We start from the raw sequence: 57671 nt of genomic DNA, 5'->3' as shown, positions 1-57671 counted from the left end.
CTATTAGCACCAGTATTAAAAAAACCACGAGCAAGACTCATAACACCTTCTCCTTTTTGTAATTTCCCTAAAGAAGTGTTACAGGCACTTAAGGTTACGAGTTCCGCATTGTTTTTAGTGCTATAAATGTCATTAAGAGTAATATTGTTTGTGCTTGTTGCTATCCAAGGAGTAATCGAATCATTGGCATTTGCATGTGCGGAAAGATGAATTATTTTATAGTTTGGTAATGAGTTTACCAGATTTTTTTTGGAAGCTTTTTGATGTAATAAAATATCACTTTCGAACCTCTGTGTAATTGTATTTACTTCTTTATCGCTATTAGGAAGCGTAGGTAAAGAGGTATATTCGATAGGAGCAAAACCTAAAAGTTCCTTTTGATAAGTCCGTTTTAAGTCCTTGTTTTGCTGTAGAAAAGAAATAGAGTAGGCGTAACTTATATTGTAATCTTCAATTAGATATTCCCCATCCTTTTTAATTAAAGCTTCAAAAGGAAGGCTTTGTAAGTTTTGATCAGGAACAATGATTATGTTATTGTTTATCAAATCATCAGGAAGTAGTTTGTTAGATAATTCTTTACTGATGCTATTAAAATCTCTTTGATCTTTTTTATCATAAAAAGGTTTAGAAATAAACTCCTTAAATGTATTTGTTTGATCTCGAATAACAGAAACACTATCCAACGGATATAGTAGTTGTTTGTTTTCTGCAATAACTAGTACATATCCTACATCATCATTAAGGATATAATGAATAAAAGTAGCATTTCTTCTTTTTGCTTCTTTAATTGTCTGTTTAAAAGAAACGATATTGGTGTTGTTTTTGGATTGATAATATTTGGGATATGTATATCTAAGTGAATCGATAAATTGCTCATATTCTTCTTTTTTATCAAAAAGGATAATTGATTCGCCCTGGTCTTTCTCAGAAAGATCTAAGTCGTTTTGAGCTTTTGCAATTTTTCGCTTTAATAATCGCTCTCTTTGTACGATGTGTTCTGGAATGTTAAAAAAATCTTTAGAACGTTCCTCTGTCAAGTCTTCTAGCAATAACAAAGCCTTATTTTTTTCTAAATAAAAGTAAGCTGATTTAGGATCGTTCAATAATTGATAAATTTTGACCAAATTGATATAAAGATCAGATGCTTGTTCTCTCCAAAATAATTTGGATGCTCTATGGGTATTTTCTAGTTTAATTAAATCAATTAGCTCATCTGCTTCTTTTAAATATGTAAGTGCCTCTTCAATGTATTTTTTTGATGCTTCAGCATTTTCATATTTTTTTATTAAGCTAATTGATAATTGTTTAAGAATTGATATGTGTAAGGACTTATCTGTTGAGTAAGTTGTTTGTTGTTTTGATCTTAATGTATACAATGATTTACTGAAGGATTCATAAGCTCGGTTGTATTTTTTTTTATCAACATTAGTAAGCCCTATCATATAATGAATTCGAGCAGTTTGTACAATGTTGTTATAAGTAGGTTTTAGAGCTTCGTTAAAATAAAATAGAGCAGAATCGTTATTAACTTTATAGTAAATATTACCAATGTTCCTGTAAACAGAAGAAATGAGTCGATTGTTTTTTAATTTTTTAGCAACTGAAAGTGCTTTTTTATAGTAAGGAAGACAAATATATGTATCAAATAGATTTTCATAATTGTGCAGATTTCCAAGTGTTTCATTTATTAAAAATTCGTCATAGAGATCAAAATTTACTTTAGACTTTAAGGAATCTAGTGTTTTCAGCTGTGCTATTCCTTTTTTAATACTTTTATCATCTAAAATTTTTTGATAATTTATGGATGAATTTATGATCGTATTAAACAACTTTCTGTCTTTTTTTTCTTTATTAAATTCTTCAATGGCTTTTTCGTAATAAGAAGAGGCAGTATGGAAATTACCCTCTGCTTGATAGTTTTCTGCAATGTTTTGATATGCTACACCAAACCCGCCATTTGTGTTTTTTAATTTAATAATTTCAAAGTATGCGCGATTAGAGTTAGTATAATCTTTAGTGTTTGAATATGACCTTCCTAATATTCTAAGATTACCTATATGAAGTTTCTTGTTATAGGGCGCATAAGTTTTATAAAAGTCAACTGCTTTCTCCGATTTCGAAATGCTTTCGTAGAAATATCCATGATTATAAAGCCAATATGAAAAAGCAGTTAAATCAATTCCGTATTGCAAAGAATCTTTGTTTTTCATGTGTTTTTTTAACAAAATTTCAATTTCAGATTTTTTGTCAGTATCCGTATAATTTTTAGCACCTACAATTTCATAAAATGCTGCTGAACGTTTTTGTGCTCGGACACCAAGTATCATAAATAGTAATGAGAATAAAATGATAAATCTGTTATTATACTTGACTTTCAAATTTTTATACAATCTTATTTGTTAAACAATAAATAATAATACAAGTAGTTTCATCCCTTATTTGGGTTGTAAAAAGGGATTTTTATTTAGGACTATGAAACTTTTCATCATCTGTATGCAAGAATCATTGAAGTTTCAATAGGATTTATATTATAAATATAGCACTTAGCAAAATACATTGTTTTTATTAGTGTTACTTCTTTTCCAGTTTTTCGACTACCATTATAATGAAGTAATACTAAATAGTAATATTGATAAAAACCTTAATGTCTTGAACTACCTTAATTTGATTAAAAGTATAAATTTGATTTCAAAGTTTTGTATTAAATTTGGAATAGTATGGTTATTATAAATTTATTTCATAGAGGTCAGTAGATACTTACTTTATATAAAATTTGTGACAGTAATGTCAGGCTGAGCGGAGTCGAAGCCTGTTTTTAGAAATGAACTGTTCTGGACTCCGCTCGAACTGACAGAGAAACCAATTTTATTTCATTGATTTTTAGATTAAATAGAATATACGTGACTAGCTACTGACCTCAATTATTTTATATTTAAACTTATTCTATTAATCAATTTATAATCCATTGTATATTTAGATGTTTTGAATTTGAAATTAATTTATGAGAATGCCTCGATTTAAAGACGAAATGTAAACTCCAGTAAAGGTTGAGAATAGAATTCTGGATCAAAACTGTTCTAAATAGTTCTAATGAATATATCGAAGTCCAGTTTTCTCCGTTTCATTATGAGAAATCACTCGAATGGATGTTTTCATAGTATTAGTTTCTAAATACACAATGGGTGCATTATACAAATTTATATAGTGGGAATCTCGAAAAGTAGGGAAAGTCTTTTTTAAATAAAAATCAACCCTTACTAAGATATAATAAATGAAAGCTAATGTCGACTGTCTTCTAGAGGATCTTCCACTGGATCCTTAGGCTTTGAACCACCAGATCCACAACCATCTCGCACGCAGCTATAACAACCATCCGTATCACAATTGGGATTGTCTTCATAATAATCATCAAAATCCTGACAATTAACAAACCATATTTCTTTATAATAACTAATCACAGTATAATCATAAATGGCAAAGTAATTGTTATGATACCATTTCCTAATAATCTCTTTTTCTGAAGGAGTTATGGTAGGATCATTAAAGATATATACAATCTGACAAATCCTAAAAGCAGAACTATCAGTGGTGGTAGCTTCTTCTGTTTTACTAGTAAATTCTTCTGTTATTTTTTGATTTTCTTCAAGAACTTCTTGTTCATCGACAGAACAGCTTTGAATGAGTAATAAAAAACATCCGATTAATATAAGATACGTGGTTTTTTTCATGATGATGACTTATTAAAAATTTAATAATTGTTTAAGAACTTGATGTCATATAGTAGTTCTGAATAATGGATTTTGTTACCCAAATTAGCACGTAATATTGGATAAATTCTGGGATTTATTTAGGGAGATATTGTAAGTGATTTTAAATGTTCAAGAAAACAAATTAGTTTTTTAAAAAGAATATAGATATAAAAAGAACTGCCTGCTTTGTTGAATTGACGATTTTTAATGTCACATCTTTATAGATATAATGTATAAACTTTATTTGTTAGAACTACTTATCTTATTAGTAATATTTTGCTGAGCCTATAATATGGAGATAAGGGGATTATTTATTTAGATAAGAGTATTTCACTTGATTAGTGGCCATTCTTAACTATGCATTCATTTGAAGGCTTAGCTTTTTTGAGAATTTCTCAATTTTAAGTGTTTTGTTTCTATCACCATCTTCGTCGTGTGAAGAAGATGGTTATGATTATTTTTTAAGATCCATAGGGTTTTATTATTCGTCATCATCAAAAGGGTCTTCTATTGGATCTTTTGGTCTAGTACCGCCAGATCCACAACCATCTCTAGGACAGCTTTGTATAGTATAACATCCATCAAAATCACAACCTGGATTCAAATTGTTATAATCATAATAATTAATACAATCCACATACCATATTTCTGTATCGTAATCTACAACTATATAGGATATAACAAAACCATAGGAGTTTCGAATTACTGCTTTTTCAGCAGGGGTTAGATATGGATTGTTAAACGTATATTCAATTTCACATCCTTCGAACATAGGCCCTTCATCACCACTCCTTGATTTTCCATTAAATTCTTCTGTTAATTCCGTGTTTTCTTCAAAAATTTCCAGCTCATCATCTGAACAATTTTGCAATAGGAACAAAAACATTCCTGCTAAAAGAATGTGTGCAATTTTTCTCATAACTTAAATTTGTTTAAAAATATTAATATTTGATTGTTTTGAAAACCTTATGATAAATAGTTTTCATACTGTAGTTCAAAATAATTAGCTTTGTTACCCAGATCAAAGATTTTAGCATATAATTAATGAAGAATAATGAGTATTTTATTGATGGAATATTACAATCTGATGAAAAAGTCATTACAGATATTTATACTAATTTCTTTCCTAAATGCTTAAAATTTGTACTCCATAATAAGGGGCAACAGATGGATGCAGAGGATATTTTTCAGAAAGTATTGATGCAGATTTCTGCTAGAATTAGATGCAGAGCTTTAAAAACTATCAATTCTACTTTTGAAGCTTATATGTTTACCGCGTGCAAAAATTTATGGCGTAGAGAATTAAATAAAAGAAAACGGGTAACAAATACGGAAGTAAAGGAACTGGTAAGTGAAGAATCGGATATGGCCTATGCTTTACTCGAACAAGAACGATGGGAATTGTTTAAAGAAAAATTGGAAAAATTATCAGATAATTGTAAGGAGGTATTAATGCTGTTTCTGAAAAAAGTGTCTTATGCAGATATCGTAGTTCAATTGTCATATTCTTCGGAAACTGTTGCTAGGCAGCGTGTTTTTAAGTGTAAAGCAAAGCTTATAAAAAATGTAAAATCCGATGAACGATTTAAAAATCTGATATAATAATGGATACTAACCACGACTCAACATATCATGATCAAATCGATGCGTACCTCAGAGACGAACTTTCTGCCGAGGATAGAACGCTGTTTGAGCAATTATTACAAAATGATCCTGAGTTATTAAAAGAATTCAAGATACACGAAGAGTTGTTTGCTCAGATGGATGAGTCTGCTTGGATCAACGATTCCTTTACTCCTGATATAGAGGAAGTAAAAGAAGTAGAAAATTATTTTAGGAGTGCGGAAGCTAAAGAATTAGAAGATACAATTGCTAAAGTTCAAACCAATTATCAGAAAAATAATACTTCTTTTTTGAAGAATAGGTTGTTTTTTTCGATACTAGCTGCCGCTTCAGTAGCAATATTTGTGGTGTTATATACCGTGAGTTCTAGTAATTCTTCTCAGGATTTATATGCAGAATATAATCAATGGAAGGATTTGCCTTCTCTTACGAGTAGAAGTGATGAAAGTCAATTGGCAAAAGGGCAACAATTATTTGAACAAAAGAAATATGATGAGAGTTATATTTTGTTTAAAGAATATATTAAAGGTAAAAATAAACTTTTACCGTCTGTGTTAATATATTCAGGACTTTCTGCGTTGGAACTTGATAAATATACAGAAGCGATTTCCTATTTTGATCAAATAATAAATTCCAATACAATTGATCAATCTAAAGGATATTGGTATAAAGCGTTAGTATATTTAAAACAAGATCAGAAAGATGCTGCAGTAAAAGTTTTAGAAATTATTCTTAAGGACAAGCAAAACTATAATTTTAATAAAGCACATAATTTATTAAAAAAATTGCAGTAGCTGTAAAGTTAACCACTGCAATCCGGTGTTTTCTTAATTATGAATTGAAAAATCTAACATTCAACACATAAAAAATCTGGTCCAGGAAAAATGATTTGTCCGCACATTCCATGGGGGCAACCAGAAGATCCTCCGCCATGTGTAGGGCATCCTCCAACAACTTCTTTTTGTGCTGTTTTACTAATTTTTTTTACACCGTTTAATTTTTTTAATTCTTTCATTAGAATGTGAGTTTATGATGATATTGTATACCCGAACATTTAGAGACACTCAGGATTTATGTCTGTAAATTATACTTTGTTTTAGTATAAACTTGGTTGATATGAATATAATAATTATAAGGTAATTTTCCCCATATTTTCGGGGAGGTTTTTAAAATATTATATAATCTCGGTTCTAATATGTACTTTTGAATCAAAACTCAAAAATGCAATTCGAAAATAGTAGAGAGTTTGCTAAGAAATTAGATCAACAAGACCCGTTAAAGTCATATAGAGATCAGTTTCTTTTTCCAAAAGTTAATGATAAGCAAGTAATATATTTTACAGGAAATTCTTTAGGACTTCAGCCTAAAAATACCAAGAAGTATGTAGATGATGTAATGAAGGATTGGGCTGAACTTGCAGTAGAAGGGCACTTTTATGCGGATAAGTCTTGGTGGGATTATCATGAGCGTATGGCAAAGCCGTTAAGTAAGATAGTAGGGGCTAAACCTTCCGAGATTACTGTGATGAATACGCTAACAGTAAATCTTCATTTATTGATGGTTTCATTTTACAGACCAACCAAGAAACGATATAAAATCATCTGTGAGGAAAAAGCGTTCCCTAGTGATCAATATATGTTGCAAAGTCAGGTTCGGTTTCACGGATACGATCCGAATGATGCTATTGTAGAAATTAAAAAACGAAAAGGAGAACATAATTTTAGAATAGAAGATATTTTGTCTACAGTCCAAAGTGTAGGTGAGGAGTGTGCATTAATTCTAATAGGTGGAGTTAATTATTATACTGGTCAGGTTTTCGATATGAAAACTATAACCCAAGCAGGTCATAAGATAGGAGCATTTGTAGGCTGGGATCTTGCACACGGAGCTGGTAATATTGAGCTAAAACTTCATGATTGGGATGTGGATTTTGCATCTTGGTGTAGTTATAAATATATGAACAGCGGTCCTGGAAATGCTTCGGGATGCTTTATAAATGAGCGGTTTCATGACAGAAAAGACATTCCTCGTTTCGAAGGTTGGTGGGGAACTAAAAAGGAATCTAGGTTTTTGATGAAACCTGAGTTCGAACCTATGCCTAATGCAGATGCTTGGCAATTGAGTAATGCCCCTATCTTATCTTTAGCTCCCTATTTGGCCTCATTAGAATTATTTGATGCGGTTGGTATGGATTTGTTAATAGAAAAGCGAAACCTGATCGTAGCGTATTTAGAGTTTGTTCTAAAGTCAATTGATGAAGAGGTGGATAGTTCTTTTGAAATTATTACTCCCTCAAATCAAGAAGAACGAGGAACACAGCTCTCTGTTTTTCTTCATGGAGAAGGTAGGAAATTATTTGATTATTTGATGGAGAACGGGGTAATTACAGATTGGAGAGAACCTAATGTAATTAGATTAGCACCAGCTCCTTTTTATTGTTCGTATGAAGATATGTATGAATTTGGTCAAGTCCTTAAACAAGGAATTAAACTAAAGAAAGAAGAGTGATTCTTTAGTTTAATTCCTTGATGTATCTAGAAGGAGAAACACCGGTATATTTTCTAAATTGTTTGCAAAAATAAGAGGGGTCATTAAATCCACATTGATATAGAACTTCAGAGATAGAAATATTCTTGTTTTCGAAATGTTCCTGCGCTTTTTTGATTCTAAATTCATTTAGGAAGCTAATAAAACTTTTATTTGTAGCCGATTTAAACATTCGGCAAAATGAATTCGTAGTCAATCCTAATTGTTGAGCAATAGTTTTAGATTGAATTTTTTTGGCGTAATTCTTATTTACAAAATCAAAAACCTTCGATATTCTTGGTAAAGCCGTTTTATCAATTTCAAGATAATTAGACTTTACAATGGGTGTTCTATAATTAGAAATAGAGAGATTATATAGAATATGCATAAGGTTTAATAATTTCTCTACGTTATTTTGGTTTGAAATTTTTAAAAAGGAGTCCGAGAGTTTTTCTTTAGTCACTTTAGAAAAAAGACAACCTTTGGGTGATTTTCGAATAAATTCCAGAATGACGTAGAATTCCGGGAAATGATTTAATTTTTCTTTGATAAAACTTTCATTAAATTGAATAACAACTTCTACGTTATCTTCTAAATCCTTATTTCCAAAAGGCATATGAGGCATGTTTGGTCCTAGAAAGATCAATAACCCATCTTGATATTTTTCAATATTTGATTCAACTTGAATTATTCCGTTACCGTTTCTAATAAATACTATTTCATATTCTGCATGTAAATGCCAATTCACTTCATTGCAAAGCGAATCTTTGGTGTAGCTTTCTATTTTCAAAGATGTTGATTGTTCCAGATAAATTTGTTCGTATGATAACTTCATAAAACAAAATTACCATATTTATATAATTAATTTTATAAACATGAATAGTTTACCTTAGTATTAGAATATTTTGTGTTAATATGGAGGTGTTTTTTGTAACTAATTTTGATATATAATAAATATGTTAAATAACACACTTTGAATTCTTTATATCTAATTATTACAAGATTACGATACTTTGGGCCGGCTTGGGTTTTTGCATCATTAAATATTATGACCGGTACTTGGGTATTATATATTCCTGCAGTGAGAACAAAATTATTAATTGATGATGCACAATTGGGTGTTGCACTTTTTTGTTTTGCACTAGGTACATTAGTAATGATTCCTTTATCTTCTTTGATCATAGAAAAACTTGGAGTAGGTAAGGTAACAATTATTGGTATTATACTATTTTCTTTATTATTTCTTATGCCTATAATAGCTCCAAGTTATTTACTATTGTGTATCGTCTTATTTGTAGTTGGTTTATTCGCTTGCTTGACGGATATAGCAATGAATGCTCTGGTATCGGATATTGAACAAGAAGATGATATTCATATTATGTCAGCATCTCATGGCTTTTTTAGTTTAGGCGGAGTTATTGGTGCTGGTATTGGGAGTTTTTTAATTATATATTTTCATATTCCACTATTACATATGCTGTGTGCTACAATATTTGTAATTGTAACAAATATTTTAGTTTGTAAAGAGTATATATCTATAAAAGGAAAAAAGGAAAAAGGATCAAAAAAGTCTTTCGATTTAAAACTCATAAAACCATTGTTTGGACTTACGATTATTGCTTTTTTAGTGATGGGTAGCGAAGGCGCCATAGAACATTGGAGTAAACTCTATATGCAAGATGTTGTAAACGTTTCTTCAGAGAAAATTTCCGGATTTGGTTTTGTCGCTTTTTCTGTGATGATGACCTTAGGCCGTTTTTTTGGAGATGCAGTAAGCAAGCATTTTGGATCGTTTATGATTATTATTAGTGGTTGTTTAATAAGTGCATTTGGTTTTTTTGCAGTATTAAGTACTACATTACTACTAACTGTAACTGGGTTTGGATTAGTAGGTCTAGGGTTTTCAGTAATTATACCAGAGTTGTTTAGATTGGCCGGAAAAACCAAAGGAGTTTCTTCTGCAGAAGGAATATCTTTTGTGGCTGGTTTCGGTTATTTAGGTTTTTTAATTAGCCCTCCATTTTTGGGACTACTGTCCAAAATCGATAGTTTAAAACTTAGTTTTACCGCTTTGTTAATAGCAACAATAATTGCATTAATAGTTACATTCCTAATTTCTAAAAGAGTTTCTAAATGATGTAAAATAAAATCTAGAATTAGTCGATAACAACTTCAATATTGGTGAAATGAAGTTTCCAGTTACCTTCATTACGGTTACGCGTTTTTGCAATTTTGATCCCGTTGAAATTTTCATAACCTTCCCAAGAAGTAATTAATGAAGGCTCTTGTTTATTTTTTTCTCTAAAGACCCATTCTTTTATTTTAAAATCACCTTGAAAATAAAAATCATAGGCATCTCCAGGAGTATAACCTCCTTCATTTTTATAAACAATAGTAAATTTTTGCATTTCTTTTGCGCTTATAGGGGCAACCGCTTTTGCCTCATGTTCTGATGTGAAACTGTCTTTATCCCAAACTAAATTAAAGGGAGCTAATAACCAGTATTTATCATTAATGAAGCCTTGATCGATTTTTAATGAAGTGCTATCTATTTGTGATCTATTATAGGAGATGGTGTCTTTTGCAGTGGTTAAAGTAATCTCATTTTTTTGCGGCTTCCAACTCCAAGAACGTTCGTAATGAGCACTATCTCGATCTACATTAAAAGTGAATTTTATTTCTTTCACCTTTTTCCAATGTTCAAAGCCATTAGCATTTGCAATGGATTCGGCAGTAGTGGGGATTTTACTTTTAACACTCTCAGTGATTTCTATTTCCGTATCACCTTCATCTTTATACTCCTTTTTTGTCACTTGTTTACAAGCAAAGATCAATAAAGAAAATATGGATAGTAGTATGATATTTTTCATCTTGAGTTGGTTTTTGGCTAAAATATAGAAAACAAAAACCTTGCTAAATTGAATTAACAAGGTTTTAGGGTTTCGATAAAATTGTATTTTATCGAGTATAATATAAAAGCTTCCTAATTATGGAAGCTTTTATAAATTGTTTTGGGGTAATTACTCTACAATCAATTTATATTGTGGAGTTTTATTTAAAGGACAGAAGTAATTATATTCTCCTTTTTGTAATGTTACTGTCTTAGAGCTTTCTGTTTTTCCTTCTGCAACTACTTTGGTTACATATGCTGTCTGAATATGGTTTTTAGGATCTGAAGCGTCTTTTCCTGCTGGTACTAATACAAAACCTACATCGGTTCCAGAGTTGTTGTTAGAGATATTAAAAACATAACTTCCTTCTGATAAGGTAACTTGTTTCTGAGTAAACTCTCCTTTAGTTTGCTCTAAAGAAACTGTTTTTACTTCTTGTGCTGATATACTTAATGTAATTGCAAAAATAAATGTGAATAATGTGATTAACTTTTTCATGATTTTAAAATTTATATGTTAATGGTTTTTGTTTAAATTAATTTTTGATATTATTTATGCAGTTGCCGTTTCTAGTGGTTGAGCAACTGGAAAATCTACAGAAACTTGTGTAGTGCTGTGGATATAGTTAGAAATTGTTTTATCTCCTACTAGTACAATTGTATCTATTAAACTTCCTTTATCATACCCAGCAGCAAAGAAATTATCTACAATATCTTGATCTGTACGACCTCTGTTCTCGGTAATGTTCTTAGCTAATTTTGCTAAAGCGTCTAGTTTTCCATCAAAAGAAGCATTTCCTGCTCTTAGTTCTAATATTTGTTCATCAGTAAAACCGTTCATTTTTCCAATAGCTGTATGTGCTGATAAACAGTAGATACAATTGTTTACTTGACTTACCGCTAGGTTTACAACTTCTTTTTCTTTAGCTTTTAATGAAGTCTTTGCGTTTGATAAATTTAGATAGTTTTCTAAAGCAGTTTCACTATGTGCATAGGTTGCAAATAAATTTGGTACAAAACCCAATGCGTTATTAAGGTTGTCAAAAATTCCTTGATTTGTAGTATTTACTTCTTCTCTTGTGGGTACATTAAATGTTGCCATAATTATTGTTTTTAGCATCCTGAATTTATTTTCAGGATTAGTTTATATTTTTTGTTTTAATTGTCTTTTAACTTGACAAGGCAAAGATGCGATGGGAATATTGATTCTAAAATGTTCGTTCTTCCCTACAACTTGTCAATTTTTCCCTTCTATTATTTTTGAGTTTGTATATAGGATGTTTCCGCATCACAATAAAAATCGTGATGACTGCTCTGATCACAATGTGCTTTTGCATTTAGGGTGTTTACGATTCGTCTTTTTCCTTGACGGAAAATTTCAATTAAATTGAATATTGATTTATTATTAGTTATCATTTTTATATTGTTTTAAATTAACAGTACAAAGATGAATGAATGAAGAGGTTTTTGGAATGTTGGTTTTTCCCTAAGACTTGTCGATTTTTCCTTACACAAAAAAACCTCCAAAGTAAGGAGGTTTTAAAAATCTTATATTTTATGTTTTTTTATTTAGAAAAACTTAATTTCTTTTCTTTTAATCCACAATATTATAGCACTAAGAATAAAAGTTAACATCGCAGTTATGAATAAAACTCCTCCATCATCATTAATTTCGATTCCTAATTTTGTAATATGCATAAAGATGGCACCACCAATAACACCTAATGTTAATGTAGCTCCAATCCAAACAGTTTTGGGGATTAGTATTAAAACACCAGCTATTAATTCTGCAATTCCGATGACTATTCTACCGTAGGGCTCCAACCCAACTTTAGAAAAGATATAGACACTATCTGGATGTGCAGTAAATTTAAATCTAAGGGTTTGGATGAGAATAATAGCAACAATTATCCTCAATACCAGGGGTAAGGCATTCTTCATTTTAGTATGTTAGAGTTTGTGTTTTTTATTATAGAACGCTGGGTAACGCGTCTATCTTCCCATTAAAGGTATCTTTTCTAGATATAAAATACAATTCTTTAAGATTATTATCAATAACGAATTGATGGGATAACTGTGGTAAATTGTTTATTAGAAAAGTCTGAAATGCTTCTGTATCTCTACTTCTATTTGCTGCTTTGCGTATGGTTTTCAGATATGAAGCTGTGATTAACTCTATATTATTTTTATTTGAAACAAAAAGTAAAGAGTTATTTTTTCCCTTCAAAATTTTTATTTCTTTTTTAAAATTAATTTCATTGGAAGCGATTAAACTTTCATTATAGTTGCTAAAAGTGTTTTTATAAACTACTTCTTTGGTGTTTTTGAGGTATACAGTTTCCAATTGAGTTTTGTATACTTTATCCTGTGAATGCCCGGAAAAAATTGTGATAAAAAAAGCCAATGTTAATAATCCCGTGATGTTGTTATATAAAGTTTTCATATCTGTGTTTTTTACCCGAAATTAGTTTCGTGTTTAGTAAATCAATTTATTACACTACAAAGTTGGGGCAAAAATATGTAAATTAAAAGGTCTCTTTTTCCTTCTTACTTGTCAATACTTCCCTAGATTATTGGAAGTGAATTGAAAAAACAATAATTCAAAGTACTTTTCTTACTATAAACTATACGCCGTTATTTATTTTAAAAAATTACAGATATAGATGTGTTTTAAAAAGTAATAAATTACAAAGTGAATTAATTCTGTAAGTTTAGATCACTTTGTGATCTTTATAATTTTCTACTAATTTAAGGATTAACAATTACAAAATATGTTATAAAAAGTCTAATTATTTCATCTAAAGATCAAATTTACAGGTAATTAGTTGGATTATGAGCTTTAATATTTCTTAAAAGTCTTATGTTCATAACACCACGCCCATTTTTCATTGGGTTCAGCAGAGGTTACTACAGGGTGTTCGTGTTCAGCATAATGATTGCTAGCATGTTTATTAGGTGAAGAATCGCAACATAGAGTAACTCCGCATTCCTGACAGGTTCTAAGGTGAACCCAACTCTCTCCTGTTTTTATACATTCTGCACATTTATAACTTTCGTCTTTTTTGATGTCCTTAGTATCTAAATTTTCGAGATGACTACAAGTCTTAGTTCCAAATCCCATACTATATTTCTGCTAAATATTCGTGTACAAATTTTATGGCCATTGCACCTTCGCCAACAGCAGATGCTACCCGATTCATTGCACCAGCTCGTACATCTCCAGAGGCAAAGATACCCGGACTGCAGGTTTCCAGTAGGAAAGGTTCACGATCTTTTTTCCAAATCTTTTTAAAATCGGCATGTCTATTAAGATCCCTTCCGGTTTCTATAAAACCTCTTTCATTTTTAATGATATCCAATGCGATCCAATCTGTATAAGGTTTTGCACCTATAAAAATGAATAAGGCGTCTGCATCTAATATTCTAGTTTCAGAAGTAATGCTATCAGTTAGTTCTAAAGAAGTAAGTCTTTCGTTTTCTCCGATAGCTTTGGTAACATTAGTGTTGCCTAATAACGTAATATTGTCAATAGCATCAATTTGATCAATAAGATAGCTAGACATACTGCTTGTAAGATCCTTTTTGCGAACTGAGATGAAAACGTTTTTAGCAAACTTAGAAAGATAAACGGCAGACTGGCCTGCAGAATTTCCACCGCCTACAATATATACTTTTTTATTAGTGCAAGCTTGTGCTTCAGTCATAGATGAACCATAATAAATACCTGCTCCAGTATAATTTTCTACACCTTCAGCTTCAAGTTTTCTGTAGTTTACACCAGTAGTGATAACCACACTTTTAGCGCTAATACATTCACCATTTCCGAGCAATATACTTTTATACCCATCTTTTTCCGTAATAGAAGTAACTTCTTGAGGAGACAGAAATTCTATCCCAAATCGTTTAGCTTGTGTAATTGCACGATGCGTCAATTCCTGCCCAGTTAATCCATTAGGAAATCCAAGATAATTCTCTATTCTGGAGCTGGTACCAGCTTGTCCTCCGGGTGCGTGTTTCTCAATGAGTAACGTTTTTAGCCCCTCAGATCCACCATAAACTGCCGCTGCTAATCCCGATGGTCCTGCTCCAATAATTACTACATCATATAGATTATCTTGTGGATGGGCATTTAAACCCAATGCAGTAGCTAGCTCTATTATATCAGGATTTTTATAACATTTACCATCTTGTAATGAAATTACAGGGAGATCGGTTGGTGTAAGTTTATGTAGTTCAATAATTTCTTTGGCCTTATCACTGATTTCAGCATCCAACCATTGAAAGGGAAATAAATTTCCGGATAAAAAGTCTTTAATGTCATGAGATTTTGGAGAATATTGATAACCGATCACTTTTATACCATCAAACTCTGGTTGAAAATTTATTTGCCAAGTATCTAATAAATCATTTAGTGTAGGATATAGTCTTTCTTCTGGTGGATTCCATGGTTTGGTAAGATAATAATCTAGCTGTACATCATTAATAGCTCTAATAGCTGCATCGGTATCAGAATATGCTGTTAAAAGTACTTTTTTAGCGTTAGGGAAAAAATGTTTAGCTTTTTTTAGAAATTCCACTCCTAGCATTTCGGGCATCCTTTGATCTACAAGAAATAAAGCAACAGCCTCATTTTTCTTTTTTAAATCCTCTAAAGCTTCTAAGGCGTCATTGGCAGATTCTGTACTCATAACCCTATATTCTTTTCGATACTCGGATTTTAAATCTCGAGTTACAGCACGCAATACTTGTGGGTCATCATCAAGGGCGAATATAATAGGCTTTTTCATTGTTTTTTTAATTTAAAACAGATTAAAAATCAAAGTTATCAGGATCTGGTCCAGTTCTTTGATTCTTATCTAGAGAATCAATATAAGAAACATCTTTCGGAGATAATTCAAAATCAAAAAGATCAGCATTAGATATAATTCTTTCTTTTTTAGCAGATTTAGGTATGGTTACAACTCCTTTTTGTAAATTCCATCGCAAGACAATTTGGGCGATAGTCTTATTATATTTTTTTGCTAAATCATCTAATATTGAAAGCTTAAAAATCTTTCCTTGCATCATAGGGGACCAAGCTTCGTACTGAATTTTATGTTTATTGCAGAAATCAATCAAATCCTGTTGGACCAGATATGGATGAAATTCCATTTGATTGACCATTGGCGTTATTTCTGAATTTTCCATAAGGTTTTCTAGATGGTGTTGCATAAAATTGCTAACACCTATAGCTTTTATTTTTCCATCCTTATAGAGTTTTTCTAATGCTTTCCAGGTTTCAATATACTTCCCTTCAACCGGCCAATGAATCAAATATAGGTCTAGGTAATCTAGCTGTAATCTTTCAAGACTTTTATCAAAAGCTTTAAGAGTTGATTCATATCCTTGATCTGAATTCCAGACTTTGCTTACTACAAAAATCTCTTCTCTAGATACATTACTTTGATGTATGGCTCTCCCAACGCCTTCTTCGTTTTTATAAATACTTGCCGTGTCAATATGGCGATATCCGGCATCCAAAGCCCATTGAACAGCATCAACTACTTCTTGATCATTATCAGATAAATACACTCCGAGTCCAAAATACGGCATACCTATTCCGTTGTGTAATCGGAATGTTCCTTTTATATTAGTTATTGTTTTCATTGTTTTAATTAAGTAATTGGTAAACAAACGGTAAATGTTGTTTCTCCTTTTTTAGATTTCACCGAAATATTACCTTCATGTTGATTAATGATTCTTTGTACTACTTCTAGTCCCATTCCCGTACCTTTTCCAATAGCTTTGGTAGTGAAAAAAGGATCAAAAATATTGTTCAGATGTTCTTCTGGGATTCCCTCTCCATTGTCAATAATATCTACTTTTAAGAATTTTTGATCTTTAGACGTTTTTATCTTCAAAACTCCTGAGTGTTCCATAGCGTCAATTGCATTGTCAATTAGATTGGTCCAGACCTGATTAATTTCACTAACAAAAATCTTTGCCTCAGGAAGATTCTCTTGAAAATCTTTTTCTAAAGATATGTTTTTCTTTTTCAGTTTATGGTTAAGCATGATAAGTGTACTCTTTAGACCAATATGAATATCTGTAGTGATTTTTTCGGGAGCACGATCCATGTGTGTGTAACTTTTGATAGAACCTACCAGATTAGATATCCTACCAGAAGCTTCATCTATTTCATCAACCATTTTTTCTGTGGTTAACACATTTTCAATCCATTCTATAGCGTGAGGAAAATTTTCCGAACCAGTCGCTTCAAGAATCTCTTCCATTGCTAGAATATCCATACAAAAATCTAAAAGCGTTTCTGTCAGTTCATAGCCATTATCTACCCCATGATCTTCAAGCCATTCTTCTAGTTCATCTTCTTTTTCATTTCGCTCAGTAAGTTTCATATTATTTTCTGGGCGATTATTTAATTTTTCAAAAAGGATAGTATTGATAATATCAATTTCTTGATCTGTAGCTCTAATAGAAACTATTCTTTTGAACTTTTCAGGAACATTACCTAGATGTTGTTTTAGCGCTTTGGCACTTCGTACCATGGCAGAAGCAGGATTATTAAGCTCATGTGCTAATCCAGCGGATAATTTTCCTAGTGACATCATTTTTTCTGCCTGGACATTATCTTTGGTAAATTCTCTGACTCGAGACGTCATTTTATGTACCAATGCTTCGGTAAGCTCATAATGATTGGAGATCATTTCTTTGAAACAGGATTTTTCAAGGACTAAAACCTCACTATTTTCCAGTACTTCTCCAAAGCCTAAGGCTGAACTAGCTCTTGAAAAAGGCAGTAATCCACCGATTTGATTGGTATCCATTAACGCTACGTGCTTATAGTTCCCATTTTGTTCTACTTTAATTTCAATCTTTCCTTCCAGAACAATAAATAGCTTATCAATAGAATCACCTTTCCGAAAAAGATACTCACCTTGTTTTAAAACTTCTATATAGGATTTGTCAATTAACCAGCGTAATTGATCATCTGGGACCTGAATAAACTCTGGGACTTGTTGGAGGTTTTGTGTGGTAAGTTTCATTAATTTAAAATTAGGTAATTAAAAAGCTCCTTGCAACACTTACAATGATTAGAAATCTTAAGGTTTTTATAAAGTTTGACTTATATAAAATTAAATGCTAATATTTTATGATTTTTTTATCAAAAAGTGAATAATGAGGTAAGATTAATAATGATTAGTTATATTTAGAAACCTTTAAATAAGAGAGTGATGTCTAAGGAATTTCAAAAGCATTTTAAAACCAACGCGGCAACCTGGAATGAGAAAGTAGCAATTCATGCATCTAGCGATTTTTATGATTTAGAATTATTTAAAAAAGGTGAGACTTCATTAAAGAAATTTGAATTAGAAGCATTAGGAGATGTTTCCGGGAAATCATTATTACATTTACAATGTCATTTTGGTCAAGATACATTAAGTTGGAGTAGGATGGGAGCAAAATGCACCGGTGTAGATCTTTCCGAAAAAGGTGTCGAATTGGCAAAACAATTAACTACAGAATTACAGCTAGATGCTGATTTTGTCTGTTGTAATGTTTTGGATACTTCTCATCATGTAAAAGATCAGTTTGATATCGTATTTACAAGTTATGGTGTTATTGGATGGTTACCAGATTTAAAACCTTGGGGTAGAATGATTGCCGAGAGATTGAAAACGGGAGGTTCTTTTTATATGGTGGAGTTCCATCCCATTGTATGGATGTTTGACTACCTTGAAGAAATACCTATGATTAAATACGGGTATCACCAGAAAGAAACTATTTATGAGGAGTATGAAGGTACATATGCCGATACGAGTTCTAAGATGATCAGTAAAGAATATGGTTGGAATCATGGTTTGGGAGAAGTTATTTCAGCATTGTCCGAGGCAGGGTTAACCATTGAATATCTTAGAGAATATGACGAATCTCCTTATAATATTTTTCCTAATTTGAAAGCGAATAAAAGTGGAATGTTTGAGAGTTCTGATAAATTATTTCCATTACTGTTCGCGATTAAAGTATTTAAGTAACAATTCTTTGATAATTTTTTTACATTTGTTGAAGGTTTTAATGTTTGCATAAGCTCTAGATTATAGGGAGCTAGTTTGTCAAGGACATTAAGACTCGGATCTTATGATTTAGTTCCTTTTCATACTTTGACAAACTGGAATCATTAAGAAAGTATGCAAACAAAAAACATAGCTATAGTAGGAAGTGGTTTAGCTGGTTCACTATTAGCAATTTATCTAAGAAAACGTAACCACCAAGTCACAGTGTTTGATAGAAGGCCAGATATTAGACAAATCCAATTTAGCGGTCGTTCTATTAATCTTGCCATGTCTGTTCGAGGTTGGAAAGCATTAGATAGAGTTGGTATAGGACAAGAAATCAGAAAACTTGCGATTCCAATGGATAAAAGAACCATGCACGTTAATGGTCAATCTGAATATCATCAGTATTATGGTAAAGAAGGAGAGGCTATCTATTCTATTTCGAGAGGAGTATTAAACCGTAAAATGATTACACTAGCGGAGGAATCAGGTGTTATATTCAGATTTAATGAAAAAGTATGGGATGTAAGCTTACCCGAAGCTAAAATATACACAGGAGAAACGGAAAAAGGCGAATGGAAAGAGTATCAATATGATATGATTTTTGGTTGTGATGGTGCATTCTCAAGAGTGAGGCATAAAATGCAGAGAAGAAGTGGATTTGATTATTCTCAAGATTTTCTGGATGCAGGGTATAAAGAACTTGGTATCCCTGCTAATGCTGATGGAACACATAAATTAGATAAAAACTCATTGCATATATGGCCAAGAGGGAAGTTTATGTTAATTGCATTACCAAACTTAGATGGTAGTTTTACGTGTACCTTATTTATGCCTCATAAAGGCGAAAATTCTTTTGAGCTTTTAACCAATGATGCCGAAATAATAGAATTCTGGAAGCGCTATTTTCCTGATACCATAGACTTCATGCCTACTTTGCTTAAAGATTTTAAAAATAATCCTACTAGTGCTTTGGTTACCATGAAATGTTATCCTTGGACGTATTGGGATAAAGTAGCTTTGGTTGGAGATTCTGCTCACGCGATTGTTCCATTTTATGGACAAGGGATCAATGCTGGTTTTGAGGATATTTCTGTTCTAGACGATATTATAGAAGCATATAAGGGTGGTAGTTGGCAAGAAGTTTTTGAAAAATATCAAGAAGCGAGAAAACCAAATGCTGATGCTATTGCCGAACTTTCTTATCGTAACTTTATGGAAATGAGCAGTAAAACTGCTAATTCTGAGTTTATTCTAAGAAAGAAAATAGAAAAGCGATTTTCTGAAAAACACCCTGATAAATGGATTCCACTTTATACTAGAGTAACATTTACTAATAGACCTTATGCTGAGGCACTGGATATTGGTGAGCAACAGGCCAAGGTTATGGATGAGGTTATGCAGTTAGAAAATATTGAGAGTATTTGGGATACTGATGAGGTAGCGCAAGAAATTATAAACCGCTTAGATATTTATAAGATCAATACTAAAAGTATTACCCAATAAGCCTCTTCAACCATTTTAACTTAGAACTTGTATAAGGCGAGTATTTAAGATTTAATTCTATTAAAAAGGATTTTTGCAAAATACTTTTATAATGGGAGAATGTTTCGAATCCTGCTTTACCATGGTAATTACCCATACCGCTATCTCCAACACCTCCAAATGGGAGGTTTTGTTCCATAAAGTGCATAACCGCATCGTTTACTGCGCCGCCTCCAAATGATATTTTTTATACTCATTTTAAAATTATTTGATTTTTAGAGGTAACATATTTAAATGTTAAGACACGTATATATGTTATCCCATTGGATAATTTTAAATCATTTTATTAATTTTTAAACTTTTTAAACATGAAAAAAGTATTTTTAGGGCTATTTGTAGCTGGAACAATGATGAGTTTTACAACAGTTAAATCTGATGCAGCAGAAAATGATATTGATGAAAGTCGTTGTTGCACATATCGAACTGTTACAATGTGTGATTCAGGTAATAACTGTGGAAACGCTAGGGCAGTTTATGAAGCTTTTAAACGTTAATTCTTAAGCTATATAGATGTGGGTTATTTAATCCACATCTATTTTTAATTCCTTTTTAATGTTTTAGATGAATTTTTTGAATTAAATATTAGAATCATTATAGATAATATAAAATGAAAGTTAAATATATAGTAGTACAATTGGTTATTTTAAGTATGTTTTTTTGTAAAGAGATGGTAGCTCAACAAAATTATATGGTTACTTATGAGTTTATAGATAAAGATAATGTTTCATTAGAAAGTAGGTTGATAATAAATGAAAATGAGAGTGTTTTCAAAATTCTGGATGATAGAGAGTCAGGGTTTGTTTATTTGGAAAATGGAGATCCTTCACATAGTGTTGTGAATGATGAATTAGCTACTTTTTTATACACTAATCACGAGTATTCTTATATAAGGATACCATATCCAGAATCACGAAAAGGAACAGCGTATAAATTAAACAAGGATACCCTTGATTGGAAATTGACTGGCGCTTCAAAAAGAATCAATCAATATAATTGCCAAGAAGCTTTGGTTGAGGTAAATGGTAGAAATTATACTGTTTGGTTTACATTAGATATTCCAGTCATTTATGGACCATTAAAGTTGGATGGTTTACCAGGATTGGTAGTTGAAGCAAAAGAAAGTAAAGGATATTGTACTGTTAAATTATTGAAGATAGAACACTTGAGTACTGACACACTATTTAAAACAGCTAAAGGGTTTTTTAAAGAAAATAATGTAATGAATTATGAAGAATATCAAAAATTCATGAATAAATGTGTAGTAGAATCAAAAATAAAAAAATCACAAAAAATCGCAGAAATTATGGCTGCTAGCGGCGGAACTGTTAATATTGATTTGGAAAATGGCGAATATTTTTTTACCAGAATGCTTATCGATATTCCTGAAGGTACAATAGAAGAATTAGAGAAAATTAGTCTTTATTAATAAAATTGTTACCTAATAATAGGTTTGTGAAATTGAATAAAATATTAATTTTCTTCGTACTTATTTCTTACGGATTACATGCCCAGAAAATAAAAGGTAATATAAAAGAATATTCTGGGGATATAGTTTCCAATGCCAGTATTCTTATAAAAACGGATAAAAAAACTTCGGAAATATCTGAGTTCTTTTTAACTAATGTAAGTGGAGTACTGAATTATACTTTTAAAAAAAAGTATAATTCAGTAGTGTACCTGGAGATCAACGCGCTTAATTATGAAAAGGTTGTGGACAGTATTGTTGATCCAGCTATAAACAAGACATATACGTTTAATTTTATTTTATACCCAAAAACAACGCAGTTAGAAGAAGTTATTATTTCGGATCGTAAGAAATTTAATGTTAAAAAAGATACTGTTGTTTTTAATGTAGAGAAGTATAAAGATGGTACGGAACGTAAAGTAGAAGATGTTCTTAATAAATTACCAGGTGTAGAAGTAGCTCCTAATGGTAAAATCAGCTACAAAGGAAAAGAAGTATCTGCTGTAAATCTGGATGGAGACGATTTGTTTGGAAATAAATATAGGATTGGTACTAAGAATATTTCTATAGATATGGTAGACCAAATTGAAGCCATAGAGAATTATTCTAAAAATCCTTTACTTAAAGAGATTGAGAATTCTAATGCAGTAGCACTAAATTTAAAGCTTAAGAAAAATAAAACAGATTATTCAGGAACTTCAGATGTTGGTTATGGATATGGCGATAAATCCTATGCAGATATAACAACGACCTTGATAGGAGTGTCAGCTAAACTTAAATCTTTTGGAGTGTTCTCTTTTAGTAATACAGGAAATTACACTTTGTTTGATGATGTATCAGACGCTGTTTTTAGTGTCAATGAAGATGATCAAAGTGATGTTTTTAGTAAAAAGGTTATCAATGAGAGCCCTATTCAAAATATTTTAGGAATTAAACGATCTAAAATTGACGAAGCTTATCAAGGAAGTTACAACGTTTTATATAAGTTTTCTAAAAAGGCACGGATAAAAGCGAATGTAAACTATCTAAAAGATGAGGTTTTTAAAGAAGAGCAATTTCAGAATACTTTTTTCACGTCAGAAGATACGTTTAATTATACAGATGTAAATCAAATTACTCAAAAGCCAGAAGCAAAAGGGTTAGATTTGGAATTTGTAATGAATACTACAAGAAAATCATTATTGGAATTAAAGACTTCAATAAGTAAAAGCGATCGACGTACCCAAAATAATTTTATACGAAATCAAGCCAATCCAGCGGCTACTGGACTGATATCTGAGGATTTTTTATTACAAAGTAATTTACGATTTACTTATAAGCTTAATAAAACAAATGCCTTGCAATATGTTTCTATGTATTCTAGAAATAATACACCGCAAAACTTTAATACAGTTGGTAATTTTTTTTCTGACCAAAATATAACTAATCAATACAATCAATTTAGTGAATATAGAAAAGAAACATTTCAGAATCGCATGGTTTTGTTAGGAAGAAAAAGAGCACTAAAGTACGCGTGGACCATAGGGGTAGATCACAATGAAAACCCATATCAATCATTTTTAAAAGAGAATAATGTAATAGTTGAAAATTTTGAAAACAATTTCGAATATCACAAAACTAATTATTTTTCTTTAGTATCAGGAGCTTACGAAAATAATATTTGGAAAATTGAACCTTCTGTGTTTTTTAGATATATAGATCAAAAAATTGATAATGTTATTTCTGAGCAATTAAATAAGAGAAATCAATCTTTTATCTTAGAACCTTCCTTAAAAGTGCTGTATACTATCAATAAAGTCTCTAAATTAAATTTTTCCGGAAACTATGAACAAATAACACCAGAAGAAAATTATTTGTTTTCTAATGGAGTGTTAACCAATAATAGGACGATTCAAAATAATAGTTTGTCATTAGAACTTCAAAAAAATCAAAGTTATAATCTAGCATATAGGTTAAATGATTTATTTAATAATATAGAAGCGACAGCAATTGTAGGGTATTCAAGAAATGAGAATTCATATTTATCTAATCTAGAGATTAACCCTAATTATACAAGTATTACTTTTTTTCAATCTCCGATAAATTTAGATAGCTGGTTTATAAATGGATCCATAGAAAGATACCTTAGATTTATGCAAACAACATTTAAATTATCTTCATCCTATGCGATTTCTGAATTTAAGAATTTAGTAAATCAATCAGAATTAAGAGATGGTGAGTTTACTAATTACACCGGGAAAATATTTGCTAAGACGGCTTTTAGAATACCAATTAATTTCCAGAATTTTTTCACATATACATCTACCGAATTTTCTATAATGGATCAGTCATCTAATAGTAATAATTCGATTAAAAATTCTTTTAAAACCATAATAAGACCGGCCAAAGGTTGGTTATTTACCTTTACCTATGATTATTTTAAACCTAATATAAGGAGAAATCAAGATTTTTCTTTTTTGGATTTTAGTCTAAAATATAAGCCAAAAAATATTAAATGGATATCTGGTCGTTTTATTGGTAAGAATTTATTGGATAACAGAGTTTTTGAACAAATAGAGAATTCTGATTTTTCAACTACAGTCTATCAAAGTAACTTGATTCCTCGCTATTTTATTTTATCAGTTGATTTTAGCTTTTAAAATAGTATTACCCAATAAGCCTCTTCAACCATTTTAACTTAGAACTTGTATAAGGCGAGTATTTAAGATTTAATTCTATTAAAAAGGATTTTTGCAAAATACTTTTGTAGTGAGAGAATGTTTCGAATCCTGCTTTACCATGGTAATTACCCATACCGCTATCTCCAACACCTCCAAATGGGAGGTTTTGTTCCATAAAATGCATAACGGCATCGTTTACTGCTCCACCACCAAATGATATTTCATTTAAGATTTTGTTTTTTACTACTTTGTTTTTAGTGAAAATATAACAGGATAAAGGTTTTGATAATGTTTTAATATCGGCAATGGCTTTATCTATGTTGTCAAAGGATAAAACAGGGAGAATAGGGCCAAAAATTTCTTCTTGCATTACTTTGTCCGAGAATGTAACTCCACTCATAACTGTAGGGGATATGATTCTATTATCAGCATCGCAGTGGCCTCCATAGTATATTTTATCTTTTTCAATAAAATTTTGCAAGCGTTCAAAGTTTTTTTGATTTACAATTTGAGTATAATTTTGATTCTCTATTTTATAATCAGCACTTTCTATGTGTTTTTTAATAGCTAGTAACAGTTCATCTTGTACCGAAGACTCGACCATGATATAGTCTGGAGCAATGCAGGTCTGACCAGTGTTTAAAAATTTAGCCCAAACTAAACGTTTGGCAGTCATATCAATATTAACATCTTTAGTAACGATAGCAGGACTTTTACCACCTAATTCCAACGTAACTGGAGTAAGATGTTTGGCAGCGGCCTGATAGATGATTTTACCTACTTGAATACTTCCGGTAAAGAATATTTTATCAAATTTGACCTTTAATAATTCTGTAGTCTCTTTTACACCTCCTTCAATTACTTTAAAAAACTTAGGGTCAAAATTTTCACTTATAATCTTAGCCATTACAGAAGAAGAATTTGATGGGATCTCACTAGGTTTAAGAATAACTGTACAACCCGCAGCTATTGCAGCTATCGCTGGAACTATTGATAGTTGATAAGGATAATTCCAAGCGCCCATTACTAAAACAGTCCCAAAGGGTTCTGGCATAATATAACTTCTTGCTGGAAGGTTGGCTAATCCAGTAGAAACGCTTTTCTTCTTAGACCATTTCTTGATATTTACCAATGCAAGATCAATCTCATGATAAATGATAGCTAATTCTGTAGTGTAGGTTTCGTATTTCGATTTTTTAAAATCACGATAAATAGCCTGATATAGTAGTCCCTCGTTTTTCTGTAAAATACTTTTTAAACGCTTTAATTCTTTAACTCTAAACGGTATGTCTTTAGTAGCGTTTGTGTTATAAAAAGCATTTTGAGTATTAATGATTTCTTGATAATTCATAACCAGAATATAGAGTTGCTATAGAAATGAATTACGATTCCACGCTCATACGTTTCTCCAATTCGAGTTCTTTCTGCATTTGTTTTACAGTGAGTGTGCTACCGTCATGACTCCATCCCGGAGGGCCAAAAATATACATAAACTTATGATACCAGTTTTTAGATTTTTTGGTATCACTCCAAATATCTTTATACTCATGTGTAAGAATGACCCATGGGTTATAAGATTTTGGAGCGTGTGTCACTCCATATTGTACTTCAATATCGTCGTCTAGTTCTTTCCAAGTTCCGAATATCTTATCAAAAATATTTAGAAATCCTCCGTGATTTTTATCCATATATTCTACATTCTTGGCATGGTGTACCTGATGCATTGTATGTGTGTTGAAAATCTTTTCTATAAATCCCATTTTAGGAATAAATACAGAATGTAATTGAAACTGCCATAATGCTTCTATACCAAGACAAACAATAACCATTTCTGGAGGAAACCCTATGATGGGCATCCACATATAAAATAAAGGTTTGTATAAAAGAGTGAACCAACCATTACGGACAGCTGTTCCAAGATTAAAGTTGTCGGATGAATGATGCACAATATGAGCAGCCCAGAGCGCTCTTACCATGTGATTTTGTCTATGAAACCAATAATATGTAAAATCATCTGCTAATTGACATAATAACCAAACATACCAAGCATAGCCAAAAGACTTCCAACCCATAATATTAGTGCGAACACCATCAATTTCTGGATTAAAAAGGTTATACATAAACGTGAATAGAACTACCGAAAAAACAGTTTTAAGTAAAGGGCCTAAAAATGCTGACCCAAGACCCATCGTGAAACTTGCGGATAAATCTTTCCAATTATATAAATTTTTATGCTCGTGGTGGTTTTTACTGTAAGCTAATTCTACTACAATAAGTATCAGAAACAGAGGTACACCATACTTTAGGGGCTGTATAAAATCCATTTTATTTTTGTTGTATTCTAATTGGGGCAGAATATAATAAGAATTTGTAGTAAACCTTTAACATTTTACTCTTTTAAATGAAAAAAAGTATGTTTTTAACTATTGTTTATTAAAATTAAGGTGTCGTATTCTGAATTTATCATAATACTATTTCAAAAAAATCTGAGATGAATCTTTAAACGATTTAAATTCGAGCGCATTTCCACAAGGATCATAAAAAAACATAGTTGCTTGTTCTCCAATTTCTCCTTTAAATCTTATATAGGGCTCAATTACGAATTTCACATTTTTTTCCGAAAGCATATTAGCAAAATTTTGCCATATTTCCCATTCTAAAATGATACCGAAATGGGGCACAGGTACTTCTTTTCCATCAACACTATTATGATGTTTAGTATCTGCATCTAATTTTTGCTTGTAATGTATTACTAGTTGATGACCAAAAAAGTTAAAGTCTACCCAGTGATCACTACTTCGACCTTCATTTAGTTCTAGTATATTATTATAAAAATCTCTGGCAAGATCTAAATTGTCGACGGGGATCGCTAGGTGAAAAGGAGAGAGTTTTTCCATGTGTTATTATTTAGCGGTTTCTATCACTTCGTTTTCTCTTTTGTGATCCTGTAGTATTTCTAGAAGAAGGATTTCGTTTAATGTTGCTTTTTGTATTAAAACGTTTCGGAGCTTGTTTCGTTTTTTTCTGTTTTTCTTCAATTTGTGAAGCTTCTTCAGTTTTGCTAGAATCTCCAACATCAGCATTGATAAGCTGTAATTCTTTTTCAGTTAAGTATCGCCAATCACCCATCGGAGTATCTAAACTGATATTCATAATACGAATTCTTTTCAGTCGTATTACTTCATATCCTAGATACTCACACATTCTTCGAATCTGTCTATTTAAGCCTTGAGTAAGTATGATTCTAAAATCATATTTATTGATCTGTTCAACTTCACATTTACGAGTTACCGTATCTAAAATGGGAATACCATTTCCCATTCTTTTAATAAATTGAGGACTGATTAATTTGTTTACAGTAACAATATATTCCTTTTCGTGATTATTTCTGGCTCTTAGTATCTTATTTACGATATCTCCATCACTTGTTAGTAAAATCAGGCCTTCACTGGGTTTATCTAATCGACCAATAGGGAAAATACGTTTCGGATAATTGATGTAATCAACAATATTATCCTTTTCGTTTTGAGCGGTGGTACAGACGATCCCAATTGGTTTATGAAAAGCGAGATATACGTGTTTTTCTTTGGGCTTATTAATGACTTCACCATCAACCCGAACTTCATCTTCCGGAGCAACTTTTGTACCCATTTCGGGTACTTCGCCGTTAATAGTTACCCGACCTTGGTCTATCAATTTATCCGCTTCTCTTCGAGAGCAGTATCCAACTTCGCTAAGGAATTTATTAAGTCTTGTAAGATTAGAATTTTCCACAATGCAAAGGTGGTTATAAATTTTATGGTTTCAAAATTGAAGATCACATTGTAAGGCCTCTTTTATGGTTACTATTTTACGGTGTTTTCTAGTTCAATTCTAATTTTTTAATATCTATGTTTCCGTTTGGAGATACTATAAAGTATTTAGGTTTTGTAATTTCTTTTTCTATTGGTTTTTCTTCCTTTGGTTTTGGTGTATATTGTAATTTTATGTCCATACCTATTTGTACAACGGGTTCTAATATTTCTGGATTTATAACCATATCATAGTTTTTATAGGAAATAGGATCATAATAATAAGTGGTTTGTTTTTTTGTTTTTTGAACTCCTTGTGTTTGATTAAGTGATTCAAAAGAAATACTATGAAATGCTTGATAGCTTGCGTAGAATTCTTTAGGAAAGTGACAATACTTAGTGTCTGCAATAGTAGGTTGATATAGAGATAGGTCAAAGCCTACATCTTTGTAAAATTGTTGTTTTTCTTTTAAGGTTTTTAATATCTCTGAACGTAATCCACTATATACGGTTTCTATGTTATTTATAAAATAATCAACTTTTACAAGATTGTATATCTCATTTTTTGCACAGGTAGAAAGTATTTTTTGAAATTGATTTATCTTATTGAATTTAATATGAATATTTTGTTGTAATTCAAAACCTTTAGGAACTTCGTTGTATTTTGTGCTGAACAACTTTTTTTCTACCACAGTTTCATATGTAGGTACGAATGATATCAAATCTATAGTAATGTTTTCTTCTAAAATACCATTAGCTGTTAGTTCCCCCTTTATTTTATCCACTCTATCTTCCATAAGATTGTTTGTTTCTTCAGATGTTTTTCCGATTTGAGTGATATTAAAAATCGCAGTGTAAGAATCAGCAACGATATTGTTTAATATTCGGACATCAATTGTTATTGTTGGGTTAGGTACTAAGTTTTTTTGATCAAACTTTTGCGTTTCGTCTAAGTAAATAGAAGGATTTACTAATTCTTCTGTAGTAATGGTATTTCGTTTGGAAATAGTAGCTGCATTTCCTCTTATTTGGGCATTGATAGATGAAGATATCAATAGTAACAGAATGTAGATTTTATTTTTCATGATTTTTATGTTTTTGAAGTTCAGCGAATCTATGAGGTATATGGTTTTTGTAAAACCATAAATGAGTAAACTACACCTATCAATGAGTGAAATGTCGTTTTCTGTAAGAAGAACTATAAATAGGTTGTAGAATAAATCTAAAACTGAAAAATTTAAAATGTAAAAGGAGTTTACTATCCGTTATACTTTTGTTAGGCGCAATGCCAAAAATACAATCAGGTATTTGGATGAACGAGCAAAAATCAAAAAAGTAAATTGAAAATACCGATATATTCAATTCTTTAAAAAAATTAGTTGGGATTAATACAAATTATCATACTCTTGAAATATTTCAAAATTAATCCAGTCATTTAGGAAAATTAATAAATGAAAAAAATCAAAATCAGTATTTTATTTCTCCTTATTAATCTTTCTCTTTTTGCGCAGAATTCGGTAGTGGGAATCTTGAAGGACTCAGAAACAGGGCAACCAATTTCTTATGTGAATATTGGAATTGTGGAAAAGGATAAGGGAACGCTCTCAACCGAGGAAGGTAAATTTGAACTCGAAATACCGTTGGACTTAATGAATGACACAATAAAATTATCATCTATCGGCTATCAATCAAAGTCTATGATAGCAAAGGAATTTGTAGCAATATTGAAAGCAAATTCAATTATTGGACTTCTACCTAAAGTCACGGAATTGAATGAAGTTGTGGTTATAAACAAAAAACTGAAGAAAAAAATACTTGGGAATAAGACCAAATCTAAAAAGATGAGAGGGGCATTTAATAACGCTGTAGCTGGAAACGAAGTCGGAATAAAAATAAAAATTAAAGATAGCCCAACCTATGTTAAAAAATTTCACACTAACGTTGTATCAAATACGAGCGAAAAAGTGAAATTTAGATTGAATTTCTATAGTTTAAAAGACGGTTTACCTTACGAGAAAATAATCAAAGAGGATATAATATTCTCAGTTAATGTAAAAGAAGGACAATTTACCTTAGACCTTAAAGAATACAATATAGTTGTGGAAGAAGATTTCTACTCTACAATTGAATTATTGGAAAATCAAAAACCTGAGGAGAAGTTGTTCTTTTCAGCTGGACTATTGGGAAATACTATGGTGTATAGATATACAAGCCAAGGGGAATGGACAAAATCAAATACGGTCGGAATTGGATTTAACTACACGGTAAAATATTGACGAAAAATCTATGTGACTAACGATTTGTTTTATAATGTATATGTTGCCTGATGTATGTAGGGTTACTATACAATAGGTTTTATCATTTTATATTAAGAAATTATACTTACTACAATAAATAAAAATGACAAAAAGTTTCTATACTCTTATACCATAGTAATTTTAGCAAGGTTGATTATTTCTTTACAAAATCAATAATCATATCATCGACTTCATCAAAGAATAAAGAGTGCCCAAAATTTTCTGTTGTAATGAATTTCACATTACTCCAGTTTTTGTGGATCTTCTCTGCGCCAGAATATGGAGCTATTTCATCGTATTTGTCATGTATCAGTAATCCGGGATGCTTTATGCTTTTTGCAAACGCTGCAATAGAAAATTCTTCAAAATGAAAGCCAAATTGATTTTTGAAATACTGACTTAATGCTTCCATGAATTTATCAGAAAGCTTTAATGTTTTTTGATAGCCTTCCATTATAACAGACAATTCTGTTGGAGGCGCTAGTACTACTAACTTTTCTATTTCTGGATTTGGAAACTTAAATTGATGAAATATAGTGGTCATTCCGCCAACAGAATGACCAATAATGTAATTAGGTCGATACAGCTCTACTATTTTTTGGAGACATTGTGCATATAAAGGAACGCTAAGTGTTTTACCAGAAGAATTACCGTGTGCAGGCGCATCAAAAGCTATGATGTTATAGTTTTGTTGATGTAGTTTTTCTATAAGTGTTTTCCATCGATGACTATTACTATCCCATCCATGTACCATTAGTATAGTTTCTCCCATATTAGGCCAACGATAGGTTTGTAGATAATTTCCATCTACAGAAATAACTTCATCTTCTGCTTCTTCCAGAAAGTATTCCTGATCTGGTAATATTTTTCCTTTTAGTGGTGTGGAGAATAAAATATATGCTTTCTGTAACGCCTTTTTCTTATTAAAAAAAAACAGAAGTAAAAGTTGTTTTCCAATGAAAATCGGGATGTACTTTTTTAACTTTTCCTTCATAATTCTTCTCTATGTACAGACTCTATAGAAAATGCAGGAAGGCAAATCGCAATATACTCGCATGATGATTCGAAAGGGTTCGCATATTGAATTCTTGTGTTTTTTTCGATTTTAATCGATTGCCCAGATTCTAGAACTACCTTTTCACCATCTATTATAAACTGTTTTTTTCCACGAATTACATAAGTGTATTCATCAAATTCAGGTGTTTGGAATGGTTCGCTCCAGCCGGGTGGTACGATCATATGAGCAATGCTAACTTGAGAATTACCGTCAGTTGCTTTTCCAAAATGTTCTTCAATTATTTTTCCATCTGTGGTAGGCACTACAAATGGTGATTTCTGAATTTGATATTTCTTACTCATAGGACTAATGGTCAGAATTTAATTCGCATCCCAGTTGATTATAAAATACTTAATTGTTGCAGAGTCAGGTATTTGGGAAGCATCAATTTTTTTATCAGTATTAAACTTAAGTTCGCTCGGCAATTCTTTTTTGTCAATGGTTATGGATGCTTGTATGCTATCAACAAAGATGACTGCAGCACTCAGTGTATTACTAATTTTGGTAATACTGTAATTGTCTTTAATATCTTTAAAAACTCCATCCACCGATAATCCTGATACAGTTTTATATCTCGGATCGATAATCTGAACACTTTCGATAACAGATGTTGGATTGTTCTCTTCTCTGGGTTCTATTGCTAATAGTTTTACTCCACCTTTTTCATAAATTTCAATCGTGTTAGAAACACTTAAGTATTGACTGTTTTTAGACATTTTCACAATAGAATCACTTGCGTAAATCGAATCTAATTGATTTATTTTTATTGTATTGGTTAATTTTCCTATTCGATTATAAGAAATTTCGAAAGGGTCTTGCTTTTTGTCATTCTTACAACTTAATAACGTTATACAAATAAGTAAAAGGCAACTGATTTTTTTAGACATAATAAGTTAATTATCCTAAGGTTAAACAAAGATTTGTGTTGTATTTAGCGTAATAATTTATTTAGAACTCCCAAAGCTCCTCTAATAAAGGTAGCACTTGTCAATACTTTGATGACAGCTTTTTCGGTAGTACTGGATCTTCTACTTCCTGAACGCGAATTTGATGATTTTCGATTTAGTTTTTCTCGTTCTTTTTTCGCAGCGGCTTTGGCTTCTTCAGCTTCAGCTTTTTCTATTTTTTTATTAAGAATTTCATAGGCACTTTCTCTATCAATATCTTCATTATATTTCTTAGAAAGTGTAGATTTTTTTAATAATTTTTTTAATTCAGTTTCCGAAAGGATATCCATCCTACTCATTGGTGCTCTTAGCATAGTTGCTGCAAGTGGTGTTGGACGACCTTTTTCATCAAGAGCCGATACCAAAGCTTCTCCAATACCTAACGATGTTAGTATTTCTTTAGTATCATAATATTCAGAAATTGGATAGTTTTCTGCCGTAAGTTTAATAGCCTTACGATCCTTTGCTGTAAAAGCTCTTAGCGCATGCTGTACCTTTAGTCCTAATTGACCTAAAATACCATCTGGCACATCTGTGGGATTCTGGGTAACAAAATAAAGACCAACCCCTTTAGATCGTATTAACTTTACAATACTTTCTATCTGATCCATAAGAGCATTAGAAGCTTGCTTAAATATCAAATGTGCCTCATCCAGGAAAATTATCAATTCAGGTCTTCCGCTATCTCCTTGTTCCGGAAACGTACTATATACCTCCGCCAGAAGACTAAGCATAAATGTAGAAAATAGTTTTGGTCTATCTTGGATATCCGTTAATCTTAAGATGTTTATAAAGCCTCTACCATCATCATCAACTCTGCATAAGTCTTGTACATCAAAAGATCGTTCTCCAAAAAATGCATCTGCTCCTTGTTGTTCTAACGCTACTATTTTACGAAGTATAGAACCTGTAGATGCTGTAGAAATTCTTCCATAATCTTTTTCTAATGCTGATTTCCCCTCACGAGTCGCGAACTGAAGTACCTTTTTTAGATCTTTTAAATCTAATAATGGTAATTTGTTATCATCACAATATTTAAAAATAATAGAAATAATACCAGCTTGTGTTTCAGTGACATCTAGTATTCTGGAAAACAAAACTGGGCCGAATTCACTTACAGTTGCTCTAAGTCGAACTCCATCTTGTTCTGATAATGAAAGAATTTCTACGGGAAAATCTTTTGCTGTGAATGGAATTCCTATTTTTTCATGTCGGTCATTAATTTTTGGATGACCTGGACTAGCGGCTGCTATTCCACTAAGATCTCCTTTGATATCCATAAGAAGAACGGGGATGCCTTTTTCACTTAGATTCTCTGCAAGAACTTGTAATGTTTTAGTTTTACCGGTTCCAGTAGCGCCCGCAATAAGTCCATGTCTATTTAATGTTTTCAGTGGAATCTTGACGTGAGCATTTGTTACGGTCTCTCCATTATGCATTGCTGCACCTAAGGCGATAAAATCACCTTTGGTAGTATATCCTTTATTTATATGATCAAAAAAATCCTGATTACTACTCATAGTTGATATAAATTTTGATAAAAATAGGAATCTTACGTATTCTATCGAAATGAATGTGATTTTGTTTTGGGTAAATTTATAATTTTTAAATCAATAAGTAGAGCTGTGGAAAATTATAGTTTATTTTTATGTGTTATAAATCATTAACCTCCTTATATAATGAAAAAGATATATTTATTAATAATTTTTGTTGCCTTTTTGTTTAGCTGTAATAATAGTTCTGATTCTAAAACTCCCATCATTTTTCATAATACTCATGAACCTAAGAAGGTTAATGCTCCATTTTCTGATGCTGTACAAGTGGGAGATTTATATTTTCTTTCTGGTCAGATAGGAATGGATCATTCAACACGTAAATTAGTAGTTGGAGGTATCGCAGAGGAAACAAAACAAACTCTTGAAAATATTAAAGCCGTTCTAAAGCAGCATGATATGGAGATGAATAATGTGGTTAAGTGTACAGTTATACTTGCGGACATAAAAGATTTTGCTGCGTTTAATGAGATTTATAAGACCTACTTTCCTCAAAAACCGGCGAGAACTACCTTTGCGGCTAAAGGTTTAGCAGTAGGAGCAAAGATCGAAATAGAATGTGTAGCAGTCAGGTCTGAATAAAATTTACATACAATTTGGATTTTGTATTTTATTTAAAATCAAATTCTATGTAAATTTTAGGACTAAGTAATCTTATTTTAAGATTCGTAATTCGTCATTCATCTTTCGTAATTTATTATCTACCTTTGCAGCCTTATGCAAGAAAGTACAGAGAAATTGGTGAATGAGGGTAAGATGCTTCCGCTTATGGAAGAATTTTATACCATACAAGGAGAAGGGTATCATAAAGGTACTGCTGCTTATTTTGTAAGAATTGGTGGCTGTGATGTTGGATGTCATTGGTGTGATGTAAAAGAGAGCTGGAACGCAGAGTTGCATCCACCTACTACAACGGATATTATTGTGGAGAATGCAGTAAAATATAGTAATGTAGTGGTTGTTACAGGCGGAGAACCATTGACTTGGGATATGACAGAGCTAACCAAAGGGTTAAAAAAGAAAGGTGCTAAAACCCATATCGAAACATCAGGCGCGTATCCACTAACTGGTCATTGGGATTGGATATGTCTGTCACCAAAAAAAGTAAAACTTCCTAAACAGGAAATATATAGTGAAGCTCATGAGCTAAAGTGCATTATCTACAATAAAAGTGATTTTGATTTTGCAGAAGAACAAGCAGCACAAGTTTCTGACAATTGTGTGTTGTATCTACAACCTGAATGGAGTGTTAGAGATAAGATAATTCCATTAATAGTAAATTATGTAATGGAAAATCCTAAATGGAAGGTGTCATTACAGACTCATAAGTACCTGAATATTCCTTAATTAACATATTTTGATTACGGTTTTTTAGTTTTTTAAGACAATTAAAAAATTGATTTTCAGTAATTTACGGTTTAGCCATAGAAATAAGGGGAATATTCCTTTGTTCCATGTTATTAAAAGTAAGAATAAGACTACTAGATTTGATTGGTCTTTTTTCGTTAGTAGTTTTTAATCGATGTTACGCGTTTTTTTGTCAAAAATAAATATTTTTTAACATATATATTTGATAATCATTAAAGTAGTTGTTAATTTTATGTAAATAATCTAAAACAAGATACTATGAGAAATTTTTACACTATTTTAAGTTCGCAATTTAAGTCTGTTATAAGCTTTATTAAGGAATTGCCTTCTGCTTCAAGCCATGTAATAAGACATTAATTATTTATAATACATAAAACCCAAATTCTATGTATTTCATAAAATTGTAAAAGGGATTATCATTCAGATAATCCCTTTTTATATGTACTTTACTATTCTACATTTTTTTAATTACTCTGTTATTTAGGAATAATTGATAAATTCTCAAAATTCAAAATCTTCTAATGTTTATGACGTGTATTTGGCGTTCACAAATGGTATGTTTTAATCTAATATCTTTCTTTAGGAATAATGTTGACTCTTAATAGCTTAAAAAACAGGGGTATAAATCCCCTTGTTTCGTATTCTTGCCTGTAGGATAATTCTTCATAATTTAACATAAAGATATCTGATTATGTCTTTATGTCTGATATAGATGATTTTATGTCTAAAATTTGAATTTCTATATGTTAATTTTTTTTAATCATATCAAATAGCGATTTATATTTGCATAACAAATTAAAAATCAAACAATTATGAAATTATTTTACGGTATGATGACAATAGATGCTAAAGCATTAATGAATTTTTTGAAGGAATTGCCTTCTGCTAGTAGTAATGCTATCCATAGGTAATCAAATTGGTAGATGTTAATTTAAAGTGACTAACTTAGAAAGGGAAAGAATAGTAATGTTGTCGTTTAGTCAAAAATAAATTTATATCGTTTGCTAGAAAACACGATGAAAATGTAGGAATTGATTTTACTAGTATAAATGAAATTCACGTCTTTAATCGATCAAACATTACTCTACGTCTAAAAGTACTTACGTATTTTGTTAAAAATGTTGATTTTGAATCTTTTAGGTGTTATATTGTAAACAATTAAATTGGAAATATTATGGGGCTATTTTACACTAAATTCAGATTAACTTTTAGGATTGTCATGGACTTTCTTAAAGAATTACCAGGAGCGTCTAGTAACGCTATTCACAGATAGTTATTATTTCAGTGAAATAATTATACCTTTTTAGTCAAAAGGTAAATTAAAAAAATAGAAACGAGGTTAATTGATTTTAACCTCGTTTTACTTTTAGTTTAGTATGTTATCGATTTAGTTGTAGAAAGGAACTTCTAATCTAGTCGTTTCCCATCCTAGTACCATGTGATATCCTTTATCTACTTTTTTGAAAGCAATAGAAAACGCTTCTAATTCGTCACCTTTTCCTACTGGAACTTTAATTCTGGCTACATCTTTACTTTCATCATAAGTATAGGCGCCCCATACGTCCAGATCAGAGTTTAAAATGATGGTCCATTCTTTTTCTCCAGGTATTGTAAACAAAGAATAAGTTCCGGCTTTTACTACTCCATCGCCTAATTTCGTGTCCTTAAAAAGTTTTATTTCAGTAGCTTCATCAGCCCCTGTTCTCCAAACTTTCCCGTAAGGAACCTTATCACCTAACATAGTTCTTCCTTTTTTCTGTGGTCTGCTATAAATTACCTTGATATCAGGTTTAGCATTCCTATCAGCTTTTGCATAAGAAATATCTGTTGGGCTTTTCTGCATTCCTGCAAATTTCTGAGCATTCATGCTAGTTACAGTTCCTAAAAACATTATAACTGCCAGTAAGAGTGATTTTTTCATAATTCGTGATTTTATTTTCTTAATTGTCGTAAAGATATATAGGAACATACATGGGAAATGTTAATCCTCTCATTAAATTCTGTTAAAAGAGTTAAATAACAAGTTGATAGTTTTAGTATGTATTTTTAATGTTTGTAGTTATTTTTTGAAACTAATAGTATTTTTTTTATTTAAATTTGTAACTAATAATGGCTTTTATGTTTAAATAATGTAACTATAATGCCATATTTGACTTCTCAATTAATAGAAAAGAAAAATATGTGTGGAATAGTTTGCGCTTTTGAATTAAAAGAAAAAGCAGAGGTGTTAAGACCTCAGTTATTAGAGATGTCAAAGAGGATACGTCATAGAGGTCCAGATTGGAGTGGTATTTATTCTGATGAAAAAGCAATCTTGGCTCATGAAAGATTGGCAATAGTTGATCCTGTATCGGGTAAACAACCTTTGTTTAGCGAGGACAAGAAGTTAGTGTTAGCAGCTAATGGTGAGATATATAATCACGGGGAAATCCGTAAGGAGTTTGAAGGTAAATATAGTTTTCAAACGGAGTCTGATTGCGAAGTTATTTTAGCTTTATATAAGGAGAAGGGGACTGATTTTTTAGATGATCTAAACGGTATTTTTGCGTTTGCACTTTATGATGCAGAGAAAGATTCATATTTAATTGCGAGGGATCATATGGGTGTTATCCCCTTATATATGGGTTGGGATCAAAATGGGACTTTTTATGTGGCATCAGAGTTAAAAGCTTTAGAAGGAGTTTGTGCTAAGATAGAATTGTTTCCACCAGGACATTACTTAGATAGTAAGAGTGGAGAATTAACAAAATGGTATATCAGAGATTGGTCGGATTTTGATGCGGTAAAAGATAACGAAACAAGTATTGATGAATTAAGAGATGCTCTAGAAGCTGCTGTACATAGGCAACTAATGTCTGATGTGCCATATGGAGTATTGTTATCTGGAGGTTTAGATTCTTCAGTGACATCAGCGATAGCTAAGAAATACTCTGAGAAAAGAGTGGAATCGGGTGATACCAAAGAAGCCTGGTGGCCACAATTACATTCTTTTTCTGTAGGGTTAGAAGGGTCGCCAGATCTTGCTGCTGCACAAAAAGTGGCTGATCATATAGGAACAATACATCATGAGATCAAATTTACTATTCAGGAAGGGTTAGATGCTATTAAGGATGTAATTTATAACTTAGAAACATATGATATTACTACGATTAGAGCATCAACGCCGATGTATTTGATGGCTAGGGTGATAAAATCTATGGGAGTGAAAATGGTTCTTTCTGGTGAAGGTGCGGATGAAATTTTTGGTGGTTACCTGTATTTCCATAAAGCACCGAATGCACAAGAGTTTCACGAGGAAACAGTTCGTAAATTGGATAAACTTCATATGTATGACTGTTTACGAGCTAATAAATCTTTGGCAGCTTGGGGAATAGAAGGAAGAGTCCCTTTTTTGGATAAAGAATTCATGGATGTCGCAATGCGTATTAATCCACAGGATAAAATGATTAATGGAGAACGAATGGAGAAGTGGGTAATTCGTAAAGCTTTTGAATCTTATTTACCAGAAAGTGTAGCTTGGAGACAAAAAGAACAATTCTCTGATGGAGTAGGGTATAGTTGGATTGATACATTAAAAGAGGTGGTAGAGACGGAAGTGACAGATGAACAAATGTCAAATGCGCATTTCAGGTTCCCGATTCAAACACCACAAAATAAAGAAGAATTTTATTACAGAACTATATTCGAAGGTCATTTTCCTAGTGATGCTGCAGCATTAAGTGTTCCACAAGAGCCATCTGTGGCATGCAGTACAAAAATTGCTTTAGAATGGGATGAGGCTTTTAAGAATATGAATGACCCAAGTGGGAGAGCAGTGGCAAATGTTCATGATGATGCTTACCTATTAGGAGAAGTTGTTCAATAAAATAGTATATCGAAGAAATTTAAAGATTTCAGCTTGAGTCGCTGAAAGTTGAGTTAATTGAGATGTGAAAACCCTGAGAAAATTTCTCAGGGTTTTTTTTGTATAATTTTATTGGAACAATATAGTTTAATTACTTCCGCAACGACCTTGGTTAGACCATCTTCTATTGTCTTGTAGTGTGTATAAAGAACCGTTGTACGTTACCTGATTACCAGGAGAATAATTCCTGTTACTGCTGTAAGCGTCAATACCTTCACAAATATCTGCTGTTTGGGTATCACCACACTTCCCAATCTGATTCCAGCTATTAAAATCTCTTTCATATAGAAATCCTTGGTAAGTAACTTTATCGCCTACATTGTATCGAATGTTACGAGACCATTCTTCAATTCCTTCGCATATATCGTTTCCATCACCACCGCCATCTCCACCAGGGTATAGTAAATTAGTGCCAGCAATATCTCCAGCAGATAGTCTACCGTTAAAAGGAATACGAGTTCCATCTAATTCAAGCATTACTGGTTGTCCGTTCTTACTAAATGTAAAACTACTGTAAATCATTATAGATTGTACATCAAAAGCCCCAGGGTTTACAGAGTTACTACTAATTCTAAATTGACTGATAGCACCATTTTGTATGTTTTCAGGGAAAATTCGTACAAATTGATCTCTATCGCTTCTATTTTGTTCGTGTAAGTATCCAAGTGTATGTCCTATCTCGTGGGTCATAACTCCAGTTCCAGTTCTAACTCCCATATTAATAGTTCCTCTAGTTCCTTGAACTCCTAAACTAGCATTTGCACAATTACAATTGTCTCCATTATTTCTAATGGTAACATAATAGCTTTCATTCGTTCGTTCTTTAAACTTGATATTAGTTTTAGAAGACCATTGCTCTATAGATTCTAGAGTAACCTGTCTTTGGTTAGAAGTTAAATTACTACTTAAAACATAGATAATTGTGTTATTAGGCCATTTTGTTACTCCAGGAGCTAGTCCTAGTTTTTCAACTTCTCCAGGAACAGAATTAAAATCAAAATCACCATTGTCGAACATGCTTTCATTATAGATCACATCACCAGCAATATATTCCCCATTACCAATGGACTCTACATATATAGCTTCCCCAAGAAAAGATTTTTTTTCTAGTTGGATATTGTCAATTTGTTCTGACTCTTCAAAATCTTCGTTCGTACAAGAGCTTGCTAAAAGCCCTAAGCAGATGAAAGCAGCTTTACCGAAATTCATTAAATTTTTAGTTTTCATTTTAAAAAAATTAGTTGAGTTTGTGTTTTAATTCTCATTTATTCTAGCAGCACTGTTGCTGTGTTCTTTTAACGATAGGTTTTTGTAATATTGTAAATAGGCTTGCTAAAATATTCGGCTTTTAGTATTCGTAAGCGTTGATTGAGAAACCGTAGTTGTCAAAACTTCTATTGACTTATTTTATTTTGAATAAATATGGTTAAGTGATGACTTTTTTAAAGTTACGAGAAGAAATAATTGTTGTTTTTCTATAGAATATTTTTTTTATTAATGTGTTTATTTACAAAGTGTTGTGTTTGCTTTTTGTAAAGAAACTGAATTATTAATTTAATCTTAAATCGATTTTAAGACTATTTTTATCGCTTTTAAGAGCATTTTTTATTTTTCTGGTAGTTGTTCTTAACTAATTGTTGATAACTCTTTAAATCATATCCTACAAAACGCTTTGTACATTTCTCTCTTTTTTTATCTTTGTTTGTTGACCAAAAATTGTAATTAATTAAAGCTGATTTATGAGCGAAGAAGCAAATAAAAATAATTATTCTGCCGATAGTATTCAGGCGTTAGAGGGAATGGAACATGTTCGTATGCGTCCATCGATGTATATTGGAGATGTTGGAGTTAGAGGTTTACATCATTTGGTATATGAAGTTGTTGATAACTCCATTGATGAAGCTATGGGAGGTTATTGTGATACTATTGATGTTACAATAAATGAAGATAACTCTATCACTACCAGAGATAATGGTCGAGGAATTCCAATCGGGATTCATAAAAAAGAAGGTGTCTCTGCGTTAGAAGTTGTAATGACTAAGATTGGAGCAGGAGGTAAGTTTGATAAAGACTCTTATAAAGTATCCGGAGGATTACACGGAGTTGGTGTTTCTTGTGTGAATGCCCTTTCTGATCATCTACACGCAATAGTGCATAAGGATGGTAAAGTATGGGAACAAGAATATGAAAAGGGAAAACCGTTGTATCCAGTAAAATCAACTGGAGATACTGATTTTAACGGTACTATAGTTACTTTTAGACCAGATCCTACAATTTTTCAGCAGACCTTAGAGTATAATTATGATACTTTGGCAAGTCGTATGAGGGAATTATCATATCTTAATAAAGGGATAACTATCACTTTGACGGATAAGCGCCATACCGACGATGAAGGGAATCATGTTGTAGAAACGTTTCATTCTAAAGAAGGATTAAAGGAATTTGTTCGGTTTTTAGATACAAGTCGTAGTGCTATTATAGGACATGTGATTTCTATGGAGGGAGAGAAGAATGATATTCCTGTAGAGGTGGCAATGATTTATAATGATTCATATGCCGAGAATCTTCATTCTTATGTAAATAATATAAATACCCACGAAGGAGGAACACATCTTTCAGGATTTAGAAGAGGTCTTACTTCTACCCTTAAAAAGTATGCAGATGCTTCTGGAATGCTTGATAAACTCAAATTTGAAATTGCAGGGGATGATTTTAGAGAAGGTCTTACGGCAATTGTTTCTGTAAAAGTGCAGGAGCCACAATTTGAAGGGCAAACAAAAACTAAATTAGGAAACAGAGAAGTTACTTCTGCGGTTTCTCAGGCAGTTTCTGAGATGTTAGAAAACTATCTTGAAGAAAATCCTAATGATGCTAAAACGATTGTTCAGAAAGTAATTCTTGCGGCTCAAGCGCGTCACGCGGCTAAAAAAGCTCGTGAAATGGTTCAGCGTAAGACTGTGATGAGTATAGGAGGTCTTCCTGGTAAACTATCTGACTGTTCGGAACAAGATCCAGCTTTGTGTGAGGTATTCCTTGTCGAGGGAGATTCTGCAGGTGGAACGGCAAAACAAGGTCGTGATCGTATGTTTCAGGCAATTCTTCCATTACGTGGTAAGATTCTTAATGTAGAAAAGGCGATGCACCACAAAGTGTTTGAGAATGAAGAAATCAAAAATATCTTTACTGCTTTAGGTGTAACTATTGGTACAGAAGAAGACAGTAAAGCTCTTAATCTATCTAAATTACGCTATCATAAAGTGGTAATAATGTGTGATGCGGATGTGGATGGTAGTCATATTTCTACGTTGATTCTAACATTCTTTTTCCGTTATATGAAAGAATTAATAGAAGCTGGTCATATTTATATTGCTGCACCACCATTATATTTGGTAAAAAAAGGAACTAAGAAGCAATATGCATGGAACGATGATCAACGTGATATAATTGTAAAAGAATTTGGGGAAAGTTCTAAGATACAGCGTTATAAGGGTCTTGGGGAGATGAATGCGGAACAACTTTGGGATACCACTATGAATCCTGAATTTAGAACTATGCGTCAGGTAACTATAGATAATTTAACGGAAGCAGATAGGATTTTCTCAATGTTGATGGGTGATGAGGTGCCTCCTCGTAGGGAGTTTATTGAGAAAAATGCAGTTTATGCTAATATTGATGCTTAATAATAAGTGTTACTAAATAATTTAGAATGAAATCCGTTGTACACTGTATAGCGGATTTTTTTATATATTGTTGCGCCTATAAAAACCCAAATCTTATGAAATGAGCATGCTAAAGCATTTCGATGTTGTTCGAATATTTAGCTATGTGAATTCCATCTGATTATTGAATAACAATACATACAAACAGATGAAAAAAGCGATACTACTTTTTATGATGCTTTTAATTAAGATGTCATATGCCCAAACCAATGTAGATCAATTACTAGAATTAGGTATAGAAAACGCACAACGTTTCAGTACAGATTACTTCGCTCCTGCTGGAGAAGCATTAGTGAATGGCATGTCTAATGGTTGGTATAAAACGGCTAAGGTTAAGAAATTGTGGCGTTTTGAAGTTGGTTTTATTGGTAATCTGTCTTTTGTAAGAGAGGATAAGCAATCATTCATTCTTAATACAGCAGAATATGATGGTGTAGATTTTAGAGAAGGACCAGATAGTCAAGTGGTTGCAAATGCTTTTGGGGGTGATCGAGGAGATATTGTTGTTGTGTTGGATCAAGGTCAATTAGGACAAGTAGAAGTGACACTTCCTGATGGGATTGGAGATAAAGAAGTTAATATAACGCCTACAGGTTTTCTTCAAGCCTCTATGGGTGTATCAAGAAGTACAGAGATTAAAGCAAGGTTTTTGCCTAAAATTGCCGTAAGGGAAAATACAAAAGTTTTTCTTTATGGACTAGCTGTACAGCACGAGCTAACCGATTGGATTTTTTCCTGGAAAAGACTTCCATTTAGGTTTTCTGGATTAATAGGATATACCAGTGTAAGAGGGTTTTATGATTTTGCTGCAGATAGTGGAATAGATGGAGACGATCAGGAAATACGATTAAAATCTAATTCCTGGTTGGTGAGTGGTATTATTTCTACAAAACTTCCTAAATTTAATTTTTATGGTGGGTTTGGGTATTATACAGGAAATAGTACAGCGGATATTTTGGGTACATATAGAGTGCAAAATGGACCTTTAGCTTCACAAACTGTAGAAGATCCCATTTCTGTAGATAATAAAACCTCAGGTCTTAAGGCAACTATTGGTGCAAATGTGAAATTAGGATTCTTCAGAGCTAACTTAGATTATACACTTCAGAACTATCAAAACCTTTCTATTGGATTGAATTTTGGTTGGTAATTTAACTAAGAATTCACAAACAAAATCCTTAAAGAATTTGTATTTTCGCGCTAATATTGAAGAAATTCAATAAGTAAGTAAATAGTAATCAAAAATATATAGAGATAATGAAAGTTACAGTAGTAGGAGCTGGTGCAGTAGGTGCAAGTTGCGCCGAGTATATCGCCATTAAGGATTTTGCTTCAGAAGTAGTATTATTGGATATCAAAGAAGGATATGCAGAAGGTAAAGCAATGGACTTAATGCAGACGGCTTCTTTAAATGGATTTGATACCAAAATTACAGGAACTACCAATGATTATTCTAAAACTGCAGGAAGTGATATTGCTGTAATTACATCAGGTATTCCTCGTAAACCAGGAATGACTAGAGAAGAATTGATTGGTATTAATGCTGGGATTGTAAAAGCGGTTTCTTCTAGTTTGATCGAACATTCTCCAAATGCAATTATCATTGTAGTAAGTAATCCTATGGATACGATGACATATCTTGTTCATAAAACTACGGATCTTCCTAAAAGTAGAATTATCGGTATGGGTGGTGCTTTAGATAGCGCTCGTTTCAAATACAGATTAGCAGAAGCATTAGGAGCTCCTATTTCTGATGTTGATGGAATGGTTATAGGTGGACATAGTGATAAAGGTATGGTGCCACTTACAAGATTGGCAACTAGAAACAGTGTGCCAGTTTCAGAATTTATCTCTGATGATCGTTTAGAGCAAGTTGCTGCTGATACTAAAGTTGGTGGAGCTACACTTACTGGATTGTTGGGTACATCTGCTTGGTATGCACCTGGAGCTGCGGTTTCTGGTTTAGTTCAGGCTATTGCTTGTGACCAGAAAAAGATTTTCCCTTGTTCAGTTTTGTTAGAGGGTGAATATGGGCTAAATGATCTATGTATCGGAGCACCTGTCGTATTAGGCAGAAATGGTATAGAGAAAATAGTGGAGATAGAACTTAGTGAGGCTGAAAAAGCAAAACTTATAGAAAGTGCAGAAGGAGTTAAGAAAACAAATGGATTATTAGAACTATAATATATTTCAATTCTTTATAAATAATATAACAAAAGCCGCAATAAAGCGGCTTTTGTTGTTTTAAGTGATAATTTATTAATAATTCAAATTATACTTTTCTTAATCACTTTTAATTTCCAATATATATTTATTTAAAGACTCTAGAAATGCCGTTTTAATTTTTCTATCTTTGCGGCATGAAGAAGGAATGGTACTTCAGGATTTTGATAACTGCTTTCGCATTACTTGTGGTAATGCAGCAGCAAACCGTTGTACCTAATCAGGAAATTGTTCTAGAATTTACTGATATCAAAGTTACTTCTGCAGAGGCTCAAAATGCGATTGCAATTGTAAAAAAACAATTAGAATCTATTGGAGTTAAAAACACAAGAATATCCGAAGAACTGCATAATGGTACGCTCAAAATTAGTTATTATAGTGATGCAGATGTAGCGAGCATAAAAAGAATACTTGCTGAAACAGAAAATGTGGAGCTTGATCACGTTTTTTATGATCAGAATGAAGAGGATACGGATAAATTCCCTTTAGAAAATAATGAAGCAGATTACAGTCTTAATGTATATGAAATCCAGACAGGAACAGATATTAATACTGATTTTAATGGTATCTATGTTTTACAGATAAAACAAAAACAAGATAGAGCATCTGGCTCATATACATATGGCTTTGCAGAAGACGCGCACACCAATCATATGAATAGATTGGTGAAAACGGCTCAAAAGATTAATAGACCTATTGCTATAACAACAGGTAACACTTCATATCAGATTCCAGAAGTAAGAGCTGGGCCAATTTCCTAATAAAGGAAGTGATTTTTTATAAAACGCCTTATTCCAAAAGATTTTAAAAGTTAAAAGCAAATAGTGATCATTCAACTCTTTGTGCTACTCTTAACTTTTAAATAAAGCTAATGTCTAAATTTTGACAGAGCTTTCTAATTACAGAATATTAATAAACTAGTAATCGTTGAGTCTTGAGTGATTGTAATAATCATTTGTTTGAAAGATTCGACTAAAATAAACAACAATGCAAAATAAAGGACTTGTTAGAGTGTTTGCGATTTTATTTGGATTGGTATGTCTTTACCAATTATCGTTTACATATTTAACATATACAAAAGAAAAGGAAGCTGAGAATTATGCCTTAGCAAAATATCCAGAGGCAGATGCTTCCAAATTAAGAGAAACAGCAGAAAAAAGCTACTTGGATTCTATAGGAAAGGATCCGATTTTTGCAAATTTTAGCTACAATGATGCCAAAGGGAAAGAACTTAATAAAGGACTTGACCTTAAAGGGGGAATCAATGTGATTCTTCAGATTTCAGTAAGAGATATCTTAGAAGGGTTAGCTAATAAATCTAAGAACCCTGCTTTTGTTCAGGCATTAGATGCAGCTGATGAAACGCAGAAAAATAGTCAGAATACATATGTAGAGGATTTCTTTATTGAGTTCGAAAAAATTCCGGATGCACAATTAGCGTCACCTGATATTTTCGCAAATAAGAACTTAAGTGATGATATCACTTTTGATATGACTAATGATATAGTAAAGCCTGTTCTGAAAAGAAAGATAGATGAATCAGTAACTTCTGCATTCGAGGTATTGCGTAAGCGTATTGATAAGTTTGGAGTTACACAACCTAATATCCAGCGTTTAGGTGAGTCCGGTCGTATTTTGGTGGAATTGCCAGGAGCAAAAGATGTAGACCGTGTTAAGAAGCTTTTACAAAGTACTGCTCAGTTAGAGTTTTGGGATGTTGAAGGTTCTCAGGAACTTGGGCTTTTTCTAAACAGAATGAATGAAAAGCTTAAAAAGGAATTAGAAGCTAAGGATGGTAAAGAAGAGGTTAAAGAAACGGCAGTAAAAGATACTACCGCTTCAGAAATTGCTGATTCAGAAAAAGTATTAGATACTGTTCAAGCAGATACTACAAAATCTGATGCAGATGCTGAGATCGAAAAGTTATTGGCTGATTCTGAAGATTCTACTGATATAGCATCACAAGTAAATCCAATTAATGATTTAGCAGGTCCTCCATCAGTTCCTGGAGCGTTGATTTCTGTAGCGCTTAAGGATGTAGAGCAGTTTGATAAGTATTTAGAAAGAAAAGATATCAGAGCTTTATTGCCTCAAGCTTTGCGATATACTAGGTTCGCTTGGAGCAAGCCTGAAAAAGAAGGAGAAAGAGTAGATTTATATGCATTAAAAGGGAATCGTGATGATGTTCCAGAATTAAGTGGAGGTGTAATTACAGATGCAGCCCAGACCTATGATCAGATTAATAATGTAGTGGTTACCATGCAGATGGATGGTAAGGGAGCTAAGAAATGGGCAGAAATGACCGGAAGAGCTTCTCAGACCAGAGGCCAGATAGCTATTGTGTTAGATAATATTGTGTATTCTGCTCCAGGTGTTTCTAAAGGGGCAATTACAGGAGGTAGAAGTGAAATTTCTGGAGACTTCGATGTTGAAGAAGGACAGGATTTAGCAAATGTTTTGAGAGCTGGTAAATTACCTGCTTCAGCGGATATTATTCAGAGTGAAGTAGTAGGGCCGTCTTTAGGGCAAGAAGCTATTGATAGTGGTGTGATGTCTTTTGGGATTGCATTGGTATTGATCTTAATCTGGATGATCTTTTATTACGGTAAGGCGGGGGCTTTTGCGGATGTTGCTTTGGTGGTAAATATTTTATTTATTTTTGGAGTATTAGCTGGGTTAAAAGCGGTACTAACATTACCTGGTATTGCGGGTATTGTATTAACGATTGGTATGTCTGTAGATGCAAACGTGCTTATCTTCGAAAGAATTAAAGAAGAACTTGCTAAAGGTAAATCCCAGGTAGATGCGATCAAGGACGGTTTCAATAACGCATTATCGTCTATACTAGATGCTAACATTACTACTGGTCTTACTGGTTTAATCCTTTTGTTTTTTGGTACTGGTCCGATTAAAGGATTTGCAACTACTTTATTAATAGGTATTCTTACTTCATTATTTACAGCAATATTTATTACTCGATTATTTATTGATGGATATGGCAAAAACGGTAAAGAATTAGCATTTTCTACAGCTGCAACTAAGAATTTATTTAAGAATGTAAATATTGACTTCTTAAAAAAGAGAAAAATTGCATACGGTATTTCAGCTATTATTGTATTAGCTGGTTTAGGTTCTCTGTTTACACAAGGTTTAGATGAAGGTGTTGATTTTGTTGGAGGTAGATCATATACAGTTCGTTTTGCTAAAGATGTTGTGCCTACAGATGTAGAAAAAGTGTTGGTAGCTAAATTTGGTAGTGCGCAGGCAAAAACCTTAGGCGCTGATAATCAATTAAAGATTACAACCAAATATAAGGTAGATGAAACCGGTGAAGAGGTTGATTCAGAGATTTCTAATTCATTATTTACTGCATTGAAACCTTATTTAACAGAGGGAATGTCTTATGATGAATTCTCAAATGATGATGAGGATAAACAAGTAGGGATTATGCGTTCTATGAAGGTAGGACCAACAATTGCGGATGATATTCAGCAAGCTGCTTATATATCTGTTATTGGATCACTAATCGTAGTGTTCTTATATATCTTATTCAGATTTAGAAGATGGCAGTTTAGTTTAGGTGCAGTAGCCGCGGTATTCCATGATGTATTAGTTGTATTAGGGATCTTTTCTCTTACATGGAAATTTATGCCATTTAATATGGAAATAGATCAAGCATTTATTGCTGCTATATTGACCGTTGTAGGGTATTCATTGAATGATACTGTGGTAGTATTTGATAGAATTAGAGAATATCTCGCAGAACATACAGGTTGGTCATTAGATAAAAACGTTAATGCTGCATTAAACAGCACATTAGGGCGTACGTTAAATACGTCATTAACAACCTTATTAGTATTGATCGCGATATTTATTTTTGCGGAGCCATTAAGAGGATTTATGTTCTCATTAATTATTGGTGTGCTAGTAGGTACGTATTCTTCATTATTCATTGCAACTCCTGTAATGTATGATACAGTGAAGAAAGTAGGTCTAAAAGAAAAGAAGAAAACTGAAGAGTAAACATCTTCTGGTTTAATAATAAAAATTCCGTGCGTTGAGAAATGCACGGAATTTTTTTTCTCGTTTTTTTCTTCATTAGTTAATTGTATTTAGTCATCAAAAGATCTAAACTTTGCTATAGTGAACATATAAATGCCATAACAAATAAGACCTAAGGCAACTAATCCAAAAATCCAAGGTCCAGAAGTGTTTTGTTGTATAAAAGAAAAAGCTTCTGTAGTTCCTTTCATTTCTTCTGAAGCGGATGAAGTATTTATTCCTCCTTCAATAAAAAAATATGCTATAATTCCGACAACAATACCGCGAGAAATTAATCCAGCATATCCAATCCGTTTTAAATTTTTTTTTCTGGTTACACTTGATATCTCGGAAATATTAAGTTTTTTCAAAAAATCGCCTTTATAAACCTTTATAAATTGATATATACTTTTTATAGCTAAGGCAATTCCAATAGCTATAAAGATGTGTGTTGAGTAATCTCCGAAATTAGAAGAATTCTTTCTACTACTAGAATCTTTGAAAATTTCAATAATAGAAAACATTCCCAATGCTAAATACACAGTGCCACTTATGAAAAAGCTAATTCTTTTTGCAATTCCTTTGCTATCAGATCCAATTCCTTCTGGATCAGAAAGACTTTGCATAAACCTCCAAACAGCATAGCAAATTAGTCCAATTCCTAAAATCCCTAGGATTATCTTGCCAAAAGATTGCTCTTCTAAGAATTGAATTATTTGTAATTTACCTGCTTTTTGACCTCCAAGGTTGAATGCTGTCATAAAGGCTAATATTCCTGTTAGCGCGTATACCGAGCCCTTCGCACCATAACCTACTCTGGCAACTATTTTGAGTTTTTTATCCATATTGTAATTTTGTATTTGATTTTCAAAAGGTTATATGGAAAATTAAATATATTCTGATTATGATTTGTGCTGTAAACAAATCATGATTGTCGCATTTCGTTTTTGAACGATATAAAATAGCAGCTACTATTTTATATAACAGTTTTAACATGTATAGAGTTCCTTATATCATAAATAGTGTTTTTTGTTACTGGTTCTTTTGCTTGATACCTTATTTGTAAAAAAAACATACTCCTTTTACTATTTTATTAGTGTTATAAAAATGTTCTTTTTATCCGTGCTCTCCTTTTGTTAATCTATTGAAGATTTGATTTTCTTAATTTTCAGGTTACAATTTTAGAGAACCTTTTCTTTTTGTTAACACTATATCGTTTGCGTAACAATTGAATAAGAAATTAATTTTTTTAATTACCTACATTTGAAAATATCATTATTAAATAGTTAATTTTTTGATTCATTGATAGTTTAAAAATGTGATATAAAATAACAGCGATATACTTTTTAGTATTATGTAGTTGTATATAATCGAAAGTTTTAGTTATTATTTTTTGATACCGATTATACGGAAATATTTATAAGTAGTTTGCAAATGTAAGATCTGGGAAAACTTTCTTTGCAGGTAATAGTTGTTTTTTGGAATATATACATGCTGTTAACAGCATAATACAATTATATATTTAACACACAAGATTCATGAAAAACACTAACTTATTTTTACTACTGCTATTTGTCTATTCTGGCATAGTAGCACAACAAGTCCACACTTCTTATTTGTGGCATATGCAACAACCGAATTATTGGCCGGAAAAAAGTAAAGAAAACCCAAATCGCTATCAGACCGTTTTAGAATCTCATAATTTAAAAACTTCTGGTGATTCATGGAATATATATGAGGATGGAATAAGCCATCCGCTAAACAATTTGGAAGAGATTTTTGGAAAGTATGATCGCGTAAAAGCATATCAATACGGTCCCAAGAACTCAGTACAAACATTATTAGGGTTACCTAATGGAGGAGCGCAAGTTAATTACTCAGGTTGCCTAATAGAAAATGTAAACAGTCTAGGAAATGCTGGTGTTTGGGGGTATAGTCAAGGTTGGGAAAATAATTTTATAGAAGCTAAAAACTGGAAAACATCCGGGGGTCAGCCTAGGATGGACCTTACGGGATTTACATTTCATCATGCCTTAGCTCCATTAATAAGTGAACGAGCCTTGAGAATGGAATTAAAAACTCATAAATTAATAATGACAGAAACTTTTGGAGGTGAATATTCTAAAGGTTTTTGGCCAGCAGAATGTTCATTTTCGGAAAGAATTATTAAAGTTTTGGTAGAAGAAGGTTTTCAGTGGTCTGTTATTGCTAATAGCCATTTATCTCGTACGCTGAACGATTATCCATTAGATTATGGTACATCTGGAGTTAATATTGATCCGCCTAATGCAGCTGATAAAGTAGCTACAAATGGTCAGAATTGGTGGAAAGGTCAGATTGATGGAAGAGGGGGTACTTTCGCCGCTCCATATTGTTATCAAGCGCACAAAGCACAATATGTTGATCCAGAAACTGGTCAAGCATATAAAATGGATGTAGTTCCGATGGCGGATTTGTTGAGTTATCAGAATGGATTTAGTTCTATGGGAACAGGAGAAATCGATGCTAATATCGCTCCTTTTAGTAATTCTAGTCAACCATCAATGGTACTACTTGCTCACGATGGTGATAATGCTTGGGGAGGTGGAGATAGCTATTACCAGGAATCAGTACCTGGTTTTGCTAATGCAGCAGCTTCTAAAGGGTATGACCCTACTACAATCCAGCAATTCTTAAATTCTTATCCAGTTCCAGAAAATGATATTGTAAAAGTAGAAGATGGATCTTGGGTTAATGCAGCAAATGATTGGGGTCATCCTCAATTTATTAATTGGCTATGGCCGTTATATGATACCGTAGACTATAAGTTTAATCCTAATGGGTGGACAGAAGATGCTAGAAACTGGGCTGTAATTACAGCTGCAGAAAATTATGTATTAACAGCAGAAGACAATAGTGATGGAGTAGATATAGCTAAAGTCATTGACCCTTCTTTCGGAGCTTCTAATGCAGAAAAAGCTTGGCATTTTTTCTTACCATCTTTGACCAGTGGTTATATGTATTACGGAAAGGCAATTGACATGGAAGTAAAGCAAACTTTAGCAGGTAATATTGCAATAGAACATGCAAAAGCTGAAATAGGAGATACACCAAATCAAGATAATACAGCACCTTCTGTATTTATACCGCAGCGTTTTCCGTACAATCCAGGAGGTAAAGGTTTTGGACCTATATATGCATATCAAGAAGTTCAGAATACTTCTGATTTTCATGTTTGGACATTTGCCTATGATGTAAGTGGATTGGCGTCAGTAGAATTAAAATACAGAACGGATAATGATGGTAAGAATCCTATCTCTGACAATATTAATGATACATATTCGGGAGGAGAAGGTGTAAGTTCATGGAATAGCCAATCAATGACCCAAAAACAATTTCCTAAAGGAAATATAACACAAGATCCAGAAATCGATTTCTTTATAGAACCAACGGCTATTGCAGATTTATGCTATGCGGAGATTAAGGGATTGTCTGATGTATTAGTAGATTATTACGTAGAAGTCGTAGATACTAAGGGTAATGTATTTAAGACGCCTATTCAACATGTTTATGTCGGCGGGTTTAATAGTAGTGATGAAGTAACGCTTACTGTTACTCCAGATCCTGGAAATTACGATGATGCTATTGTTGTAGAGATGGAAGCTTCAACAACTGCCGATATTGGCGGGGTAGAAATTTATTACACTCTAGATGGATCAATGCCAAATCAAGCAAGTATGAAGTATATAACTTCTTTTGACATTGGAAATAGCAATAGTGAACCAATCAAATTAAAAGTGATAGCGTACGATGCTGATGGAAATGCATCGGAGGTAATTACTAGAAATTATACATTTGGTGATTTACCTTCTTACGATATTCATTTTAAGAATACTTCTAACTGGAATCAAGTATTTGTGTATGCATTTGATAAAAGTAATAATGAAGCACTATCAGGATGGAATTGGCCGGGTAAGTCAATGGCTAAAGAGCAAGATTCGCCATGGTATATTGCTACCATAGCAGAATCTGTAGAAGTTGGTCTTGTTTTTACAAATGGAAATGGAGAACAGTCTGATGATCAGTTTAGAAACGTAGACGGCTGGTATGTGTATTCAGAAAATATGTGGTATGATGAATGCCCTTCGGATTGTCCGGGAGTTTTGGGATTACCAGAAGTATCGGTTACTATTCCAGGAGGATCGTATCAAGGAAATGTATCAGTTAATTTAACTGCAACTAATCAGGGAGTAATTTATTATACTACAGATGGAACGGAACCTTCTGATTCAAGTAGTTTATATCAAGATGAAATAACTTTTACTGAAAATACAACTTTAAAAGCTATTGCGTATAATAGTAGTGGCCAGTCTGCGATTATTTCTGAGACTTATACTATTACAGAAGTACAATCGTACACTATTCATTATCGAAATATATCCAATTGGAATGATGTCTATGTCTATTTATATGATAAAAACACAAACCAGCCATTGCCTGGATGGAGTTGGCCAGGTAAATCAATGAATAGAGAACAATCTTCTCAGTGGTATTCATTTTTAATTGAAGAAACTCTAGAGCTTGGCATTGTTTTTAATAATAATAACAATGGAGGTCAATCAGATGATTTAACTAGAACAGTAGATGGGTGGTATGATCCATCCACCAATCAATGGTATGATTTGTGTCCAACTGCTTGCCCAGGTGAAGTTTCTGGTAATGAATTGATAATCCATTATAATAATAACAATACAAATTGGAACCCTGTAACACTGTATTATTGGGAAACAACTCCTGGATCTTTAACTACTTCTTGGCCTGGCGTTTCAATGACAGATGCAGATGGAGATGGGTGGTATGAATATACGTTATCAGGTGTAGAATGTGCAAAAGTTATTTTTAGTACAAATGGAGGACAACAGACAGAAGATTTAGAAATTTGTGGAGAAGGAAGGTATGATAATGGTTGGGTAATTAATTCATTAAATAAAGCACCTGAGGCAACTACAACTTTAATTTCTTCACCGTACCCTAATCCTTTTCAGAATGAAATTAATTTTAATCTATTAGGAGAAGTTAAATCTCTCAATATTACTGTTAGAGACGTGAAAGGAGCATTGTATTACTCCGATACCGTATCTAGTGAGAATGGAACAATAGCAATACCTCTTAATGTTACAAAAGGAATATATTTTGTAAAATTAAGTAATAAGACTATTAATAAGGTTGTGAAAGTTATTAAATAAATTCCCCAATTATATCCCTAGATAACCCCCTAAAAAGAATAATTTTTTTAGGGGTTTTTACTTTATAGAAATAAGTTTAGTTTTTCTTAAAATAGATGGAATCTCCAACTTTTAGATTCCATTGATTGGATAATCCGGCATTGATTTCTAAAATATATTTTGCTGGTTTTCCTGATGGTAAAGATGTTTCGTCTAATGGTTTTGCATTTTTCTGAAAACTAACAATTCTAAACTTATCATCTATGTAGATAATATCCAAAGGGATCAAAGTGTTTTTCATATAAAAACTCTGCGGTCTAAAATTTTCTTGAACAAACAACATTCCTTTTTTTTCTTCCATAGATTTACGATACATTAATCCAGTCTCTCTTTCGTATTCATTATCTGCTATTTCAATATCTAAAGCTACAACTTGTTTAGGGATAGAATCTCCTATGCTATAAATAGAAAGTTCTCCTTCTTTGGTGAATTTTATTTCTTCAGTAATAATCTTCTTATCGTTCTCCTTTTTACAAGAAAAAACAGATAAAGTAAAAACTGTTATAAGTATTATAAAAATATTCTTTTTCATTATTCTTTTCTTTTTAAAAATCGCGATCTATTTGTCTACTGGAACTTTAGTGAATGTAGCTCGTAGAATCTATTTAGAATCGGAAATTAATGGTTTTATTTTTGAACGCAATTTAGAAAACGACAAATCTTTGTTAAAAAAAAGCCGCACTTCAAAAATCTGAAGCACGACTTTTCTCAACTAACTAACCAGCATTTTGAGGAATTATGAATTACAAATTCAGAATTTTAAATTTACTTGATACTAATAATTAAACCCCATCATTTACCCAATCAATCTTTCTGGATATCATCATAATGGTTCCTAGTATTAAAAACAATCCAATGCTTCCTACTAATAATGCGTAATTTTCTAATTGAATAATGACAAAAATGAAAGTATATAAAGCAGCAAGTGAAGCAGCAATCAATCCCATAAATTTAAAGCTTCTAAGAATAGCTTTAGAGTAAATAGATATTAGTAATACAACTGCAGTTCCTGCAATCCCGTATGCGTAAAGAAAACTAGAGTGCTCGGAAATCGAGATCAATAAAGTATAAAACATAGTAAGTGCCAATCCGATCATTAAATATTGAAACGGATGAATAGTAATCTTACTAACAGTTTGTATCAAAAAGAATACTAAAAAAGTTAAGGCAATTACAAGGTATCCATATTTAGCAGCACGCTCACTTTTTTGATATTCATCTACAGGGATTAATAACTTAACTCCAAAAGCTGATGAGTTTATATGAGGTAGTTCTCCAAAAAACTCTTGTTCGAATTCTCTATTTATTTGTAATACCTTCCAGTTTGCTTTAAACCCATTTTCGGTAATTTCTTTGGTCTTGGTATCAGGTAAATAATTACCATTAAAGCTAGGTGAAGCCCAGTTAGAAGTCATTGCGACATTGGTTTCCCTTCCTACAGGAATAAATCGCAATTGCTCACTACCATTCACTTTTAGATCCATTTCAAAATTGATCTGGTTTTTTTTAGGTAAAGCAGCGTCTTTAAGGAATTTTGTTTCAAATCTATTAGTGTTGGAATTTTGAGTATATCTAGATTGTAATGGGTAATTTTCAGATCCAATTTTTAATTCTAAATTACTTCTAATTCCTTTAGAGTTTGTAGAATTTACTATAACGGTAGCTTTATTCCATAATATATCTTCTTCTTTAATATCTTGAATTTCGAAATTAGGTATAGTGAAAGACCCTTTAATTTTCATATCTGCAGTATACACAACCGATTCGTAAATACTTCTTCCTAAATTCTCGGATTCTACAGAGGTATTTATATCTAGTGTATTCGGAAAAAAGAAAGCCTGATGAACAGAGATGATATCTTCTTGGAAGTAGGATTTTGTTTTTTCATCCCAGATTTTTTTGAGTTTATGAGTTTGGTAAGGAATTTTCAGAATAGGTCCGTATAACAAAACTTCATTTCCCCATTTTTGATTAATCTCACTAACCACCTCCTCTTGTCTGTAGGCTCTTTCTTGTATCAAATTTTTGATATATGAAAGAGGGATTAGTAATACTAAGATTAGTATTCCAACCATTAGCATACGAACGGTAATTGAAGTTTTTATCCATTGTCCGAAAGATTTTTTTTGTTTTTGAGTTTCCATATTTTCTGAAATTTATAGTGATTGTCTTTTTAGTTATTTTCTTTGTTGTAATGATAGAATAGATGATAGGTAATGATTAAAAAACCGCCAAAACCAATGGTAAATGCCCAAGTGTTTATATGTTCTATTGGAAATATTATTCTCTGAAATATATCTCCTAGAATGTTCATTGGATTTTGGAGAAGATCCCAGCTATTCCATCGTAATATTCTTCCCATATAAATCCCAAATCCACATAATAATAATATGAGGTGTGTTATGAAATTTGTTGTCTTTTTAGAAAAGTGTTCTCGAAGCAGCTTTTGCATAGTGCGTAATGAAGCAAACCCTACAATCAACCCATTGATGGCAAAAGAGAGAATAAGCAATACATCGAACCATACAGATTGTAAAGAGCTGAGACGGATGTGTTGTAGATCGGTAAGGATATATGGAGCGTTAGGAAGAAACGCTAGCCAAAAGATAAATCCTATTCCAAACAAAAATCTATTCTTGTGTATTTTACTGAAACTTAATATTGTTGTTATTCCATAAGGAATACAGGCTAAGAACAAATTCCAAACTAAGAATAGGAAAAAATTAGATTCTACCTTCGTTATTCTTATAAATAGAAGTATGATGCTAAATGCAACAGCGATGCTGAAACCTTTAATAAAAGGTAATTGTTTGTGAATTATGTTCATTATATGAAAGTATTATGAAAAGGATTGTTGACTACAATTACAAAGTATCCAATGGCGATCGGAATATTGAGCAAGAATATCGATATGGTTGTTAGATTTTCTTTGTAATAATGACGGTTTATAATTGTATTAGCTAATAGTCCAATAAAAGTGATACCATTAAGAACT

51 protein-coding genes (2 of these 51 cut by a window edge) are annotated in these 57671 nt (G+C 32.1%); 19 read left to right on the top strand and 32 right to left on the bottom strand.

Annotated elements, in window-relative coordinates; genetic code table 11:
- The 3 genes from Q0921_RS06505 to Q0921_RS06495 all read right to left on the bottom strand — a co-directional run.
- On the bottom strand, positions 1 to 2378 hold the 5' portion of the coding sequence (locus Q0921_RS06505) for a CHAT domain-containing protein (RefSeq protein ID WP_299255113.1). The gene continues 295 nt to the left of window position 1, outside the view; 2378 of the gene's 2673 nt are visible here — the first part of the coding sequence; its start codon is at positions 2376 to 2378; its stop codon lies beyond the left edge, outside the window.
- 900 nt (positions 2379 to 3278) lie between these two features.
- The gene (locus Q0921_RS06500) at positions 3279 to 3728 is read right to left on the bottom strand and encodes a hypothetical protein (RefSeq protein ID WP_299255112.1); all 450 of its coding nucleotides are present in this window, start codon (positions 3726 to 3728) and stop codon (positions 3279 to 3281) included.
- A gap of 502 nt (positions 3729 to 4230) precedes the next feature.
- Positions 4231 to 4668 (bottom strand): hypothetical protein, encoded by a 438-nt coding sequence (locus Q0921_RS06495; protein WP_299255111.1) that lies wholly within the window; start codon positions 4666 to 4668, stop codon positions 4231 to 4233.
- Between the two features lie 125 nt (positions 4669 to 4793).
- On the opposite strand from Q0921_RS06495, the gene Q0921_RS06490 reads away from it, so the two are divergent.
- A complete protein-coding gene (locus Q0921_RS06490; protein WP_299255110.1) occupies positions 4794 to 5351 on the top strand; it encodes a sigma-70 family RNA polymerase sigma factor in 558 nt (185 codons plus the stop codon).
- Between the two features lie 2 nt (positions 5352 to 5353).
- Positions 5354 to 6166, top strand: a complete 813-nt coding sequence (locus Q0921_RS06485; protein ID WP_299255109.1) for a tetratricopeptide repeat protein — start codon at positions 5354 to 5356, stop codon at positions 6164 to 6166.
- Positions 6167 to 6219: 53 nt separating this feature from the next.
- Here the strand turns inward: Q0921_RS06485 and Q0921_RS06480 are convergent, their stop codons facing one another.
- On the bottom strand, positions 6220 to 6387 hold the full coding sequence (locus tag Q0921_RS06480; RefSeq protein ID WP_299255108.1) for a hypothetical protein: 168 nt from the start codon (positions 6385 to 6387) through the stop codon (positions 6220 to 6222).
- 206 nt (positions 6388 to 6593) lie between these two features.
- Between Q0921_RS06480 and kynU the strand changes: the two genes are divergently transcribed.
- On the top strand, positions 6594 to 7880 hold the full coding sequence (gene kynU, locus Q0921_RS06475; protein ID WP_299255105.1) for a kynureninase: 1287 nt from the start codon (positions 6594 to 6596) through the stop codon (positions 7878 to 7880).
- A gap of 4 nt (positions 7881 to 7884) precedes the next feature.
- On the opposite strand, the gene Q0921_RS06470 is transcribed toward kynU, so the two are convergent.
- Positions 7885 to 8733: an AraC family transcriptional regulator gene (locus Q0921_RS06470; RefSeq protein ID WP_299255102.1), complete on the bottom strand. Its 849-nt coding sequence runs from the start codon at positions 8731 to 8733 to the stop codon at positions 7885 to 7887.
- Positions 8734 to 8871: 138 nt separating this feature from the next.
- Here Q0921_RS06470 and Q0921_RS06465 point away from each other — a divergent pair, with 138 nt between their 5' ends.
- The gene (locus Q0921_RS06465) at positions 8872 to 10035 is read left to right on the top strand and encodes an MFS transporter (protein WP_299255099.1); all 1164 of its coding nucleotides are present in this window, start codon (positions 8872 to 8874) and stop codon (positions 10033 to 10035) included.
- A gap of 19 nt (positions 10036 to 10054) precedes the next feature.
- Here Q0921_RS06465 and Q0921_RS06460 read toward each other — a convergent pair whose 3' ends face one another.
- The 10 genes from Q0921_RS06460 to Q0921_RS06415 form a co-directional block, all read right to left on the bottom strand.
- The gene (locus Q0921_RS06460) at positions 10055 to 10768 is read right to left on the bottom strand and encodes a hypothetical protein (RefSeq protein ID WP_299255096.1); all 714 of its coding nucleotides are present in this window, start codon (positions 10766 to 10768) and stop codon (positions 10055 to 10057) included.
- A 150-nt stretch (positions 10769 to 10918) separates the two neighbouring features.
- Entirely contained in the window at positions 10919 to 11287 is a 369-nt protein-coding gene (locus Q0921_RS06455) for a cupredoxin domain-containing protein (protein WP_299255093.1), read from the bottom strand.
- Between the two features lie 54 nt (positions 11288 to 11341).
- Positions 11342 to 11890 (bottom strand): carboxymuconolactone decarboxylase family protein, encoded by a 549-nt coding sequence (locus Q0921_RS06450; protein WP_299255090.1) that lies wholly within the window; start codon positions 11888 to 11890, stop codon positions 11342 to 11344.
- A 152-nt stretch (positions 11891 to 12042) separates the two neighbouring features.
- Positions 12043 to 12204 (bottom strand): hypothetical protein, encoded by a 162-nt coding sequence (locus Q0921_RS06445; protein ID WP_299255087.1) that lies wholly within the window; start codon positions 12202 to 12204, stop codon positions 12043 to 12045.
- Positions 12205 to 12357: 153 nt separating this feature from the next.
- Positions 12358 to 12729 (bottom strand): DoxX family membrane protein, encoded by a 372-nt coding sequence (locus tag Q0921_RS06440; RefSeq protein ID WP_299255084.1) that lies wholly within the window; start codon positions 12727 to 12729, stop codon positions 12358 to 12360.
- 28 nt (positions 12730 to 12757) lie between these two features.
- Complete coding sequence (locus Q0921_RS06435; protein WP_299255081.1) at positions 12758 to 13231, bottom strand: hypothetical protein; 474 nt, start codon at positions 13229 to 13231, stop codon at positions 12758 to 12760.
- A gap of 396 nt (positions 13232 to 13627) precedes the next feature.
- Positions 13628 to 13909: a UBP-type zinc finger domain-containing protein gene (locus tag Q0921_RS06430; RefSeq protein WP_299255078.1), complete on the bottom strand. Its 282-nt coding sequence runs from the start codon at positions 13907 to 13909 to the stop codon at positions 13628 to 13630.
- A 1-nt stretch (position 13910) separates the two neighbouring features.
- Positions 13911 to 15575, bottom strand: a complete 1665-nt coding sequence (locus Q0921_RS06425) for a response regulator (RefSeq protein ID WP_299255075.1) — start codon at positions 15573 to 15575, stop codon at positions 13911 to 13913.
- A gap of 22 nt (positions 15576 to 15597) precedes the next feature.
- Entirely contained in the window at positions 15598 to 16434 is an 837-nt protein-coding gene (locus Q0921_RS06420; RefSeq protein WP_299255072.1) for an aldo/keto reductase, read from the bottom strand.
- 8 nt (positions 16435 to 16442) lie between these two features.
- Positions 16443 to 17831 carry an ATP-binding protein gene (locus Q0921_RS06415; protein WP_299255069.1) on the bottom strand — a complete coding sequence of 463 codons (1389 nt, stop codon included), beginning with the start codon at positions 17829 to 17831 and terminating at the stop codon, positions 16443 to 16445.
- A 189-nt stretch (positions 17832 to 18020) separates the two neighbouring features.
- On the opposite strand from Q0921_RS06415, the gene Q0921_RS06410 reads away from it, so the two are divergent.
- On the top strand, positions 18021 to 18821 hold the full coding sequence (locus Q0921_RS06410; protein WP_299255066.1) for a bifunctional 2-polyprenyl-6-hydroxyphenol methylase/3-demethylubiquinol 3-O-methyltransferase UbiG: 801 nt from the start codon (positions 18021 to 18023) through the stop codon (positions 18819 to 18821).
- Positions 18822 to 18974: 153 nt separating this feature from the next.
- Positions 18975 to 20348, top strand: a complete 1374-nt coding sequence (locus Q0921_RS06405; protein ID WP_299255063.1) for an NAD(P)/FAD-dependent oxidoreductase — start codon at positions 18975 to 18977, stop codon at positions 20346 to 20348.
- Here Q0921_RS06405 and Q0921_RS06400 read toward each other — a convergent pair.
- Positions 20338 to 20571, bottom strand: a complete 234-nt coding sequence (locus tag Q0921_RS06400; protein WP_299256117.1) for a hypothetical protein — start codon at positions 20569 to 20571, stop codon at positions 20338 to 20340. The genes Q0921_RS06405 and Q0921_RS06400 overlap by 11 nt on opposite strands.
- A 124-nt stretch (positions 20572 to 20695) precedes the next feature.
- On the opposite strand from Q0921_RS06400, the gene Q0921_RS06395 reads away from it, so the two are divergent.
- From Q0921_RS06395 to Q0921_RS06385, 3 genes are all read left to right on the top strand, one after another.
- Complete coding sequence (locus Q0921_RS06395; RefSeq protein WP_299255060.1) at positions 20696 to 20881, top strand: hypothetical protein; 186 nt, start codon at positions 20696 to 20698, stop codon at positions 20879 to 20881.
- A 113-nt stretch (positions 20882 to 20994) separates the two neighbouring features.
- Positions 20995 to 21813: a GLPGLI family protein gene (locus Q0921_RS06390; RefSeq protein ID WP_299255057.1), complete on the top strand. Its 819-nt coding sequence runs from the start codon at positions 20995 to 20997 to the stop codon at positions 21811 to 21813.
- A gap of 26 nt (positions 21814 to 21839) precedes the next feature.
- Positions 21840 to 24491 carry a hypothetical protein gene (locus Q0921_RS06385; protein WP_299255054.1) on the top strand — a complete coding sequence of 884 codons (2652 nt, stop codon included), beginning with the start codon at positions 21840 to 21842 and terminating at the stop codon, positions 24489 to 24491.
- 7 nt (positions 24492 to 24498) lie between these two features.
- Here Q0921_RS06385 and Q0921_RS06380 read toward each other — a convergent pair whose 3' ends face one another.
- The 5 genes from Q0921_RS06380 to Q0921_RS06360 all read right to left on the bottom strand — a co-directional run bounded on the left by Q0921_RS06380 (position 24499) and on the right by Q0921_RS06360 (position 29388).
- The gene (locus Q0921_RS06380; protein ID WP_299255051.1) at positions 24499 to 25863 is read right to left on the bottom strand and encodes an aldehyde dehydrogenase family protein; all 1365 of its coding nucleotides are present in this window, start codon (positions 25861 to 25863) and stop codon (positions 24499 to 24501) included.
- Positions 25864 to 25894: 31 nt separating this feature from the next.
- The gene (locus tag Q0921_RS06375; RefSeq protein ID WP_299255048.1) at positions 25895 to 26836 is read right to left on the bottom strand and encodes a sterol desaturase family protein; all 942 of its coding nucleotides are present in this window, start codon (positions 26834 to 26836) and stop codon (positions 25895 to 25897) included.
- Between the two features lie 147 nt (positions 26837 to 26983).
- Positions 26984 to 27409: a VOC family protein gene (locus Q0921_RS06370; protein ID WP_299255045.1), complete on the bottom strand. Its 426-nt coding sequence runs from the start codon at positions 27407 to 27409 to the stop codon at positions 26984 to 26986.
- Positions 27410 to 27419: 10 nt separating this feature from the next.
- Positions 27420 to 28286: a 23S rRNA pseudouridine(2604) synthase RluF gene (gene rluF / locus Q0921_RS06365; protein WP_299255042.1), complete on the bottom strand. Its 867-nt coding sequence runs from the start codon at positions 28284 to 28286 to the stop codon at positions 27420 to 27422.
- Between the two features lie 88 nt (positions 28287 to 28374).
- Positions 28375 to 29388 carry an SIMPL domain-containing protein gene (locus Q0921_RS06360; protein WP_299255039.1) on the bottom strand — a complete coding sequence of 338 codons (1014 nt, stop codon included), beginning with the start codon at positions 29386 to 29388 and terminating at the stop codon, positions 28375 to 28377.
- 366 nt (positions 29389 to 29754) lie between these two features.
- On the opposite strand from Q0921_RS06360, the gene Q0921_RS06355 reads away from it, so the two are divergent.
- Positions 29755 to 30579, top strand: a complete 825-nt coding sequence (locus tag Q0921_RS06355) for a carboxypeptidase-like regulatory domain-containing protein (RefSeq protein ID WP_299255036.1) — start codon at positions 29755 to 29757, stop codon at positions 30577 to 30579.
- Positions 30580 to 30754: 175 nt separating this feature from the next.
- Here Q0921_RS06355 and Q0921_RS06350 read toward each other — a convergent pair whose 3' ends face one another.
- Genes Q0921_RS06350 through Q0921_RS06335 form a run of 4 tightly spaced genes read right to left on the bottom strand, consistent with a single transcriptional unit; the run spans position 30755 to position 34124 of the window.
- Positions 30755 to 31594: an alpha/beta hydrolase gene (locus Q0921_RS06350; RefSeq protein WP_299255033.1), complete on the bottom strand. Its 840-nt coding sequence runs from the start codon at positions 31592 to 31594 to the stop codon at positions 30755 to 30757.
- A complete protein-coding gene (locus Q0921_RS06345; protein WP_299255030.1) occupies positions 31591 to 31959 on the bottom strand; it encodes a cupin domain-containing protein in 369 nt (122 codons plus the stop codon). Before Q0921_RS06345 ends, Q0921_RS06350 begins: the two co-directional genes overlap by 4 nt.
- 18 nt (positions 31960 to 31977) lie before the next feature.
- Positions 31978 to 32544, bottom strand: a complete 567-nt coding sequence (locus Q0921_RS06340) for a hypothetical protein (RefSeq protein WP_299255028.1) — start codon at positions 32542 to 32544, stop codon at positions 31978 to 31980.
- Between the two features lie 44 nt (positions 32545 to 32588).
- Positions 32589 to 34124 (bottom strand): helicase HerA-like domain-containing protein, encoded by a 1536-nt coding sequence (locus tag Q0921_RS06335; protein WP_299255025.1) that lies wholly within the window; start codon positions 34122 to 34124, stop codon positions 32589 to 32591.
- 159 nt (positions 34125 to 34283) lie between these two features.
- On the opposite strand from Q0921_RS06335, the gene Q0921_RS06330 reads away from it, so the two are divergent.
- Complete coding sequence (locus Q0921_RS06330) at positions 34284 to 34739, top strand: RidA family protein (protein ID WP_299255022.1); 456 nt, start codon at positions 34284 to 34286, stop codon at positions 34737 to 34739.
- Between the two features lie 135 nt (positions 34740 to 34874).
- Positions 34875 to 35504, top strand: coding sequence for a 7-carboxy-7-deazaguanine synthase QueE (locus tag Q0921_RS06325; RefSeq protein ID WP_299255019.1), 630 nt, complete (start codon positions 34875 to 34877; stop codon positions 35502 to 35504).
- A 1408-nt stretch (positions 35505 to 36912) separates the two neighbouring features.
- Here Q0921_RS06325 and Q0921_RS06320 read toward each other — a convergent pair.
- Positions 36913 to 37446 carry a DUF2911 domain-containing protein gene (locus tag Q0921_RS06320; RefSeq protein ID WP_299255016.1) on the bottom strand — a complete coding sequence of 178 codons (534 nt, stop codon included), beginning with the start codon at positions 37444 to 37446 and terminating at the stop codon, positions 36913 to 36915.
- 258 nt (positions 37447 to 37704) lie between these two features.
- Between Q0921_RS06320 and asnB the strand changes: the two genes are divergently transcribed.
- Complete coding sequence (gene asnB, locus Q0921_RS06315; protein ID WP_299256115.1) at positions 37705 to 39390, top strand: asparagine synthase B; 1686 nt, start codon at positions 37705 to 37707, stop codon at positions 39388 to 39390.
- Between the two features lie 126 nt (positions 39391 to 39516).
- Here the strand turns inward: asnB and Q0921_RS06310 are convergent, their stop codons facing one another.
- Entirely contained in the window at positions 39517 to 40656 is a 1140-nt protein-coding gene (locus tag Q0921_RS06310) for a M12 family metallopeptidase (RefSeq protein ID WP_299255013.1), read from the bottom strand.
- A gap of 512 nt (positions 40657 to 41168) precedes the next feature.
- Between Q0921_RS06310 and gyrB the strand changes: the two genes are divergently transcribed.
- The 5 genes from gyrB to secDF all read left to right on the top strand — a co-directional run bounded on the left by gyrB (position 41169) and on the right by secDF (position 49394).
- Positions 41169 to 43109: a DNA topoisomerase (ATP-hydrolyzing) subunit B gene (gene gyrB / locus Q0921_RS06305; RefSeq protein ID WP_299255009.1), complete on the top strand. Its 1941-nt coding sequence runs from the start codon at positions 41169 to 41171 to the stop codon at positions 43107 to 43109.
- 187 nt (positions 43110 to 43296) lie between these two features.
- Positions 43297 to 44298, top strand: coding sequence for a DUF6588 family protein (locus tag Q0921_RS06300; RefSeq protein ID WP_299255006.1), 1002 nt, complete (start codon positions 43297 to 43299; stop codon positions 44296 to 44298).
- Between the two features lie 107 nt (positions 44299 to 44405).
- Complete coding sequence (gene mdh, locus Q0921_RS06295) at positions 44406 to 45332, top strand: malate dehydrogenase (protein WP_299255003.1); 927 nt, start codon at positions 44406 to 44408, stop codon at positions 45330 to 45332.
- A gap of 176 nt (positions 45333 to 45508) precedes the next feature.
- The gene (locus tag Q0921_RS06290) at positions 45509 to 46132 is read left to right on the top strand and encodes a hypothetical protein (protein WP_299255000.1); all 624 of its coding nucleotides are present in this window, start codon (positions 45509 to 45511) and stop codon (positions 46130 to 46132) included.
- Between the two features lie 226 nt (positions 46133 to 46358).
- Positions 46359 to 49394, top strand: a complete 3036-nt coding sequence (gene secDF / locus Q0921_RS06285) for a protein translocase subunit SecDF (protein ID WP_299254997.1) — start codon at positions 46359 to 46361, stop codon at positions 49392 to 49394.
- Positions 49395 to 49483: 89 nt separating this feature from the next.
- Here secDF and Q0921_RS06280 read toward each other — a convergent pair whose 3' ends face one another.
- A complete protein-coding gene (locus Q0921_RS06280) occupies positions 49484 to 50257 on the bottom strand; it encodes a DUF1206 domain-containing protein (RefSeq protein ID WP_299254994.1) in 774 nt (257 codons plus the stop codon).
- A 693-nt stretch (positions 50258 to 50950) separates the two neighbouring features.
- On the opposite strand from Q0921_RS06280, the gene Q0921_RS06275 reads away from it, so the two are divergent.
- Complete coding sequence (locus Q0921_RS06275) at positions 50951 to 54637, top strand: starch-binding protein (protein ID WP_299254991.1); 3687 nt, start codon at positions 50951 to 50953, stop codon at positions 54635 to 54637.
- Between the two features lie 76 nt (positions 54638 to 54713).
- Here the strand turns inward: Q0921_RS06275 and Q0921_RS06270 are convergent, their stop codons facing one another.
- The 4 genes from Q0921_RS06270 to Q0921_RS06255 form a co-directional block, all read right to left on the bottom strand.
- Entirely contained in the window at positions 54714 to 55208 is a 495-nt protein-coding gene (locus Q0921_RS06270) for a DUF192 domain-containing protein (RefSeq protein ID WP_299254988.1), read from the bottom strand.
- Positions 55209 to 55458: 250 nt separating this feature from the next.
- On the bottom strand, positions 55459 to 56820 hold the full coding sequence (creD, locus tag Q0921_RS06265) for a cell envelope integrity protein CreD (protein ID WP_299254985.1): 1362 nt from the start codon (positions 56818 to 56820) through the stop codon (positions 55459 to 55461).
- Positions 56821 to 56849: 29 nt separating this feature from the next.
- Entirely contained in the window at positions 56850 to 57503 is a 654-nt protein-coding gene (locus Q0921_RS06260) for a DUF1361 domain-containing protein (RefSeq protein ID WP_299254982.1), read from the bottom strand.
- Positions 57503 to 57671, bottom strand: the 3' portion of a protein-coding gene (locus tag Q0921_RS06255; RefSeq protein ID WP_299254979.1) for a hypothetical protein. 146 nt of this gene lie beyond the right edge of the window; 169 of the gene's 315 nt are visible here — the last part of the coding sequence; its start codon lies beyond the right edge, outside the window — the gene reads right to left on this strand; it ends in the stop codon at positions 57503 to 57505. The genes Q0921_RS06260 and Q0921_RS06255 overlap by 1 nt, the downstream gene beginning before the upstream one ends.

This window comes from uncultured Aquimarina sp., assembly GCF_947496855.1.
Taxonomy (GTDB): domain Bacteria; phylum Bacteroidota; class Bacteroidia; order Flavobacteriales; family Flavobacteriaceae; genus Aquimarina.
The sequence above is the reverse complement of the archived record's forward strand: the minus strand, read 5'-3'. Positions and strand labels throughout refer to the sequence as shown.

What these genes read in the sequence shown, in the direction of transcription:
- Q0921_RS06375 (WP_299255048.1), bottom strand. Translation starts at nt 26,836, where the DNA reads ATGGATTTTATACAGCCCCTAAAGTATGGTGTACCTCTGTTTCTGATA.
- Q0921_RS06450 (WP_299255090.1), bottom strand. Translation starts at nt 11,890, where the DNA reads ATGGCAACATTTAATGTACCCACAAGAGAAGAAGTAAATACTACAAAT.
- Q0921_RS06350 (WP_299255033.1), bottom strand. Translation starts at nt 31,594, where the DNA reads ATGAAGGAAAAGTTAAAAAAGTACATCCCGATTTTCATTGGAAAACAA.
- Q0921_RS06405 (WP_299255063.1), top strand. Translation starts at nt 18,975, where the DNA reads ATGCAAACAAAAAACATAGCTATAGTAGGAAGTGGTTTAGCTGGTTCA.
- Q0921_RS06345 (WP_299255030.1), bottom strand. Translation starts at nt 31,959, where the DNA reads ATGAGTAAGAAATATCAAATTCAGAAATCACCATTTGTAGTGCCTACC.
- Q0921_RS06390 (WP_299255057.1), top strand. Translation starts at nt 20,995, where the DNA reads ATGAAAGTTAAATATATAGTAGTACAATTGGTTATTTTAAGTATGTTT.
- Q0921_RS06470 (WP_299255102.1), bottom strand. Translation starts at nt 8,733, where the DNA reads ATGAAGTTATCATACGAACAAATTTATCTGGAACAATCAACATCTTTG.
- Q0921_RS06495 (WP_299255111.1), bottom strand. Translation starts at nt 4,668, where the DNA reads ATGAGAAAAATTGCACACATTCTTTTAGCAGGAATGTTTTTGTTCCTA.
- Q0921_RS06455 (WP_299255093.1), bottom strand. Translation starts at nt 11,287, where the DNA reads ATGAAAAAGTTAATCACATTATTCACATTTATTTTTGCAATTACATTA.
- Q0921_RS06270 (WP_299254988.1), bottom strand. Translation starts at nt 55,208, where the DNA reads ATGAAAAAGAATATTTTTATAATACTTATAACAGTTTTTACTTTATCT.
- Q0921_RS06260 (WP_299254982.1), bottom strand. Translation starts at nt 57,503, where the DNA reads ATGAACATAATTCACAAACAATTACCTTTTATTAAAGGTTTCAGCATC.
- Q0921_RS06275 (WP_299254991.1), top strand. Translation starts at nt 50,951, where the DNA reads ATGAAAAACACTAACTTATTTTTACTACTGCTATTTGTCTATTCTGGC.
- Q0921_RS06415 (WP_299255069.1), bottom strand. Translation starts at nt 17,831, where the DNA reads ATGAAACTTACCACACAAAACCTCCAACAAGTCCCAGAGTTTATTCAG.
- Q0921_RS06290 (WP_299255000.1), top strand. Translation starts at nt 45,509, where the DNA reads ATGAAGAAGGAATGGTACTTCAGGATTTTGATAACTGCTTTCGCATTA.
- creD (WP_299254985.1), bottom strand. Translation starts at nt 56,820, where the DNA reads ATGGAAACTCAAAAACAAAAAAAATCTTTCGGACAATGGATAAAAACT.
- mdh (WP_299255003.1), top strand. Translation starts at nt 44,406, where the DNA reads ATGAAAGTTACAGTAGTAGGAGCTGGTGCAGTAGGTGCAAGTTGCGCC.
- Q0921_RS06445 (WP_299255087.1), bottom strand. Translation starts at nt 12,204, where the DNA reads ATGATAACTAATAATAAATCAATATTCAATTTAATTGAAATTTTCCGT.
- gyrB (WP_299255009.1), top strand. Translation starts at nt 41,169, where the DNA reads ATGAGCGAAGAAGCAAATAAAAATAATTATTCTGCCGATAGTATTCAG.
- Q0921_RS06500 (WP_299255112.1), bottom strand. Translation starts at nt 3,728, where the DNA reads ATGAAAAAAACCACGTATCTTATATTAATCGGATGTTTTTTATTACTC.
- Q0921_RS06420 (WP_299255072.1), bottom strand. Translation starts at nt 16,434, where the DNA reads ATGAAAACAATAACTAATATAAAAGGAACATTCCGATTACACAACGGA.
- Q0921_RS06435 (WP_299255081.1), bottom strand. Translation starts at nt 13,231, where the DNA reads ATGAAAACTTTATATAACAACATCACGGGATTATTAACATTGGCTTTT.
- Q0921_RS06280 (WP_299254994.1), bottom strand. Translation starts at nt 50,257, where the DNA reads ATGGATAAAAAACTCAAAATAGTTGCCAGAGTAGGTTATGGTGCGAAG.
- asnB (WP_299256115.1), top strand. Translation starts at nt 37,705, where the DNA reads ATGTGTGGAATAGTTTGCGCTTTTGAATTAAAAGAAAAAGCAGAGGTG.
- Q0921_RS06380 (WP_299255051.1), bottom strand. Translation starts at nt 25,863, where the DNA reads ATGAATTATCAAGAAATCATTAATACTCAAAATGCTTTTTATAACACA.
- Q0921_RS06410 (WP_299255066.1), top strand. Translation starts at nt 18,021, where the DNA reads ATGTCTAAGGAATTTCAAAAGCATTTTAAAACCAACGCGGCAACCTGG.
- Q0921_RS06360 (WP_299255039.1), bottom strand. Translation starts at nt 29,388, where the DNA reads ATGAAAAATAAAATCTACATTCTGTTACTATTGATATCTTCATCTATC.
- Q0921_RS06320 (WP_299255016.1), bottom strand. Translation starts at nt 37,446, where the DNA reads ATGAAAAAATCACTCTTACTGGCAGTTATAATGTTTTTAGGAACTGTA.
- secDF (WP_299254997.1), top strand. Translation starts at nt 46,359, where the DNA reads ATGCAAAATAAAGGACTTGTTAGAGTGTTTGCGATTTTATTTGGATTG.
- Q0921_RS06325 (WP_299255019.1), top strand. Translation starts at nt 34,875, where the DNA reads ATGCAAGAAAGTACAGAGAAATTGGTGAATGAGGGTAAGATGCTTCCG.
- Q0921_RS06335 (WP_299255025.1), bottom strand. Translation starts at nt 34,124, where the DNA reads ATGAGTAGTAATCAGGATTTTTTTGATCATATAAATAAAGGATATACT.
- Q0921_RS06425 (WP_299255075.1), bottom strand. Translation starts at nt 15,575, where the DNA reads ATGAAAAAGCCTATTATATTCGCCCTTGATGATGACCCACAAGTATTG.
- Q0921_RS06460 (WP_299255096.1), bottom strand. Translation starts at nt 10,768, where the DNA reads ATGAAAAATATCATACTACTATCCATATTTTCTTTATTGATCTTTGCT.
- Q0921_RS06485 (WP_299255109.1), top strand. Translation starts at nt 5,354, where the DNA reads ATGGATACTAACCACGACTCAACATATCATGATCAAATCGATGCGTAC.
- Q0921_RS06395 (WP_299255060.1), top strand. Translation starts at nt 20,696, where the DNA reads ATGAAAAAAGTATTTTTAGGGCTATTTGTAGCTGGAACAATGATGAGT.
- Q0921_RS06355 (WP_299255036.1), top strand. Translation starts at nt 29,755, where the DNA reads ATGAAAAAAATCAAAATCAGTATTTTATTTCTCCTTATTAATCTTTCT.
- Q0921_RS06430 (WP_299255078.1), bottom strand. Translation starts at nt 13,909, where the DNA reads ATGGGATTTGGAACTAAGACTTGTAGTCATCTCGAAAATTTAGATACT.
- Q0921_RS06340 (WP_299255028.1), bottom strand. Translation starts at nt 32,544, where the DNA reads ATGTCTAAAAAAATCAGTTGCCTTTTACTTATTTGTATAACGTTATTA.
- Q0921_RS06370 (WP_299255045.1), bottom strand. Translation starts at nt 27,409, where the DNA reads ATGGAAAAACTCTCTCCTTTTCACCTAGCGATCCCCGTCGACAATTTA.
- Q0921_RS06480 (WP_299255108.1), bottom strand. Translation starts at nt 6,387, where the DNA reads ATGAAAGAATTAAAAAAATTAAACGGTGTAAAAAAAATTAGTAAAACA.
- Q0921_RS06440 (WP_299255084.1), bottom strand. Translation starts at nt 12,729, where the DNA reads ATGAAGAATGCCTTACCCCTGGTATTGAGGATAATTGTTGCTATTATT.
- Q0921_RS06300 (WP_299255006.1), top strand. Translation starts at nt 43,297, where the DNA reads ATGAAAAAAGCGATACTACTTTTTATGATGCTTTTAATTAAGATGTCA.
- kynU (WP_299255105.1), top strand. Translation starts at nt 6,594, where the DNA reads ATGCAATTCGAAAATAGTAGAGAGTTTGCTAAGAAATTAGATCAACAA.
- Q0921_RS06490 (WP_299255110.1), top strand. Translation starts at nt 4,794, where the DNA reads ATGAAGAATAATGAGTATTTTATTGATGGAATATTACAATCTGATGAA.
- Q0921_RS06310 (WP_299255013.1), bottom strand. Translation starts at nt 40,656, where the DNA reads ATGAAAACTAAAAATTTAATGAATTTCGGTAAAGCTGCTTTCATCTGC.
- Q0921_RS06330 (WP_299255022.1), top strand. Translation starts at nt 34,284, where the DNA reads ATGAAAAAGATATATTTATTAATAATTTTTGTTGCCTTTTTGTTTAGC.